The sequence below is a fragment of the Galactobacter caseinivorans genome, assembly GCF_003640665.1.
GTDB classification, from domain to species: domain Bacteria; phylum Actinomycetota; class Actinomycetes; order Actinomycetales; family Micrococcaceae; genus Galactobacter; species Galactobacter caseinivorans.
On record NZ_QQXL01000007.1, the window covers coordinates 114,011 to 171,681 of the forward strand.

A 57,671-nucleotide genomic window follows, 5' to 3' on the forward strand; every position below is an offset into this window, starting at 1 on the left:
CACCAGCGTGGCCACCGGGAGCATTCGTGAGCCGCTCGTGGAGTAGTTCGGCAGCGGGGTCATGCGCATGGACTTATTGACCCAGCGCTTGTAATTGACCTTGACGCTCTTGGCGGAGGTGGCGAGCTGGGAGGTCAGGACCCAGGCCGACTTGGTGCCGACGTTGAGCTGGGACCAATCGCCGCGCTTGGCCACCACATAGCCGTGCGTCCCCGCGGGGATGGTGATGGCCACCTTGGCGGCGGGGGTGGTATCCGTGCGCAGGGCGGTCTTGGCATTGACCCAACGGCTGTACTGCTTCACCTTCACTGTCGGCGCGGTGGTGCGCCACGTGGAGCCCTTCAGGGTGAACCCGGCGCGGCCGTTGTAGCTGATGCGTTCCCAGTCACGCAACGAACCCACCACGGTGATCCGCGAGCCGGCAGGGACGGCGATGCGGCCGCCGTTGGGGTTGGTCGCTGCGGAGAGAGCCAGCGCCCGCGTGGAGTAAGCCGCGGTGTTCTTCTTGGCGGTGGGGTTGCTGCCGGTGAGCTGGCTGGAAAGGACCCAGCCCACCACGTTGCCGTAGCTCACCTTGGCCCACGTGCCGCGCGTTGCCTGGCGCATCAGGTGTGAGCCGCCCATGGCCGTCACGACGACGGGGGCCTTGGCGTCCGGGGACTTCAGCAGCTTGGTGGGGGCCTTGGTATAGATCGCCACAAACGGCTTGTCCGGCTTGTCCGCCGCGGCGGGCGGCTTGGGCGTGGCGCTCGCAGAGGGCTTCGGCGTGGCCGGCGCTGAGCTGGCCGGGGCCGACGGCGTGGGGCCGGCAGTGCTCTGCGGCGTTGGGCTGGGTGCGTCGCTTGACTCGGGAGTCGCCTCACCAGTGGGCGACGGCGTGGGAGCCGGGGCCGCGACGGCGGGGGAGAGCGGAATCAATCCCAACGAGAGAAGAAGGGCGGCACCCGCCCATCCCGTGCGGCGTGCGGTGCGTGAGAAACGTTGCGGCGGCTCGTTGGCCGCGCGCGAACGTGTGGTCTGGCTGTTCATGGACTTCCCCCAAAGACGAACTGATGACAGGCCGCAACGGGTGGCTACCACCGGTCGCTAGGTGTCATTCTATGCTTTCTCCATCCGTTGGCGCATCACTTTTGGTCCGCGAGGGCAGATCCGGCCGGGTCCGGGTCGGATTCGGGGCAGGGGCGCGGTTGTGCGTAAACTAAACCGTGCACCAATCGGGGTGTAGCTCAGCTTGGTAGAGCGCGCGCTTTGGGAGCGTGAGGCCGCAGGTTCAAATCCTGTCTCCCCGACTCGTAATCAAGACCGGATTCCCATGTCTTATGGGGTCCAACGATCCAACCGTCAGGAGCAGCACGCTGTGAAGAGCGCCGTCGAGAATCTCTCCCCCACCCGGGTCAAGATGCACGTCGAGGTCCCGTTCGCGGAGCTCAAGCCGAGCATCGACGCCGCCTACAAGGAGATCGCGTCGCAGATCCAGGTGCCGGGTTTCCGTAAGGGCAAGGTCCCCTCCCGCCTGATCGATCAGCGCGTGGGCCGCGGCTACGTCATCGAGACCGCCATCAACAACGGCCTGGATGACTTCTACCGCCAGGCGGTTGAAGAGGCGGACGTGGTCCCCCTTGCCCGCCCCGAGGTGGAGGTTGTCTCTGCCCCCATCGATGAGAACAACGCCGAGGGTGACCTCGTGGTTGACATCGAGGTAGACGTCCGTCCCACCATCGAGCTCCCGGAGTACTCCGGTCTTGAGGTTGAGGTGGAGGCCCGCGAGGCCGGCGACGCCGACGTGGAGAAGGCCATGGATGAGCTGCGCGGCCGCTTCGGCACGCTCAAGCCCGTGGAGCGCCCCGCCAAGGATGGCGACTACACCACCATCGATCTGACCGCCACCATCGGTGACGAGACCATCGACGAGGCCACCGGCCTTTCCTACCTCATTGGCTCCGGCACCATGATCGAGGGCCTGGATGAGGCGCTTTCTGGTCTGTCCGCGGATGAGGATGCGGCTTTTGAGACCACCCTGGCCGGTGGCGATCACTCCGGTGAGACCGCCCAGGTCAAGGTTGTCCTGACCGCCGTCAAGGAGCGCGAGCTTCCCGAGGCAGACGACGACTTTGCTCAGCTTGCCTCCGAGTTCGACACGATCGCCGAGCTGCGCGCCTCCCTCGTGGAGAAGGCCCAGGAAGACGTGATCGTGGAGCAGGGCATCGAGGCCCGCGACAAGGTCCTGGTCAAGCTCACCGATCTGGTGGAGGTGCCGGTCCCCGAGTCCGTCATCAACGAGCAGATTGAGCAGCACTTCAACGGCGAGAACCAGGCCGAGGATCACGACACCGACGCCCACCGCGCCGAGATCAAGACCAACACCGAGAACGCCTTCCGCAACGAGATCGTCCTTGACGCCGTCGCCGAGAAGGAAGACATCGGCGTCGAGCAGCCCGAACTGATCGAGTACCTGATCCAGACCTCGCAGCAGTACGGCATGGATCCCAACCAGTTCGCTCAGATGCTTGAGGGTGCCGGCCAGGTCCCGATGATGGTCGGCGAGGTTCGCCGCCGCAAGGCTCTGGCCCGCGTGCTTGAGCTGGCCAAGGTCACCGATTCGAAGGGCAAGACCATTGACCTTGCCTCCTTCGTGACCCCGGCGGGCGACGACGAGGCCGACTCGGCCGAGTAGTCCTTTCGGTGGGCCAAGCCCACCTGACCGACGGCGGGCCGTCACCTTTTTCGCGAAGGTGACGGCCCGCCGTCGTACGCTCTGGGCGCAGCACCCCCGCGCACCGTGCGCCAACAGCGAAACGGGCCCGACGCGCGCGCGGCGGGCGGGTCTTGCTGGGTACTGTCTAGGCAGCAGACCAGTCCCGGGCACCGCCTCATCGGCGGGAGCACCGGATACGTTGAGAGGGAATCTAAGATGACCAACGACGCCACCCCCCGCATGGCCTCGGTCGATGCGGCCAGTCGCGAGGACTACATCTACAACCGCCTCCTCAAGGAGCGGATCATCTGGCTCGGCACCGAGGTGGAGGACGGCATCGCCAACGCGATTTGCTCGCAGTTGCTGCTGCTCTCCGCGGAGGATCCCGAGAAGGACATTTACCTGTACATCAACTCGCCCGGTGGTTCCATCACCGCGGGCATGGCGATCTACGACACCATGCAGTTCATCCCGAATGACGTGGTGACGGTAGCGACCGGCCTGGCCGCCTCCATGGGGCAGTTCCTGCTCTCCTCCGGCACGCCGGGCAAGCGCTACGCCACCCCGCACGCGCGCATCCTGATGCACCAGCCCTCCGGCGGCATCGGCGGCACCGCCTCGGATATTCGTATCCAGGCGGAGCTGATCCTGGACATGAAGAAGGTCATGAGCGAGCTCACGGCCGAGCAGACCGGCCAGAGTGTCGAGACCATCCTCCTGGATAACGAGCGCGATAACTGGTTCAACGCCAAGGACGCCCTGGAGTACGGCTTCTTTGACCACATCGCGACCAATTCCACCCACGTGGCCGGCAACGGCGGCATGGGCGCCTGAGCGCCCCCGCCTCCCTCCAGACACCTTCCTTTCTGAGACGAGATACTCAATGATCTTCAACGGCAAGGCAGAGAACCTGCCCACCAACCGCTACACCCTCCCGCAGTTTGAGGAGCGCACCCCCTACGGCTTCAAGCGTCAGGATCCCTACGCCAAGCTGTTCGAGGACCGCATCATCTTCCTCGGCTCGCAGGTTGATGACGTCGCAGCTGACGACATCATGGCGCAGCTCCTGGTCCTGGAATCCATGGACCCCGAGCGCGACATCACCATGTACATCAACTCTCCCGGCGGCTCGTTCACGGCCATGACGGCCATCTACGACACCATGCAGTTTGTGCGCCCGGAGATCCAGACGGTGTGCCTTGGCCAGGCCATGTCCGCGGCCGCCGTGCTGCTGACCGCCGGCACCAAGGGCAAGCGGCTTGCGCTGCCCAACGCCACGGTCATGATTCACCAGCCCGCGCTGGGCGGCGGCAGCCGTGGAACCGCCTCTGACCTGGAGATTCAGGCCGAGGAGGTCCTGCGGATGCGCAAGTGGCTCTCAGAGACCATCGCCGGTCACTCCGGCCAGACCGTGGAGCGCGTGGACAAGGACATCGAGCGTGACCTGTTCATGACCGGTGCCGGCGCCAAGGAGTACGGCCTGGTTGACGAGGTCATCACCCCCCGCAAGATGAAGCCGACGGCCATCTCGCGCTGAGGTAACAGCCTGAAGGCGCGGCGTCACGAGACCTCGTGACGCCGCGCCTTCAGCATTCCGGGGTACCCCTCACTTACAGTTGAGTGAGGCGGTTCCCCCGCCAACCAAGAATGTCTAGTCGTAAGAGGGCAACAGATGAGCGAGAGTTCCGACCTGTTGAAGTGCTCCTTCTGTGGGAAGAGCCAGAAGCAGGTGCGCAGGCTGATTGCCGGGCCCGGCGTCTACATCTGCACCGAGTGCATCGAGGTCTGTAACGAGATCATCGATGAGGAGGCGGTAGAGGTCGTCGAGGAGTCGGCGTTTGAGCTCCCGCGCCCTCGGGAGATCTTTGATCACCTGCAGGAGTTTGTGGTGGGCCAGGAGGCCGCGAAGAAGGCCCTGGCCGTCTCCGTCTATAACCACTACAAGCGCATCAACGGGCAGGGTTCCTCCCTCTCCGGCGCCCTGGAGCACCGCGAGCTGGATGAGGTGGAGGTCGCCAAGTCCAACATCATGCTCATCGGCCCCACCGGCTCCGGTAAGACCTACCTGGCGCAGACCCTCGCCAAGCGACTCAACGTCCCGTTCGCCGTTGCGGATGCCACCAGCCTCACGGAGGCCGGCTACGTGGGAGAGGATGTGGAGAACATCCTGCTCAAGCTCATCCAGGCCGCGGACTTTGACGTCAAGCGCGCCGAGCAGGGCATCATCTACATCGACGAGATCGACAAGATCTCGCGCAAGAGCGAGAACCCCTCCATCACCCGCGATGTGTCTGGTGAGGGCGTGCAGCAGGCGCTCCTGAAGATCCTGGAGGGCACGGTGGCCTCCGTCCCCCCGCAGGGCGGGCGCAAGCACCCCCACCAGGAGTTCATTCAGATCGACACCACCAACGTGTTGTTCATCGTGGCCGGTGCGTTCGCGGGCCTGGATGACATCATCGCCAGCCGCGCGGGCAAGAAGGGCATCGGTTTTGGTGCCCCGCTGGAGCACTTGAAGAGCTCCGAGGTCTCCTACGCGGACGTGCAACCGGAGGACCTGCTGAAGTTTGGCCTGATCCCCGAGTTCATTGGCCGCCTCCCCGTCATCACCGCGGTGGAGAACCTGGACCGCGAGTCCCTCATCAGCATCCTGACGGAACCCAAGAACGCTCTGATCAAGCAGTACCAGAAGATGTTCATGCTGGACGGCGTGGAGCTGGCCTTTGACCAGGAGGCGCTGGACGCCATCGCGGATCAGGCCCTTGAGCGGGGCACGGGCGCTCGTGGCCTGCGCTCCATCCTCGAGGAGACGCTCGGCGCGGTCATGTTTGAGGTGCCAAGCCGCGACGACCTGGCGCAGGTCATCGTGACCCAGGCGGTCGTGACGGATCATGCCGCACCCACCCTGGTGCTGCGTGAAGAGACCCAGCGCCGCCCCAAGTCGGCCTGACCGCGCCTTCCCAGCGACACCGATCGTCACGGGCCCGCCCCTCCCGCACCCACCGGTGCAAGGATGGGGTGGGCCCGTCGCAGTTCCACCGGCCTTCCCCCTGCAGATGAAGGAGACTCACATGTCCACGAAGAACACCGTCGACTTCTGGTTTGACCCGGCCTGTCCCTTTGCCTGGTGCACCTCGCGCTGGATCCTGGAGGTGGAGAAGGTCCGCCCCATCACCATCAACTGGCATCTCATCAGCCTGGGCGTGGTCAACGAGGGCCGGGAGCTTGCCCCGGACTACCGCAAGCACATTGACGGCACCTGGGGCGCCATTCGTGTGGTGGCCGCGGCCCAGGCCGCCGCCGGCGCCGAGGTGCTCGGCGCGCTCTACACGGGCATCGGCACCCGCTTCCACGACCAGGGACTCTCTCAGGGCCAGGAACAGCGCAAGGAGTCCGTGGCTCAGGCCCTCGCGGAGGTGGGGCTCCCCGCGGAGCTGATCAACGAGTGGGACAACGCTGAACTGGACGCCGCGCTGCGTGAGTCCACCCAGGCCGCGCAGGAGCTGGTGGGCTCCGACGTGGGCACGCCAGTGGTGGCACTGAACGGCGTGGGCTTCTTTGGCCCCGTCATCACCCGGGTCCCCCAGGGTGAGCTGGCCGGCGAGCTCTTCGACGCGGCGGTCACGCTGGCGAACTACCCGCACTTCTTTGAGCTCAAGCGCTCCCGCAACGAGGACCCTTCGGCCACGGAAGAGGGCTAGTTCCGCGGTCTTTCCTGCCGCGAAAAAACGCATGCCCCGCCACACCATTGGTGTTGCGGGGCATGCGTTTTTCGGTGGGCTCGCGCCGTGAAGGCCTAGGCCTCCTCGGTGGCCTCTAGCTCAACGTCGGTGACCAGCAGCTCCTCGCCGCCCTCCACCAGCGCCAGCGTGGGCGCGGCCGTGGCGGCCTGCAGGTCGCTGAGACCCTGACGCAGGCGCTGGATCAGCACGGCGGGGGCCGTGACGGTCGCAGCAAGCACCGCGGTGCGCTGCTTCACCTTGGCCTCAGACTTGACCTTGCGCAAGCCAGCCAGAGCGTGACCCACGGTCGGCAGGACCTCCGGGTCCGCGTCGTCGAGCCCCGCGCGCAGCGCATCGGCAGTGGGCCACTCGGCGCGGTGCACCGAGCCGGTGCGCCACCAGCTCCAGACCTCCTCCGTGGCGAAGGGCTGGAAGGGAGCCAACAGGCGCAGCACGGCGTCAAGCGTGGTGGCCAGCGTGGCGCGCACCGAGGCCGTCTCCTCGGGGGAGACGCCGCCGTAGGCCCGATCCTTGATCAGCTCCACGTAGTCATCGGTGAAGGACCAGAAGAAGGACTCCGTCAGGGACAGCGCCCGGGAGTAGTCGTAGTCCTCAAACGCGCGGGTGGACTGCTCCACCACGTCAGCCAGACGCGTCAGCAGCGACTTGTCCAGGCCGTTGATGATGACGGAGGAGTCTCCGGAGAGCACGTCCTGGGCGGAGGCGCCCATGTTCAGCGCGAACTTGGAGGCATTGAGCACCTTGATCGCCAGCCGGCGGCCAATCTTCATCTGGCCCATCTCATAGGCCGTGTCCGCGCCAAGCTTGGCGGAGGCCGCCCAGTACCGCACCGCGTCAGCGCCAAACTGCTCCAGCACGTCGGTGGGGACCACCACGTTGCCCTTGGACTTGGACATCTTCTTGCGGTCCGGGTCCAGGATCCAACCGGAGAGGGCAGCGTGACGCCACGGGGCGGCGTCCTGCAACGAGTTGGCCCGCACGATCGTGGAGAACAACCAGGTGCGGATGATGTCGTGACCCTGGGGGCGCAGATCGAAGGGGAAGACCTTCTCAAAGCGCTCCTGGTTAACGCCCCAATCGCCCACGACCTGCGGGGTCAGCGAGGATGTGGCCCAGGTGTCCAGCACGTCCGGGTCTCCCATGAAGCCGCCGGCCACGCCGCGCTGGGACTCCTCGTAACCCGTCGGGGCCTGCGCGGCGGGGTCCACCGGCAACTGCTCCTCGGAGGGAAGGATCGGGGAGGCGTAGTCGGGATTGCCGTCCGCGTCCAGGGGGTACCAGACGGGGATGGGCACGCCAAAGAAGCGCTGGCGCGAGACCAGCCAGTCGCCGTTGAGGCCGTTGACCCAATTCTCGTAGCGCGAGCGCATGTGCGCGGGGTGCCATTCCACCTCGCGGCCGCGGGCCACCAGCTGCTCGCGACGCTCGGCGTCACGGCCGCCGTTCTTGATGTACCACTGGCGAGAGGTGACGATCTCTAGCGGCTTGTCACCCTTCTCGTAGAAGTTCACGGCGTGGCTGATCTTCTCCGGCTCGCCGATGAGTAGCTCGTTCTCCCGCAGCATCTCCACCACGCCCTCCTTCGCGGAGAAGGCGGTCTTGCCCGCCACGCGGGCGTACTGTGCGGCGCCCTCTGCGGTGGTGATCCACTCGGGGGTTTCGGCGACCAGGCGGCCATCGCGTCCCATGATGGGGCGCGTGGGCAGCTGCAGCTCGCGCCACCAGGTGACGTCCGTGAGGTCACCGAAGGTACACACCATGGCGATGCCGGTGCCCTTGTCCGGCTTGGCCAGCGGGTGGGCCTTGACCTGCACCGGCACATCAAAGAGCGGGGAGGTGACCGTCTTGCCAAAGAGCGGCTGGTAGCGCTCGTCGTCCGGGTGCGCCACCAGGGCCACGCACGCGGGGAGCAGCTCCGGCCGCGTGGTCATGATCGGGACCGCGGTCCCGTCCTGGGCAACAAACTCGTAGCGGTAGTAGGCGCCGGGCATCTCCCGGTCCTCCAGCTCTGCCTGCGCCACCGCGGTGCGGAAGGTCACGTCCCACATGGTGGGGGCCTCGGAGAGGTAAGCGTCGCCCTGGCCAAGGTCGCGCAGGAACGCGCGCTGGCTGGTGGCACGGGAGTGGTTGTCAATGGTGCGGTAGCTGATGTCCCAGTCAACGGAAAGGCCAAGCGTGGTGAAGAGGTCCTCAAAGACCTTTTCGTCCTCAGAGGCCAGCTGCTCGCAGAGGTCAATGAAGTTCTGACGCGAGACCACGTCCCAGTCGCGCTGATTCTTGGCAGGCTTCTCCGGGGGCTGGTAGCCCTCCACGTACTTGTACGTGGGGTCGCAGCGCACGCCAAAGAAGTTCTGCACGCGGCGCTCGGTGGGCAGCCCGTTATCGTCCCAGCCCATGGGGTAAAAGACGTTCTTGCCGCGCATGCGCTGATAGCGCGCCATCACGTCCGTCTGCGTGTAAGAGAAGACGTGCCCCACGTGCAGCGAACCGGAGGCGGTGGGAGGCGGCGTGTCGATGGAGTAGACCTGCTCGCGCGTGGTGTTTTCCTCGAAGGAGTAGGTGCCCTCCGCTCGCCAGCGGGTGTTGAGCTTGTTTTCGAGGCCCTCAAGTGCGGGCTTGTCAGGGACCTGGGATGCGGGCGTGTCTGTGCCCGGAATGTTGTCAGCCATGCCGCCCATTCTCCCATGAGCCAGGCGATGGATGGCCCAGCCCGCTCAGGCGGCGAGGCGTCGGTTGGCCTCCAGCCAATCGTGCAATTCATCCATCACGGCGGCCGCCTCGATGGCCCGGGCGTAGGGACTTGGCATGCGGAAAACCTCCGCGCCCCAGGAGGTCAGCGTGGGCTGAAGCCCCGGGCGGCCCTCGCGCCCCAGCAACTCACGCGTGCCGTGGCGCCACATGCTGATGACCAGCTCCACGCCGCGGGCGCTCAGCTCTGCCTCCACCCGGGCGCTGCCCTCGCGCATGAGCGTCAGCGTCTCCGCGTCGTCGTGGGTGCGGGGGACCTGGGAGAGGTTCATGAAGCCCACTCCGGCCGCCGCTGCCTGCAGATCCTGGAACTCGGCTGCTTCGGCACCGAGGCCGGCCGTGGGGTTGAAGAGTCCCGCTTGCCGCAATCTGTCCATCTGCCTGCGCCCGATGGGCCCGTGGTAGTAGTGAGCGTTGTTGATGGCGTCCGGGGCGGTCTTGCCGCCCACCACGGCGCACCAGAGCGGGACGTCGTCGGGGCCGGGCCATAGATCACCCAGGGTCACGGTGCCGTCGGGGAGGGTCAGCAAGAGCATCGAATCACCGGCGGGCAGGCCGCACCTGGGTGTGCCCGGCGGCGCGCGCCTGCTGCTCGGCACAGGCCATCAGCTGGCGGCCCCCTCCGCGGGCCTGCGGAGCGCGGGAGGAGAGTAGGAGGCGAACGAAGGTCTCTGGCTCCATGGCCGCGGAGAACGGTTCGGAGCGCGACTGTTGCGCCTTGCCGGTCGCCACGCACCACTCGATGCTCTCGTCAAGGAGTGCCAGGACGGCGCCCAGATCCGAGGGGTGGGCTGGGCGCGGCTCAGTCGGTTGAGGGGGCACGCGCATGGCTCATTCTTTCATGGGGCATCGCAAGAGCGGCCGCACCTCCTAGGCTGGTGTCATGACTGACGCAGCCACCCCCCGCCCAGCAACGAACCAGCCCCTTCGCCCGCAACCCGCCCGCTCGGCCCTGGTCACCGGAGCCTCCGCCGGCATCGGAGCGGCCACGGTGAGGGCGCTGCGGTCGCAGGGCTGGGATGTGGTGGCCGTGGCGCGTCGGCGCGAACGCCTGCAGGCCCTGGCGGAGGAGACCGGCTGCGCCTGGGTGGACGGCGACGTGTCCCAGGAGGCGGATGTGGAGCGGATGCGCCAGGCCGCGGCTGCCCACGGGGTGAGCACGCTCATCAACATTGCCGGCGGCGCGCGCGGCAATCAGGGCATCGCACAGGCCAAGAGCGAGGACTGGGAGTGGATGTTCCAGGCCAATGTGATGGGTTCCATGCAACTCACCCGCGCCCTGCTTCCGTTGCTCCGGGCTGCCGAGGGCGGCGGCACCGTGCTGAACCTGACAAGCACCGCGGCCCTGAGTAGCTACGAGGGCGGGGGCGGCTACAACGCCGCAAAGGCCGCTCAGAGCGCCATGACCCAGGCGCTGCGGCTGGAGGAGGCGGAGCACGGCGTGCGTGTGGTGGAGGTGCTGCCCGGCATGGTGCGATCGGACGAGTTTGCCTTGCGCAGGCTGGGTTCCCAGGAAGCGGCCGACGCCGTGTACGCGGGTGTGCAGGAGCCGCTCAGTTCCGAGGACGTTGCGGACGTGGTGCGTTACGCGGTCAGCGTCCCGCAACATGTGAACCTGGACCAGATTGTGCTGCGGCCCGTGGCACAGGCCGCGAATCACAAGGTGATCCGCCGCCACTAGCGAGCCGCCGCGGCGCTATCCGCGGGTGGCCGCCTGCCGTATAGTAAAGGCGTAACAAGGCATTGATCCGGCCATCACCGGTGAGCCGTCGGAAGAAACCCAGCCACACGCCGTCGGGCGCAAGCGCGGGGGAGTAGAACCGACCGGGACAGCCCGTCACAGCTGACACAAGCGGCTACGCCGCCCCGCACCCGGGGCCGGCGCAGCAAGCGGGGTGGTACCGCGGCCCCGGCGCCCATGCGCCGGATGTCGTCCCTGTATGTCGTAGAACATGTGGCGCGCAGCAGAGCGTCACGGACACGCAGGAAGCAGCGCATGAGCCTTTACCCCCGCGTCACGAGCGATCCCTCCGGCCAGACCCCCGCCTCACCGCGTTTCCCTCAGATCGAGGAACGCGTGCTGAGCTATTGGGAGGCCGACAACACCTTCCAGGCCTCGATTGATCAGCGTGCCGCCGGCGAGAACGAGTTTGTGTTCTACGACGGCCCACCCTTCGCCAACGGCCTGCCCCACTACGGACACCTGCTCACGGGCTACGTGAAGGACCTGGTGGCGCGCTACCAGACCCAGCGCGGCCGCCGCGTGGAGCGTCGCTTCGGCTGGGACACGCACGGCCTTCCGGCCGAGCTGGAGGCCATGAAGCAGCTGGGCATGACGGATAAGAAGCAGATCCTGGAGATGGGGATCGATAAGTTCAACGCCGCCTGCCGCTCCTCCGTGCTCAAGTACACCGGCGAATGGCAGAACTACGTCACCCGTCAGGCTCGCTGGGTGGACTTTGAGAATGACTACAAGACCCTGAACCCCTCCTTCATGGAGTCGGTGCTCTGGGCCTTCTCGGAGCTGCACCGCAAGGGCCTCACCTACGAGGGCTTCCGCGTGCTTCCGTACTGCTGGAAGGACGAGACGCCGCTCTCTAATCACGAGCTGCGCATGGATGACGACGTCTACAAGGACCGCCAGGACACCACCGTCACCGTGTCCTTCCCGCTGCTGACCGGCGAATCCGAGCTCTCTAAGGAACTGGCCGGCGTCAACGTCCTGGCCTGGACCACCACCCCCTGGACGCTGCCGACCAACCTTGCCCTCGCCGTCGGGCCCGCCGTGCAGTACAGCGTCCTTCCCGGTGGCCCGGAGCAGCCGGCAAGCAACACCGTTGCAGCCGGGGCCCGCTACCTGCTGGCGAGCGAACTGGTGGGCGCGCATGCCAAGGACCTTGGCTACGCCGACGCGTCCGCGGCGCAGGAGGCCGTGACGGCCACCTACACCGGCACCGAGCTTGACGGCCTGCGTTACGCCCCGCTGTGGGACGTCTTCAACGACGCTGAGAAGTGGGGCACGCAGGGCGCCTGGCGGATCGTCGTGGACGAGTACGTCTCCACGACGGACGGCACCGGCGTGGTGCACCAAGCTCCCGCCTACGGCGAGGACGATCAGCGCGTCTGCGAGGCCAACGGGATCCCCGTGGTGCTCTCCGTCGATGAGGGCGCACGCTTTTTGCCGCTCTTTGAGAACACCGTGCTGGCGGACGTGGCAGGGGTACAGGTCTTTGAGGCCAATAAGGCCCTCATCAACCACCTCAAGGCGGACGGGCGCCTGCTGCGCCAGGCCAGCTACGTGCACAGCTACCCCCACTGCTGGCGCTGCCGCACGCCCCTGATCTACCGCGCCGTCTCCTCCTGGTACGTGCAGGTCACGGACGTCAAGGCCCGCATGGGCGAGCTGAACCAGGGCATCAACTGGATCCCCGAGAACGTCAAGGACGGCCAGTTTGGCAAGTGGGTGGCCAACGCCCGCGACTGGTCCATCTCCCGCAATCGCTTCTGGGGCTCGCCCATCCCGGTGTGGCAGTGCTCCGACGCCGAGTGCCAGCATGAGGAGGTGCACGGCTCCCTGGAGGAGCTCAAGGCCCGCTTTGGCCGCCTCCCCGTGAACCATGAGGGGGAGACGGATCTGCACCGCCCCTTCATCGACGAGCTCACGACCGCGTGCCCCGAGCAGGGCTGCACCGGCACGCTGCGCCGCGTCGAGGACGTGCTTGACGTGTGGTTTGACTCCGGGTCCATGCCTTACGCCCAGGTGCATTACCCCATGGAGAACAAGGAATGGTTTGACACCCACAACCCGGCGGACTTCATCGTCGAGTACATCGGTCAGACCCGCGGCTGGTTCTACACCATGCACATCCTGGCGACGGCGCTTTTTGACCGCCCCGCGTTCAAGAACGTGATCTCCCACGGCATCGTGTTGGGTTCCGACGGTCAGAAGATGTCCAAGTCGCTGCGCAACTACCCGGACGTCAACGAGGTCCTTGATCGCGACGGCTCCGACGCCATGCGTTGGTTCCTCATGGCCAGCCCCATCCTGCGCGGCGGCAACCTGGTGGTCACCGAGGAGGGCATCCGCGAGGGCGTGCGCCAGGTGCTGCTTCCCCTGTGGAACGTCTGGTACTTCTTCACCCTCTACACCAACTCAGCGGACGGGGGCCGCGGCTACGAGGCGCAACTGCGCTACGACGCCAAAGACCCGCTGGATCGCTACCTGCTGGCGGCCACCGGCGACCTGGTGCGGGAGGTGCGCGTTGCCTTGGACTCCTACGAGGTCTCCGACGCCACTGACGCCCTGCGCTCCTACATGGACACGCTGACCAACTGGTACGTGCGCCGCTCCCGCCAGCGCTTCTTTGACGAGGACCACGAGGCCTTCGACGTGCTGTATACGGCGCTGGAGACCCTGTGCCGGGTGGCGGCCCCTCTGTTGCCGCTGGCCACCGAGGAGATCTGGCGCGGACTCACCGGCGGGCGCAGCGTGCACCTGAGCGACTACCCGGATGACTCGCTCTTCCCGGTGGACGCGGCCCTGGTGGAGCGTATGGCGCTCACCCGCACCATCGCCTCCACCGGTTCCAGCCTGCGCAAGGCCGCCAAGCTGCGCGTGCGCTTGCCGCTGGCCAGCATGGACGTGGTGGTGCCGGACGCCGCCGGGCTCAGTGGGACCTTCGCGGACATCATCAAGGACGAGTTGAACCTGAAGGCCGTGCATCTGGTGGACGCGGAGGGCGCCGACGAGGCCTCCTTCGGCATCTCCCGCACGCTGACGGTCAACGCCCGCGCGGCCGGGCCGCGCCTGGGCAAGCAGGTGCAGCAGGCCATCAAGGGCTCCAAGTCCGGTGACTGGTCCGTTGCAGAGGACGGTTCCGTGAGAGCCGGCGGCCTTGACCTGGTGGAGGGGGAGTACACCCTCACCACAGTGGTCGACGACGCTGGGTCAGGCAGGGCGGCAGCGGTGCTGTCCGCCGGTGGTTTTGTGGTGCTGGATACCGCGCTGACGCCGGAGCTGGAGGCAGAGGGCACCGCGCGTGACCTGGTGCGCGCCATCCAGTCGGCCCGCAAGGCCGCCAACCTCACGGTGGGTGATCGCATCCGCACCAGCGTGCAGGCGCGGCAGGACGTGGTGGACGCGGCGCAGACGCACCGCGAGCTGGTCACCGCGGAGACGCTCTCTAGCGAACTCGAATTGCTGGTGGCGGATCTGGATGAACCCGCCGTGGTCGTTGAGGCCGTGGCGAGTGACGCGGCGGGAGTGCAGGCATGAGCGCCTTTGAGCCCACCCCGGATCCCGCAGGCGTTCAACGCGTCTACGGAGCCTTGCTGAGCCGCGCGCCGGAGAACAAGATGGAGCGGCGCATCGATCCGCTGCGCCGGGCCATGGAGGTGCTCGGTGACCCGCAGAACACTGCGCCGGTCATCCACCTCACGGGGACCAACGGCAAGACCAGCTCGGCGCGCATGATCGAGTCGCTGCTGCTGGCCCATGACATCCGCACCGGTCGCTACACCTCCCCGCACCTGAGCTCCGTCACCGAGCGCATCGTCATTGACGGCGCGCCCGTCTCCGATGAGGCCTTTGTGCGGGTCTGGGATGAGATTGAGCCGTTCCTGCAGATCGTGGATGCCGAGCTGGAGGCCAAGGGCGAGCACCGCCTGACCTTCTTTGAAGCCATGACCGTGCTGGCGTTTGCGATCTTCGCTGACGAGCCGGTGGAGGCGGTGGTGCTAGAGGTGGGCCTGGGCGGCACCTGGGACGCCACCAACGTGGCCAAGGGGCAGGTCAGCGTGGTCACGCCGATCAGCCTGGACCACACCGATCTCTTAGGAGACACCGTCGGGGAGATTGCCGAGGAGAAGGCCGGGATCATCAAGCCCGGCGGCATCCTCATCTCCGCCGCGCAGGAGCCGGAGGCCGCGCAGGTGCTGCTAGAGCGTGCCCGCGAGGTGGGGGCTGAATGGCGCTTTGAGGGCGTGGAGTTTGGCGTGGAGTCCCGCACCCTCGCGGTCGGCGGGCAGATCATCAACCTGCAGGGCATCGCCGGGCGCTACCCGGAGATCACCCTGCCGCTCTTTGGTCAGCACCAGGCCCAGAATGCTGCCACGGCGCTCGCTGCGGTGGAGGCCTTCATCGGCGGCGGCACACGGGAGCTGAACCAGGAACTGGTCCAGGCCGGGTTCGCTGCAGTCAGCTCCCCTGGGCGCCTGGAGATGGTGCGCAGCTCACCCACCATGGTGGTGGACGCGGGGCACAACCCCGCTGGGCTGCGGGCCTCGGCTGAGGCCATCAAGGAGTCCTTCGGCTTCACCAAGTTGGTCTTGGTGCTGGGGATTCTGCAGGAGAAGGACGCCGCTGGCATGCTCCTGGAGCTGCGGGAGCAGTACGGCGAGCTGGTCAGCGACGTGGCCATCACCCAGTCGGCCTCTGCGCGCGCCATCCCCGCCGGTGAGCTGGCCGCACTGGCCATCGAGGCGGGTTTTGAGGAATCCGATCTCTTCGTGACGGAGAAGCTGGACGACGCGCTGGACTGGGCCGCGGCCCGGGCGGACGAGTCGGAGGAGCTGGGCGGAGGCGGCGTGCTCGTCACCGGATCCATCACCCTGGTGGGGGAGGCCCGCACCCTGTTGGGCGCGGACGCCGACGGCGGCCCGCGCATGGTGTCTCCCGCGCCGGTGGCCATGGATGGCTTTGCGCTGGAGGACCTGGAGCTGGACGGCCTCGACGCAGAGGACTTTGACGAAGAGGACGAGGACTGAACATGGCCAAGATGACCAAGTCGCAGCTGGCCTGGCGTCCGGGCATGCCCAAAAAGCGCCGGAGCACCCGAGTCATGTTTGCCTCGGTAATCCTGACGCTGGAGGCGCTCGCGGTGCTCTTTGCCGGGCTGGCCATGTTTGGCCTGCGCGGCCGTGTAGAGGGCGGCGGGGTGCCGTTCCTGATCATGGGCATCGTGGTCGCCATCGCACTGGTGCTCACATGCGCCGTGGTGGGCAAGCGCTGGGGCACGGCGCTGGGTTGGGTGCTGCAGGTGGTCCTGATTCTCATGGGCCTCTTTGAGCCCATGATGTTTGTGGTGGGTGCGCTCTTCTTGCTCTCCTGGGCCTACGCCATGTGGCAGGGAACCAAGATTGATCTGGAGAACGCGGCCCGCGCAGAGGAGCAGGCGCAGTGGGAGGCGGAGCACCCCGAGGGGTGAACCGCGCCCAGCCCTTCACCGCCGCTAGGATGGGAACCGAGAAACTTCCCCTGCACGTCAAGGAGACATCAGTATGAGCACCGAACGGACCCTGGTCCTGGTCAAGCCGGACGGCGTCAAGCGCCACCTCGTCGGAGAGATCCTCTCCCGCATCGAGACCAAGGGCTACGACGTGGTGGAGCTGAAGATGCTCACACCGACGCGTCAGATCCTTGAGCAGCACTACGCCGAACACGAGGGCAAGCCCTTCTACGAACCGCTGGTGGAGTTCATGATGTCCGGCCCCGTGGTCGCAGCTGTGCTTGAGGGCAACCGCGTGATCGAGGGCTTCCGCTCGCTGGCGGGCACCACCGAGCCCACCGCAGCCGCCCCCGGCACCATCCGCGGTGACCTGGGCCGCGACTGGGGCCTGAAGGTGCAGCAAAACCTGGTGCACGGCTCCGACTCCTCGGAGTCCGCTGAGCGCGAGATGGGCATCTGGTTCGGCGCCTGATCTGGTCCGACGCCTGATCTGAGACAGCAAAGGACGCCCCTCGGTTTATCCGAGGGGCGTCCTTTGCTGTGCCGGGCGTGTCAGGTGCAGCGCCGGGAGGCTCAGGAGGCCGGGAAGAGCAGGCCCATGAAGTTGATGATGATGGACCCGGCGCAGGCCAGGAGCAGCACAAAGGCGGTGATCCAGGCCCAGCCACTGGCCCAGCCCTGCAGCCAGCGCGGCGCCGCAAACACACCCGTGAGGATGTTGCGCGCCAAGGAGATGAAGAACAGGACCGTGATCATGAGCCAGCAGACCATGCAGTAGATGCACAGGGCGCGGATCTCAAAGAGGGCCACGCTGTAGAGCCAGATGAGGAACCCGAAGGCCGCCGCCACTCCGAGCTGGAAGCAGACCCAGTACCAGCGGGGCATGGACGCGCCGCTGAGCACGCTCACGCCGATCACCACGAGGATGCCAAAGCCCACCAGGCCCATGAAGGGGTTGGGGAAGCCAAAGGCTTGCGCCTGATCGGAGAGCATCACGGAGGTGCAGGAGAAGGCCCCGCCCCAGTCGCAGCTCGCCACCGCGTCAGCGTTCAGGTACAACTGCACGCGCTCGGCAACGAGCACGCCGGCGGCGATGAGGCTGGCCAGTCCGGTGATGACAGTGATCCACCCGAAGCCCGCGCGGCGTGCCCACCATGGCAGGTCCTTTGCGTCGGGAGCGGACGGGGCAACCCGCCCGGAGACGGCGGTGATGGTGCTGTCGGACACGGCGGTGGCCTCCCTGTATGCGCCGGGTGGGGCGCGTTCGACACGTTGTCGAAGTCCACCCTAGTCCGTCTCCACCGCCGGATCAGGCAGATGTGCGACAATGGCGACGGGTGAGCCGGTGTCCACAGCTCGGCTTCATCCCACCAGGAGGACCTTGTCCCCGTCCGGAGTGTGTGGCCCCGCGGAAGTTCGCGGAATGTGCCATCCGGGCTCGGCCCCACATGGGTCGCCGCCGATACTGGCGGGACGGACGAGCGGCCACTGGTGGCCGGCGCGGTGACAGCGCCCGGTATCAAATCGACTTCCGGGTCGCGAGAGGCGCAACAGGCGCCGGAGCGTACCGATGAGCCGCGCTGGCGGGGCCCACTGTGGGGGCTCTACCGGTGCAGGAGTCAGCAACATGGCAGAGCCAACACAGCCCACCGCATCAGAAACGAACGTGGCAGCAGATCAGCCCGCCAAGGCGGCGACCGCGCGTCAGGCGCCGGCCCGCAAGCGGGCAACCACCAAGAAGGCCGCGGCCCCCGCAGGAGCGGACGCCGCCACGGCTGACGAATCCGGAGCCGTCGCCGAGCAGGCGCAGGAGACCGAGTCGAAGCCCGCGAAGAAGCCGGCCACGCGCAAGCGTGCGGCCGCCAAGAAGCCGGCAGAGCCCGCGACAGAGCCCGCAGCGGAGCCGACGGAGTCCGCCTCGGCGGCCACGAACGACGCCGCAGCGGCGAAGAAGCCGGCCACCCGCCGCAGGGCAGCAAGCAAGAAGACCGCAGAGTCCGCGGAGCCCACCGCCGCCACCACGGAGGCCGCAGTAGCCGAGGCGGAGCCCGCGAAGGATCCAGTGCAGGAGCCGGCGCCGACGAAGAAGCCGGCCACCCGCCGCAGGGCAGCCAGCAAGAAGACCGCCGCCGCCCAGGTGAGCGACGAGGCAACGCCGGCCGCAGAGACCGCCGCAGAGACCGCCGCGGGGGCCCCCGCCGAGTCGGAGCCGAGCGTCGACGAGGCCCCTGCTGAGAAGACACCGGCCAAGAAGGCCCCGGCCCGCCGCCGGAGCAAGAAGACCGACGCCGTGACGGAGTCTGTGCCGGAGTCTGAGGCAACGGCCCCGGAGGCAGCAGTTGAGCCGGAGGCGGCCGACGAGCCCGAGGTCGCGACCGCCGAGGCGGCGCCCGCCTCGCCGTTCGACATCCCCACCGATTCCTTTGGCTTGCTCTTCCAGGAGCCGGACCTGGCGGCCGTGGAGCGCCCGGCCGCGTCCCGCCCGGAGCAGGAGCAGGCGGAGGAGGGCACCCGGCGTCGTCGCCGTCGTCGCCGCGGCACCGAGGACATGGAGATCGAGGGCGGTGACGACGGAGACCCCGCCGGCACCGTGACCCGCGTGCGCGCCCCCAGGGCAGCCGCCGCCGAGGCCCCCATCGACCATGTGGTGTCCATTAAGGGCTCCACCCGCCTGGAGGCCAAGCGCCAGCGCCGCCGCGACTCCCGCGAGTCCGGCCGCCGTCGCCACGGCATCACCGAGGCCGAGTTCCTGGCGCGCCGCGAGTCCGTGGATCGTCAGATGGTGGTGCGCCAGAACGATCAGCGCATTCAGATCGGTGTGCTGGAGGACGGCGTGCTCTCGGAGCACTTTGTCTCCCACACCACGCAGGACTCCCTGATTGGCAACGTCTACGTGGGCAAGGTGCAGAACGTGCTCCCGTCCATGGAAGCTGCGTTCATCGACATTGGCCGCGGGCGCAACGCCGTGCTGTACGCCGGTGAGGTGGACTGGGATGCTGCCAAGCTGGATGGCAAGCCTCGCCGCATTGAGTTTGCGCTGAAGTCCGGCGACTCGGTGTTGGTCCAGGTCAGCAAGGACCCGGTGGGCCACAAGGGTGCCCGCCTCACGAGCCAGATCTCGCTCCCGGGCCGCTACCTGGTCTACGTTCCGGCCGGCTCCATGACGGGTATCTCCCGCAAGCTGCCGGACGTGGAGCGCAACCGTCTCAAGAAGATCCTGAAGGAGCACCTGCCTGACAAGGCGGGCGTGATTGTGCGCACCGCCGCCGAGGGGGCCTCGGAGCAGGAGTTGATGAACGACATCAACCGCCTGCGCGCGCAGTGGGAGGGCATCTCTTCCGCCGCCACGTCCACCAAGACGCGTGCGCCGGAGCTGCTCTACTCGGAGCCGGACCTCATGATCAAGGTCGTCCGCGACGTGTTCAACGAGGACTTCTCCAAGCTCGTGGTCCAGGGCGAGAGCGCCTGGGACACCATCGAGGCCTATGTGACCTACGTGGCTCCGGACCTGCTTGGCCGCCTGGAGAAGTGGGCCGGCGACGAGGACGTGTTTGCGTCCTTGCGCCTGGATGAGCAGATCCGCAAGGCGCTAGATCGCAAGGTCAACCTGCCCTCCGGCGGCTCGCTTGTCATTGACCGCACCGAGGCCATGACCGTCATTGACGTCAATACGGGCAAGTTTGTTGGCTCTGGCGGCAACCTGGAGGAGACGGTCACCAAGAACAACCTGGAGGCCGCAGAGGAGATTGTGCGCCAGATGCGCCTGCGGGACATGGGCGGCATCATCGTGGTGGACTTCATTGACATGGTCATGGAGTCCAACCGCGACCTGGTCCTGCGCCGCCTGGTGGAGTGCCTTGGCCGGGACCGTACCAAGCATCAGGTGGCAGAGGTCACGAGCCTTGGCCTGGTGCAGATGACGCGCAAGAAGATCGGTACCGGTCTGCTTGAGGTCTTCTCCGAGCCCTGTGATCACTGCGACGGTCGCGGTGTGGTGATCGCTGACGAGCCCGTGGAGGGACGCAAGAGCCCCCAGCACGTGCACACGCCGTCAGAGCGCCCCACGCGGTCCGAGCGCCGCAAGAGCCGCAACGGTTCCGCCGAGGAGACGGCACAGGAGGCTCAGCCCGCAGAGAAGCAGGCTGAGAAGCCTGTGCAGACGGCTGAGGAGGCGGAGCGCGCCCAGCGCGCCCGTGCCGCCTTGGCCACCATCGCGGCGGCCTCCGGCCACGCGGGGGAGCAGGGTGACGCGGCGCACTCGGAGTCCAAGCAGCAGGGCGAGCCGGTTGCCGTCGGCGACTCGGAGGGTCATGGGCTCGACGACGCCGAGGACGACGGGCGGCCGCGTCGCCGCCGCCGTCGCGGACGTCGCGGACGCGGTGGTCGCCTCAATGAGGACGGCACCGAGATGGAGAACGACGACGCTGCCGCGCCCGCCGTTGTTGCTCCGGTCGCTACGCAGCCTGAGGCCGTCAAGCCTGCGGTTGCCGAGCCCGTCAGTGGCGTGGCTCGTTCCCTCTCGGGCGTGGAGCGCGCCGAGCGTGCCGATGCGGCCACCGCGCAGACGGCGGCCACCGCAGGTGCCGCAGCCAACGCGCAGGCCCCCCGCAGGCGCCGTCGGGCAGCTGCATCCGCCCAGGGTTCCAGCGCCACCGAGTCGGTGCGCGCAGGCGAGGCGGAGGGGAAGACGCTGAACTCGGCCGCCGTGGCCAAGGCCCCGCAGTCGCCCGTCAGCAGCGCTGAGCCCATCATGTTGGGTGTTGGAGTTCCCGCCTCCGAGCTGTGAGGCTGCTCACTCGCGACGCGCCGGGGCGAGCCTCATTTGCTCCGGCGCCCGCGGCTACCGTAAACTTGATCTTCGGTGCGTGTTGCACGGTTGAACCGTTCTGGTTCGTGACCGCCATGTCCCGCATGCTTTCCCCGCTCGGCCCCGTGTCGCAGTGGATTCTATTGTCAAAATCGAGAGAAGTGAGTACCTAGTGGTGTACGCGATTGTTCGCGCTGGTGGGCGCCAGGAGAAGGTTGCCGTGGGCGACATCGTCACCCTCGACCGCGTCCACGAGAAGGTCGGCGCTTCCATCGACCTCCCCGCGGTGCTGCTGGTCGATGGCGACAAGGTGACCTCCGACGCCAAGGCTCTGTCCGGCGTGAAGGTTGAGGCCAAGATCCTCGAAAACCTGCGTGGCAAGAAGATTGTCATTCAGAAGTACAAGAACAAGACCGGCTACAAGAAGCGCCAGGGTTTCCGCGCCGCGCTGACCAAGGTCGAGATCACCTCGATCGTCTGATCCGGTTACCCCCAACGCTTCGAAGGTAGGTAAGAACCATGGCACATAAGAAGGGCGCAAGCTCTACTCGAAACGGCCGCGACTCCAACGCCCAGTACCTGGGTGTTAAGCGCTTCGGTGGCCAGGTCGTCAAGGCCGGCGAGATCATCGTCCGCCAGCGCGGCACGCACTTCCACCCGGGCGCCAACGTCGGCCGCGGTAAGGATGACACGCTGTTCGCCCTCTCCGCCGGTGCGGTGGAGTTCGGCACGGCCCGCGGTCGCCGCGTGGTCAACATCGTCGGAGAGTAATTTTCCGACAGCTGGTCGTTGAACGGAGGGTGGGCCGTGTGCCCGCCCTCCGTTTGCGTCTTTAGCACGAGTTTTGACCGGTGCGAGCAATCTGCTTGCCCCGGCCCACAACCGATTTACTAGGAGTGAACCGTGGCGGCCTTCGTCGACCGTGTGACCCTGCACCTGACCGGTGGCAATGGCGGGCACGGTTGTGTCTCCGTGCACCGTGAGAAGTTCAAGCCGCTTGGCGGCCCGGACGGCGCCAACGGTGGCAACGGAGGGGACATCATCCTGCGCGCCGACGTGCAGGCCACCACGCTGCTCTCCTATCACCACGCCCCCCACCAGCGCGCCGGCAACGGCGAGCCTGGCAAGGGCGACTTCCGCCACGGCAAGAACGGCGAGACCCTGCTCCTGCCCGTGCCCGTCGGCACCGTGGTCAAGAACAAGGCCGGGGACATCGTTGCCGACCTGGTCACCCCCGGTCAGGAATTCATCGCCGCTGCCGGTGGCCCAGGCGGTCTCGGCAACGCCGCGCTTGCCTCGCAGAAGCGCAAGGCCCCCGGCTTTGCCCTCTTGGGTGTGCCTGGCGAGGAATCCAACCTGGTGTTGGAGCTCAAGTCGGTGGCAGACGTGGCGCTGGTGGGTTACCCGTCCGCCGGTAAGTCCTCGCTGATTGCCGCGCTCTCCGCTGCCCGGCCCAAGATTGCCGATTACCCCTTCACGACCCTGACGCCCCACCTCGGTGTGGTGGAGGCGGGGGAGACCCGCTACACCGTCGCGGACGTGCCCGGTCTGATCGAGGGTGCCGCGGACGGCAAGGGCCTTGGCCTGGAATTCCTGCGCCACGTGGAGCGCTGCGCCGCGCTGGTGCACGTGCTGGACACGGCCGCGCTGGAGACTGACCGCGATCCGGTGGCAGACCTTGAGGTGATCGAGGCTGAGCTGGATAAGTACCTGGTGGATGCGAGCTTCGCCGGCGCGGACGGCCACGCCGTCCCGCTGAACGAGCGCCCCCGCCTGGTCGCCCTGAACAAGGTGGACGTCCCGGACGGCCGCGACATGGCTGAGATGGTCCGCCCCGCCCTTGAGGCGCGCGGCTACCGCGTCTTTGAGGTCTCCGCGGCCTCCCACGAGGGCCTGCGCCCGCTCTCCTTCGCGATGGCTGAGCTGGTCAATGCGGCCCGCGCCGCCCTTCCCCAGCCGGAGGTGGCGGTGGAGGTCTCCGTGCACCGTCCCCGCGGTGTGGACCGGGACAAGGTGGAGTTCACCATCCGCCGCGAGGAGCGCAACAACCTGCCGCTCTTCCGCGTTCGCGGTGCCAAGCCGGAGCGCTGGATTGTGCAGACGGACTTCCGCAACGACGAGGCGGTGGGCTACCTGGCCGAGCGCCTCAACAAGATCGGCATCGAGGACGAGCTCTACAAGCTCGGTGCCAAGCCCGGTGACGCAGTGGTCATTGGCGGCGACGGCGGCGTGATCTTTGATTGGGAGCCCACGGTCTCCGCTGGCGCCGAGCTGCTGGGTAACCGCGGCGAGGACATGCGCATCACCGAGGCCAACCGCCGCTCCACCGCGGACCGCCGCGAGGCGTACCAGGCCCGCAAGGACCGCCGCGCAGCCACCCAGGGTGAGCTGGAGAACGAGCGCAAGGCCGGCATGTGGAACGTCAAGGCGGAGGGTGACTCCGGCTCTGCCGTAGAAACCGACCCCGGCGCATGAGCAGGGGCGGGGGGCAGCCCTCTCCGGTGACGGACCGTTCGGGTCTGGCCTCCGCACGCCGGATCGTGGTCAAGATCGGTTCCTCCTCGCTCTCCACCGTGGACGGCGGCCTCAACGTCGACGCGGTGGAGGCGCTGGAGCGCGTGCTTGACCGCGTCATCACCCGCGGCACGCAGGTGGTGCTGGTCTCCTCCGGAGCCATCGCTGCAGGCCTGCGCCCGCTCGGCCTCGACCGCCGCCCGCGCGACCTTGCGACCCAGCAGGCCGCGGCCGGCGTGGGCCAGGGGCTCCTGGTGGCGCACTACTCCAGGGCCTTTGCCCGCCACGGACGCACCGTGGCGCAGGTGTTGCTCACCGCGGATGATCTGGTGCGCCGCCAGCACTACGCCAACGCGTTCCGTTCGCTCTCGCGGCTCCTTGACCTTGGCGTGGTCCCGATCGTGAACGAGAACGATGCGGTCGCCACGCACGAGATTCGCTTTGGCGACAACGACCGCCTGGCAGCCCTGGTGGCAAACCTGGTCAAGGCGGATGCCCTGGTCCTGCTCTCTGATATTGACGCTGTCTATGACCGCCCGCCCTCCGCGGGCGGCACCCCGCTGCGCCTGGTGCGCGGCGCCGCAGACCTGGAGGGCGTGCTGCTTGGCAGCGCCGGGCGCGCCGGGGTTGGCACGGGCGGCATGGCCACCAAGGTGGAGGCCGCCACCATCGCTGCCCAGTCCGGGATTCCCTCCCTCGTGACCTCCGCTGCCCTCGCAGGGCCCGCTCTTGACGCGCAGGAGGTGGGCACCTGGTTCTCCGCGCGCCGCGGTAGGCGGCCGCTGCGCCTGCTGTGGCTGGAGCACCTGGCAACGACCAGGGGCCGTCTGGTGCTCGACGACGGTGCGGTCACCGCGGTCGCGACCGGGCGCCGTTCGCTCCTGGCCGCGGGCATCGTGGCCGTGGAGGGTGCCTTTGAACACGGTGACCCGGTGGAGATTGCCGGCCTGGATGGGCGGGTGCTGGCCCGCGGGCTCGTGAACTACGCCAGCGACGAATTGCCAGAGATGCTTGGCCGCTCAACGGCGCACCTGGTCGCGGCGCTTGGCCCGCATTACGAACGCGTGGTGGTCCACGCTGACGACCTGGCCTTAGTCGGCGCAGGAACTCATTAATCCAGCCCCGGGTCATGTACGTCATGGTGAGGCGCGGATCACGTCCGGCTTCGTATCATGGGGGACATGAGCGCAACCACCACCTCCTCCGTTCCCGTGCCCGCGACCGACGCCGCGCACGCGCCGGAACCGGACGTCGTCGAGCTGGTGAACTCCCGCGCCCGTGCCGCGCGTGAGGCGTCCAGGGCACTGGCGGCCGCCACCCGCGCGCAGAAGGATGAGGCGCTGGTCGCGATCGGCGCCGCGCTGCTGACTCACTCCGAGAGCATCCTTGCGGCCAACGCGCAGGACCTGCGCCGCGGGGAAGAGAGTGGCACCTCCGCGCCGCTCCTTGACCGGCTGCGCCTTGACCTTGGCCGGATTGAGGGCCTGCGGGACGCCCTGGAGGAACTGGCAGCTTTGCCGGATCCGATCGGCGAGGTCATCCGCGGCCAGAACCTGCCCAACGGGTTGCGCCTGCGACAGCTGCGCGTGCCGCTCGGCGTGGTGGGTGTCATCTACGAGGCCCGCCCCAATGTGAGCGTGGACATTGCCGGGATTGGGCTCAAGAGCGGCAACGCGGTGTTGCTGCGTGGTGGCTCAGCCGCGGCCTCTACCAATGCCGAACTGATCCGCGTCATCCGTGAGACGCTCAGCCTGCACGGCCTGCCAGCGGACGCGGTGCAGACCGTGGATGACGGGGGCCGTCCGGCCGCCCGGGCCATGATGACCGCCGTGGGGCTCATCGACCTGCTGGTGCCCCGCGGCGGGCACGGGCTGATTCAGGATGTGGTGCAGAACTCCCGCGTCCCCGTGGTGCAGACGGGGGAGGGCAATGTGCACCTCTATCTCGACGCGGACGCGAGCGCTGAGCGTTCCATCCCCATCGCCATCAACGCCAAGGTGCAACGGCCCAGCGTGTGCAACGCGGCGGAGACCCTGCTGGTGCACGCGGACGCTGCCGAGACCGGGGCGGCGGTGATGCGCGCGCTGGCCAAGGAGGGCGTCACCCTGCACGCCGATCAGCGCTCAGCCGCTTGGGTCCCCGAAGTGGAGACCGTCCCTGCCACCGAGGTGGACTGGATCACTGAGTACGGGGACCTGAACATGGCCGTGCGCGTGGTGGACACCCTCCAGGACGCGTTGGAACACATCCGCAGCTATTCCACCGGGCATACCGAGGCCATCATCACGGACTCCGTCAGCAGCCAGCGCGCCTTCATCGCCGGCGTGGATTCGGCCGCAGTGATAGTCAATGCTTCCACGCGCTTCACCGACGGGGGGCAGCTGGGACTGGGTGCTGAGGTGGGGATTTCCACCCAGAAGATGCACGCGCGGGGCCCCATGGGCCTGGCCGAACTCACCACGACGCAGTGGATTGTGGAGGGCGACGGCCACGTCCGTTCGTGAACGGTACGCCGGGCTGGGTAGAATGCTCAGCAGAACCTTGGTTCGGCGCTTGTGCCGTGCCCGCAATACTTTCGAGGAGATCCGTCGATGAACATTCTGGCAACCGCCGTGACTGTCGCCAATGAGACCGCAGAACATGGGGGCGGCAACGGCCTCATGTGGGGTTTCATCGTCGGTGGATCCATGATGCTCGGCTTCTTGCTGCTCCTGCTGATCACGGCCTCCTTCTCCAACGTCGGCACCAAGCATGAGGCCGGCCCGGACGTGATTGATCCCAGCAAGGAGATTGGGCCCTTTGGCCCCGCGGGCATCGAATCCCACTCCGGTCACTGAGGCCCGCTAGATCATGGTGCGTCGGCGCGTTGGCGTCATGGGTGGAACGTTTGATCCCATCCACCACGGACACTTGGTGGCCGCCAGTGAGGTGGCCGCGCGGTTTGAGTTGGATGAGGTGCTCTTTGTGCCCACCGGCCGGCCGTGGCAAAAGGAGGGCGTGGGTAAACACGTCACCAACTCGGAGCATCGCTACCTGATGACCGTGGTCGCCACAGCCTCCAACCCGCGCTTCACCGTCAGCCGTGTGGACATTGAGCGCTCCGGTCCCACGTACACGATTGACACGTTGCGGGACCTGCGCAAGCAGCGACCAGAGGATGAACTGTTCTTCATCACCGGCGCCGATGCGCTGGAGCAGATCATGACGTGGAAGGACGTAGAGGAGCTCACCTCGCTGGCACACTTTGTGGGTGTGACACGTCCGGGACATGAATTGCGCGACATGGGACTGAAGGACGTGCGATTGTTGGAGGTGCCCGCCATGGCGATTTCGTCGACAGATTGTCGCGATCGCGTCGAGGCGGGGGACCCCGTCTGGTATCTGGTGCCGGACGGGGTGGTCCAATACATCAATAAATACCAGCTGTATCGGGGGGAACACACCCCCTTGGGAGTGACATCGTCATGACTGATCGAAAGCCGCCGCTGACCCGCAGGGAACTGCGCGAGAGGCAGAGAGCACGCACGGGAGTACAGGCCCCAGAGCCGACGCCCGATGCTCCGGCGACGGCTGAGAGCGCCTCCACGCCGGGCAGCCATTCGGGCTCCGGCCCGGTGGACGCCCCCGCCGCAGGTGCCCACCCGCACGACAACGCCGCCCATCGCGGTCAGTCCGCCGCCCGCCGCACCCGACGCCGCGATGGCTCGGAACCGCAGCAGACCGGCACGCTGTTCATCCCGCGCGTGCAGGAGCAGAGCCCGGCCCAGGAGGCTGCCCCGGTGGCGCCGGCCCCCGTGACGCCTGCCCCCGTGGTTGAGAACCACGTCGAGTCCGCGCCTTCCGCCCCCGAGGCAGGACAGGATCTGCCGGACGACTCCACCAGCTCGCGTCATTCGCGCCGACAGGAGCGCCTGCGCCGCCAGGCCGCCGAGGCCCGCCTGGCCCTGGACTCCGCCGACGAGACATCCGCGGCGTCTGCACCGAGCGTTACTTCGGCCCCGGCCCCGGCGGCCGTCGAATCCATGCCCGCGGTGCCCGCTCCGGCGGCCCCCGAGCCCGTCGCGCCGCCCCGCATCGTTGAGCCGCCCGCCGCGCAACGCCCGGTCGTTGAGGCGCCCGTTGTTGAGCCGCCCGTTGTTGAGCCGGCGGTCGTTGAACCTTCGGTGGTTGAACCTCCGGTCGCGGCATCTCCTGCCGCGACGCCTGCTGCTCCCACGCCGTCCGCCGCGGCGCCACTTGAGGCCGCGCCTCGCGACGCAGCACCCGTGGACTCCGTACCGCCCATCGTGGGGCCTCCCGTGGTGGCTCCTCCCGAGCGACCCGCGCCTCGCAGCGGCTCCCGCCCCGCGGCGTCGAGCACCTCTGCGCCGTTGCCCGCGTTCGATGACCTCCTGGGGCAGGGCACCCGGCTCTCGCCGGCGTCGCCGGCCTCCGCTGGGTCTCCAGACGCCCCGGTCGCTGACCCCCCGGCGCTGCCGCCCGTCGTCGCCCCGGTCACCGCACCCGGCCCGCGCATCGGTTCCGCCTACGGACCCGTGGTGCAGCCCTCCCGTCCGTCCACCGGACGCCAGGACGCCGTCGCCAGCGCGGAGCCGGCCGGGGAGCGCCGGCGCAGTCGCAAACGTTCCATGGAAGCGCTGTCCCAGCCCGTGTTGCCTGAGGAGGTGGCGGCGGAGTATTCCGACGAACCCACCGACCAGCAGGCGCCCACCTTCGCCGACGTGCTCGGTCTGCCGGAGACGCCGTCCCGCGGCTCCAGCCGCCGCCAGCCAAGCAAGCGCCGCGCCAACGCACCCCAGAACCAAGACGGCACCCTGACCGTGGATCGCGAGGCGCAGAAGCGCCTGGAGAACACGGGCCTGATTGCCCCGGTGACCCAGGAAATCTCCTTGGTCATGCCCAAGGCTGCGTCGCAAGACGCCCTGCCGCTCAACGCCGAGCAGGGGGAGGCCAAGCCGCTTGGAGCGCGCCAGGCCCACGGCTTGGACCCCCTTGAATACAAGGTCTCCGGCGTGCAGCGCGCGCGAGTTGGCCTGACCGTCGTCATTTGTTCGGTCATCGTGGCGCTTGCCGCCGTGGTGATCGCCATTAAGCTTTGACCCCCGCCTTCATCGAAACGAGAAATGCAGTGAGCGTCCCCGCTATCGTCAGTGATCGAGTCCTTGCCGCCGCTACCGCGGCCCAGGAGAAGCTCGCCGAGCACATCGTCGCCCTTGAGGTTGGTGAGCGCCTCGGCATTGCCGACGTCTTCCTGATCGCCTCCGGCGGCTCCGAGCGCCAGGTTGAGGCCATTGCGGAGGAGATCGAGGATGCCCTGCGCCTGCAGTACGCAGAGCTCCCGCTGCGCCGCGAGGGCCGCGGCCTTGGCCACTGGGTCCTCCTGGACTATGGAGACATCGTGGTGCATGTGCAGCACGAGGAGGACCGCGCCTTCTACGCGTTGGATCGCCTCTGGTCTGACTCCCCGCGCCTTGATCTGCCCGGAGTGGAGCAGTCCACGCCGCCGGCCGAGCCCAAGGTAGAGGCCGGCCAGGCCGAGGAAGACTCCAACGCCTGAGTCTTTGAGGTCGCCGCCTCTCTGAGGTGGCACATCACGCGAGGGGCGCCGGATCCATGGATCCGGCGCCCCTCGCGCGTGGCTTAGAACAACTGGCGCCAATTGGTCGCGGCGAGATCAAGCAACTCATCGCCACGGCCGCTCAGGACCGAGCGCATGGCATACAGGGCAAAGCCCTTGGCCTGCGCCAGCTCAATCTTGGGCGGCAACGTGAGCTCTTGGCGCCCCGTGCGTACGTCCACCAACGCCGGGCCGTCGTGCGCAAAGGCGCCCCGCAGCGCGTCGTCGAGCTCCTCTGAACTGGTCACGGTCCAGGCCTCCAGCCCGCAGGCCCGTGCCACGGCGGCGAAGTCCGGATTCTCCAGGTCGGTGCCGAAGGTGACAAAGCCGGCGGCCTTCATCTCCAGCTCCACGAAGTTCAGCGAGGAGTTGTTAAAGACCACGACCTTCACCGGCAGCTTGGATTGCTTCAGGGTGATGAGCTCGCCGAGGAGCATGGCCAGGCCGCCGTCGCCGGAGAGGGTCACCACCTGACGCTGCGGATTCTCCGAGGCTGCGCCGATCGCGTGCGGCACCGCGTTGGCCATGCTGCCGTGATTGAAGGAGCCGATCAGGCGGCGCTTGCCGTTCATGGTGAGGTAGCGCGCGGCATAAACCACGGGGGAGCCCACGTCCGGAATGAAGACCGCGTCCTCATCGGCAAGGGCGTCGATCCGCTTGGCGACGTACTGGGGGTGCAGGGCGGCCCCCTTGCGCGCGGGGACGGCCAGCTCGTCCAGCTTCTCCCGGGTTTTGCGGTAGTGCTTCTGCGCGTCCTCCAGGTGCTTGCGGTCCTGTTTGCGCTCCAGCAGGGGCAGCAACGCGGCCGCCGTGTCCTTCACCGTACCGACCAGGCCCTGGTGCAGCTGCGTGCGGCGGCCCAGATTCTCCCCGCGCAGGTCCACCTGAACAATCTTGGCGTCCTGTGGGTAGAACTGCTGATACGGGAAGTCGCTGCCAAGCACCAGCACCGTGTCCGCGGACTCCATGGCGCGGTAGCCGGAGGCGAAGCCAAGCAGACCGGTCATGCCGACGTCGTAGGGGTTGTTGTACTCCAGGTACTCCTTGCCGCGCAGGGCATGGACCACCGGAGCGCCGAGCGCCTCCGCCAGGGCCACCACCTCATCGTGGGCCTTGGCCGCGCCGGCGCCGGCCAGAATGGTGACCTTGGACGAGGCATTCAACGTGGCCGCCAGCGTGGTCAGCTCCTCCTCAGAGGGCAGCACGCGCTGCTGGGTCGCCGCGGCGGTGACCAGCTCGTTGACGGGCATGTCCTTCAGCGACACATCGCCGGGGATGACCAGGACGGCGACGCCGCGCTTGGAGATGGCCTCTTGCATGGCGATTCGCAGCAGGCGCGGCATCTGCTCCGGCGTGCTGACCATTTCCGCGTAGACAGAGCACTCTCGGAAGAGCTCCTGTGGGTGAGTCTCTTGGAAGTAGGTGGAGCCCACCTCATCCGAGGGAATCTGTGCCGCGATCGCCAGGACGGGAACGCGGCTGCGCTGGGCGTCAAAGAGGCCGTTGATCAGGTGCAGATTGCCCGGGCCGCAGGAGCCGGCACACACAGCGAGGTCGCCGGTGAGTGCCGCCTCAGCTGCCGCGGCAAAGGCGCCGCTCTCCTCGTTGCGCACGTGAGACCAGGTCACGCCCTTGGTGGTGCGAATGGCGTCCGTGATGCCGTTGAGAGAGTCGCCTGGGACCCCGTAGACGCGCTTGACGCCCTGGGCCGCGAGGGATTGGACAAGGTTGTGCGCAAGAGTGCTCACAGAGGATCTCCTTAGCTGCGGTGATGTCTGTGCCTAGCCTCCGCCTCCTGGGCGTCAGAGTGCAAACGGCGTGGGGTCTCGGGCCGTTGCGGGCCCCTGGGGGAGAGGTTGCCCGTGGTCGCAGCGACACGCCGACGCGCGGGGTCATTTCGGTTCATTCCCTTCGCTTCGCCCTGTGCATGGGCTGGCCACACAGGCTGTGGATAGACCCGGTGGACCCGCCAGAATCCGGGGGTCATGTGCCCTCCTGCGTCCACAGGGCATGTGGATGAGTGGCGGTGGAAGCACACGCGTGTAAGACATGATGTAGGGGTGAGGGTCATGGCCTGGCACAAGATGTAGTGGTTGGGGGTAGGATGGTGAGAGTCGAAAGGGACCGGTCGCCTCAGGCGAATCCACCCCAGTCAGGCGCCCCGCGAGGATGCGGAACACACCGGCTCGACCACAAATCTTTACGAAGCATCGGCAGTCTCAGGACTGAAAGAACAAGGGGATCTCGACATGACCGTGACGGTGTACACCAAGCCCGCCTGCGTCCAGTGCAACGCCACCTACCGCGCCCTCGACAAGAAGGGTATCGAGTACAAGAAGGTGGACATCTCCCAGGATCCGGCCGCGCTGGAGCGCATCCGTGAGCTCGGCTTCATGCAGGCTCCGGTTGTCATCACCGAGACCGATTCCTGGTCTGGCTTCCGCCCGGACAAGATCTCCGAGCTGGAGCACGCGGCCGCTTCCGTCGCCTGATACCCCGTGTTGTCTGAAGCGCCGATCCGGACCCAACAGACCACACAAGCCAACCCGGCCAAGCAGCCCACAGAGCGGCTGGTGTATTTTTCCTCGGTCTCCGAGAACACCAAGCGCTTTGTTGGCAAGCTGAACCACCCGGCAGACCGCATCCCGCTGCACAAGGCGGATCCGGAACTTGTCGTAGATCGTGACTACGTCCTGGTGATCCCCACTTACGGGGGAGAGAAGGGCGAGCACGCCGTCCCGCCGCAGGTGTTGCGCTTCTTGCGCCACCCGCAGAACCGGGACCACCTGGCCGGCGTGATCGGTGCAGGCAACACCAACTTTGGCACCACCTACAACCTCGCCGCGCACAAGATCGCGAAGAAGTTGTCCGTCCCGGTGCTTTATCTTTTTGAACTCATGGGCACGCCGGAAGACGTGGCCCGTGTCAACCAAGGATTGGACGAGTTTTGGACACGTCAGTCGCAGAGTCGGCCATGAGCCGCGACAGCAAGGAGCTACCCGAGGCCTTCCAGGGCCTGGGTTACCACGAGCTCAACGCCATGCTGAACCTGTACGGGGCGGACGGCAAGATTCAGTTCGAAGCCGACAAGTTCGCCGCGCGCCAGTACTTCCTGGAGCACGTCAATAACAACACGGTCTTCTTCCACAACCTGGACGAGAAGCTCGAGTACCTCGTGGAGAAGAACTACTACGAGCCGGAGACGCTGGAGCAGTACCCCCGCGAGTTCATCCACGAACTCTGGGACTTTGCCTACGCCAAGAAGTTCCGCTTCGAGACCTTCCTTGGTGCCTTCAAGTTCTACACCTCTTACACGCTCAAGACCTTTGACGGTAAGCGTTACCTGGAGCGCTTCGAGGATCGCGTGTGCATGGTTGCCCTGCACCTGGCGCGCGGGGACCAGAAGCTGGCCCGCATGCTGGTGGACGAGATCAGTTCCGGCCGCTTCCAGCCCGCCACCCCGACCTTCCTCAATGCGGGCAAGGCCCAGCGCGGCGAGCTGGTCTCCTGCTTCCTGCTGCGCGTCGAGGACAACATGGAGTCCATCGCCCGCGGCATCAACTCCGCCCTGCAGCTCTCCAAGCGCGGCGGCGGCGTGGCGCTCTCCCTCACGAACATCCGTGAGCACGGCGCCCCCATCAAGCACATCGAGAACCAGTCCAGCGGTGTCATCCCCGTGATGAAGCTCCTCGAAGATTCCTTCTCCTACGCCAACCAGCTGGGTGCCCGCCAGGGTGCCGGCGCGGTGTACCTGCACGCGCACCACCCGGATATCCACCGCTTCTTGGATACCAAGCGCGAGAACGCCGATGAGAAGATCCGCATCAAGACCCTCTCCCTCGGCGTGGTCATCCCGGACATCACCTTCCACCTGGCCAAGAGCAACGAGGACATGTACCTCTTCTCTCCCTATGACGTGGAACGCGTCTATGGGGTGCCCTTCTCCGAGATCAACGTCTCCGAGAAGTACTACGAGATGGTGGATGACAAGCGGATCAAGAAGACCAAGATCAGCGCCCGTGAGTTCTTCCAGACCCTCGCGGAGATCCAGTTCGAGTCGGGCTACCCCTACATCGTGTTCGAGGACACGGTGAACCGGGCCAACCCGATCAAGGGCAAGATCACCATGTCCAACCTGTGCTCCGAGATCCTGCAGGTCTCCACGCCCTCCACCTTCAAGGACGACCTGTCCTACGAGGTTGTTGGTAAGGACATCTCTTGCAACCTGGGTTCCATGAACATCGCCAGGACCATGGATTCGCCGGACTTTGGCGCCTCCATCGAGGGCGCCATCCGCGCGCTCTCCGCTGTCTCTGACATGAGCTACATCTCCTCGGTTCCCTCCGTGGCGGATGGCAACCTGCAGTCCCACGCCATTGGCCTTGGGCAGATGAACCTGCACGGCTACCTGGCTCGTGAGCGCGTGCACTACGGCTCCGAAGAGGGCCTGGACTTCACGAACATCTACTTCTACACCGTGTTGTTCCACGCGCTGCGTGCCTCCAACATGCTGGCGATCGAGAACGGCTCCGCCTTTGGCGGGTTCGAGGATTCCAAGTACGCCTCCGGCGAGTTCTTCGACAAGTACACCGAGTCCGAGTGGGTTCCCGCCACGGCGAAGGTGCGCGAGCTCTTCTCCAAGGTGTCCATCCCGACGCAGGAGGATTGGCTGGCGCTGAAGGCCTCCGTCATGGAGCACGGCATCTACAACCAGAACCTGCAGGCCGTGCCGCCGACCGGTTCCATCTCTTACATCAACAACTCCACCTCCTCGATCCACCCCGTGGCCTCGAAGATCGAGATTCGTAAGGAAGGCAAGATCGGTCGCGTCTACTACCCGGCCCCTTACCTGACCAACGACAACCTCGAGTACTACGACGATGCGTACGAGATCGGTTACAAGAAGATCATCGACACCTACGCCGCTGCCACGCAGCACGTGGACCAGGGCCTGTCCCTGACGCTCTTCTTCAAGGACACCGCCACCACGCGCGACATCAACAAGGCCCAGATCTACGCATGGAGCAAGGGGATCAAGACGATCTACTACATCCGTCTGCGTCAGCTGGCCCTTGAGGGCACCGAGGTTGAGGGCTGCGTCTCCTGCATGCTTTAACCCGCGGCACCCCGGGGCCAACTGGCCCCGCCCACCCACTTCATCACCCGGCGTCGAGCATCGATGCCGCCGAAGGTCCCCGCCCGGTGCGGGGGAGAGGATCGAGATGAGCGACGGCGTCAAGCTGCTCGGCAAGGTCGAGGCCATTAACTGGAACCGCATCCAGGACGAGAAGGACGTGGAGGTGTGGAACCGCCTCACGAACAACTTCTGGCTGCCTGAGAAGGTGCCCGTGTCCAACGACGTGCAGTCGTGGGGCACGCTGACGCCGGAGGAGAAGCTGCTCACCATGCGCGTCTTCACCGGGCTGACGCTGCTGGACACCATCCAGGGCACCGTGGGCGCCGTGGCGCTCATCCCGGATGCGCTGACCCCGCACGAGGAGGCGGTGTACACCAACATCGCGTTCATGGAGTCGGTGCACGCCAAGAGCTACTCGTCCATCTTCTCCACCTTGGCCTCCACCAAGGAGATTGACGACGCCTTCCGCTGGAGCCTGGAGAACGAGTACCTGCAGAAGAAGGCCAACATCGTCATGGATTACTACCATGGCGACGATCCGTTGAAGAAGAAGGTGGCCTCCACGCTGCTGGAGTCCTTCCTCTTCTACTCCGGCTTCTACCTGCCCATGTACTGGTCCAGCCACGCCAAGCTGACCAACACGGCAGACATGATCCGCCTCATCATCCGTGACGAGGCCGTGCACGGCTACTACATCGGCTACAAGTACCAGCGCGGGCTGGAAGCGGCCACGCAGGAGCGCCGCGACGAGCTCAAGGACTACACCTACGAGCTCATGTACGAGCTCTACGAGAACGAGGTGGCCTACACCCACTCGCTCTACGACGGGGTGGGCCTGTCTGAGGACGTCAAGAAGTTCCTGCACTACAACGCCAACAAGGCGCTGAACAACCTGGGCTACGAGGCCATGTTCCCGTCCACCGTGACGAACGTGAACCCCGCGATCCTCTCGGCGCTCTCACCAAACGCCGACGAGAATCACGACTTCTTCTCCGGCTCCGGATCCTCCTACGTGATCGGCAAGGCCGTGAACACCGAGGACGAGGACTGGGACTTCTAAGATTTCTTCTTAGAGGCCCCAGGTAAATACCTGATCACGCCCCTGATCCGCGAGCTATCGCAGATCAGGGGCGTTTTTCGTGCTCCCAGTCGAAAGACAGAGGAGAACAGAGATGAAGAGGAATACCCACCCGAAATGGCACGGGGATGGCACGCGCGCACCTTCCACATGGAAGAGAGGCGAGGTAGAGACCGGAATTCGCGGTCGCTGCACCGTCCAAGCCGTGCCACTTCGTGCCACAAACGATCGAGTTAACCCCCGGAGATCCGCGGAATCATGCGGATTCATGAGGGGCATGAGGTCGAGTGGCACGAAGTGGCACGACGGTCCGCAAACGTCCGTTCGAGTCCATGGGAGGGCATCATGAGCAGCACCAAACGCGAGAACTGGGGGAGCCTGCGCAAGCTCCCTTCTGGCCGCTGGCAAGCCCGTTACCCAGGGCCAGACGAAACGACGGGGACTGCTGCACGGATAGGTGACATCTGATCTGGCTTGCCCGGGAGGCTGGCCTGGAAGGATGGCATCATGCCTAAGCCCTATCCCGCCGAGTTCCGTGACGACGTGGTGCGCGTCGCGCGAGGCCGTGAGCCTGGTGTGACGATCGATCAGATCGCGAAAGACTTCGGTGTTCACCCGATGACGTTGCAGAAGTGGCTCGGCCGCGCCGATATCGACGAGGGCATCAAGCCCGGCCAGTCCCGTACCGAGGCGGCTGAGATGCGTGAACTGCGGAAGAGAAACCGTCTGTTGGAGCAGGAGAACGAGGTCCTCCGGCGCGCGGCGGCGTATCTGTCGCAGGTGAACCTGCCGGGAAAAGGTTCTACCCGCTCGTGACGGAGCTCGCCGCTACGGGGATCCCCGTGACGGTGACGTGTCGGGTGCTCAAGCTCTCCCGCCAGCCCTACTACCGGTGGCTGGCCGACCCCATCACGCCCAGCGAGGTGGTGCAGGCGTATCGCGCGAACGCGATGTTCGAGGCCCACCGGGACGACCTGCGAGTTCGGGCACCGGCTGCTCGCTGACGAGGCCCGCGACGCCGGGGAGGCGATGTCGGATCGGACTGCGTGGCGGATCGCATCATCGAACGGCTGGTTCACCGCGTTCGGCAAGCCCAGGCGCGGCAAGCACCGCCGGCCCGGCCCGTCCGTCCACGACGACCTCTGCGCCGTCATCGACGAACACGGCAGGACGCGGCACGTGTTCGCCGCTCAGGCGCCGAACGAGCTCTAGCTGGTGGACATCACGGAGCATAAAACAAGTGAAGGCACGCTCTACTGCTGCGCGATCAAAGACGCGTGCTCCGGTCGAATCGTCGGCTACTCGATCGACTCGAGAATGAAGTCCCGCCTGGCCGTCCAAGCGCTCGAGAACGCTGCCCAGATGCGCGGCGACGTCGCCGGATGCATCGTCCACAGCGACAGAGGATCTGAATTTCGCAGCAGAAAATTCCTGCGCGCCCTGGCCCGTCATCGCGTGGTCGGATCGATGGGCAGAGTCGGCTCCAGCGGCGATAACGCGGCCATGGAATCGTTCTTCTCCTTACTGCAGAAGAACGTCCTCGACCGCCGGTCCTGGACCACCCGGGATCAGCTGCGAATCGCGATCGTGAGCTGGATCGAGCGGACCTACCACCGACGAAGACGCCAACCACGCCTGGGCCGTTTGACGCCCATCGAGTTCGAGACCATCATGAACACGACCGTCGCACTGGCGGCGTGACTACAACCTGTCACCTATCCGTGCAGCAGACCCGGCTGGTGCTGGGGGAGGATCAAGTGTTTGCGCTGACGGAGATCGCGGTCTCCGGTCGTGTCGTTGATCTGATCGTCGGCCCAGCTGGTGCCGGAAAGACTACAGCGATGAACGCGCTACGCCGGGCCTGGGAAAAGGAACACGGCCAAGGATCCGTTGTCGGACTGGCACCGTCGTCGAGTGCGGCACAAGTGCTTGCCGAGGATCTCGGGATCGCCACGGAGAACACGGCGAAGTGGTGGCAGAACCACCTGCGAGAAGGTGAGACCTTTCAGTCGGGCCAGCTCGTCATCGTAGATGAAGCCTCGCTCGCTGGAACGCTCTCCTTAGACCGAATCACCCGGCTCGCCGCTGAGGCCGGGGCGAAAGTGCTACTCGTCGGCGACTACGCACAGCTCCAGGCGGTCGACGCGGGCGGCGCCTTTGGGATGATCTCGCATGATCGTGATGACGTCCCCGAACTTGTTGACGTTCACCGCTTTACGCACGATTGGGAAAAGCGCGCGTCGCTCGATCTTCGCCACGGCCACGCCGGAGTCATCGACATCTACGACGAGCACCAACGCGTTGTTGACGGTGACACCGAAGGGATGATCGATGCGGCGTATGCCGCCTGGCGCCGTGATCTCGTCGCTGGGCGTGCAACGGTTCTCGTCTCAGACTCCAATGAATCGGTGACTGCACTCAACAACCGAGCGCGTACCGATCTAATCCTCGATGGCACCGTTCGCGGTTCGCGCGAATCAGAGCTACATGACGGGACACGTGCGGCATCCGGGGATATCGTCATCACGCGCCGCAATGACCGCCGTCTCCTGGCTGGACGCGGCTGGGTGCGCAATGGGGATCGCTGGAACGTCGTTGATGTTCGACGCGACAGATTGATGCTCGTGCGCCGCGCTGGAAGCTCCCGAAGGAACAGTGTCCTTCTGCCAGCCGATTACGTCACAGAGCATGTCGAACTCGGCTATGCGGTCACGTCATTTCGTGCGCAAGGTCTCACGACCGATACTACTCACGTGCTCGTTGACTCGACCATGACTCGCGAGACTCTCTATGTGGCGATGACACGGGGTCGAGACGCCAACGTCGCGTATGTCACGGTCGACAAGCCTGACGCTTCCCACGATGGTCCACATCCTGGTGAGAACGACGAAGTCACCGGCCGCAGTGTTCTCGAGGGGGTGCTGCAGCATGTCGGCGCTGAGCTTTCCGCGCATGAAACGATCGCCGTCGAGCAAGAATCTTGGGGAACGATCACGCAGCTCGCCGCGGAGTACGAGACGATCGCTGCGGCAGCGCAGCGCGACCGATGGGCTGCTTTGGTTCGTGCGTCTGGTCTCAGTGCCGAGCAAGCTGTGGAAGTGATCGAGTCGGATGCGTTCGGCCCACTGACCGCCGAGCTGCGCCGTGCAGAAGCCAACCACCATGATGTTGCGGTTCTGTTCCCGCGTCTGGTGCGAGCACGCGACTTCGGCGACGCGGACGATATCGCGGCGGTGATGCGGCATCGACTCACCGCAGCTACCGCTCGTCCAGCCGGAGCGGGACGCACACGCAGGGCACCGAGGCTCATCGCCGGGCTCGTACCCGAAGTGACGGGGCCGGTAGCTGACGAGATGTGTCAGGCGCTCGATGAGCGACGAGACCTTATCATTCAGCGAGCCGACGCAGTGCTCGATAGAGCTATCGCCGTTGGTGCTTCCTGGATCGACAAGATCGCGCCGCTACCGGACGCGACGAATCTGCGGGAGGCATGGTGGCAGTCTGCGCGGGCAATAGCCGCGTACCGAAACCGCTACACAATCAAGTTGGAGTCCGTCCTTGGGCCCAGACCAGAGGATACTGATCAACGAATTGATTACGCCCGGGCGGAAGCCGCGCTGAATCGGGCTCGTCGTAACGCTGAACATGAACATGTTGAGCTAGCGCACCGAGTGGTGAGGCAACGCAGCTCGTTCGGACAGACAATGTGAGACGGGCTTGCCTGCGTCCTTTCAAAGCCAACAGTCTTTGGGGCGCTCGATTCTCAACGTTGCAGTTATCGGCGCATCATGGGATCATCTGAGTAGGGTTCAACACTGCTGTAGGGAGTTCAGTGCACGACGAAGACGCCGCATCGGATACCGACGGGGAAGTCCTCTTGACGCCGCTGTTGATGCTGAAAGATAGCGATGCCACTTCGAAGGTCGAGTATGTCGTTGGAGGCGAACAATTAGTTGGTGCTTCGCGTGACCTTGCCGCCGCGCTCATCGCCGACGACGCCATGGTCGTTGCCTGTGGGAAATCTGCAGTGCTCGATCGATGGCGTCTGCGTCGTGACGGAGGACCGTCCTCGTCGGGGGCGCAGCTAGAAGCAGTCAAGGCATTTGTTTCTATCGGCTTCGGCACGCCGGGAGCACCGAAGCTGGTCGATCACGTACAAGGACATGTTGCTGAACTGCTTTGGCACCGTATTATCTCCGAACGCATATCGTGTCGCGACGGACGTACCCTGGTGGAAGCGCCGCCAATAAAGGCGGATGCGCTCGAACCTGGGGGCGATGGGCTAGTCGTCTATGCCGATGCAAGCGGGACCCTCGTTTTTCGGCTCTGGGAGATTAAGAAGCACGACTCAGCTGCCGGGGTGTCGAAAACGATCAATCGGGCCGCGAAGCAATTGCGCAGGAGAGGCCACTACTATCTCGCCAAGCTCGCCGGACCTGCGACTCTCTCCGCTGAGGGTGCTCTGGGTGAGCTCTACGACGGCATGGTTGATTTCTGGTTCGAACGCAGCCCAAAAGCGGGTGTTGGCGTCTCTGTGGGAGCATCCCTTGAGCATCGCCCGCGAAACAGCAACACGTTCAAATCGCTAGGCGCTCAGTTCCCAGACTTTCCGGCAGGCGGTCAAACAGAGTCAATCGTTGTCGCAATACCGGACTTCCCTGAATTCGCCGAGAGGGTAAAGGAGATTGTATGGAGCGGTCTCTAGACTTACGACTCCTCGGAGATGCGCTGGCGGGTCGCACTGGGCTGCCAACCGCCGAGCGCCTTCAGGAGCGACTAGCGCAAGCGGAGATTGCCCTAATTCTCAATCGCCCGTCAATCGACGAGAAGCTAATGAAGACTGCCTGGTACTTGCATGGTGTTGCCTCGGTAAGTGATGCGCGTCAACGCTATTCGGCAGCGCGCCAACGTCAGGCATTTTTGGTGAGTGCTCACATCTTTGATCTTGCATTGGCGCGCAACGACTGGAGCGATGAGGAGCGTTTATCAATTGGATTTGCCGCGGCTATTGGGTACAGGCGAGGCGGTCGTGACCCAAACGCATCCGCGATCGTGACCCGCCTGCAGCATTTGTTGGGTGGTGCAGATGGTCTGTTGTTGCCGACGCTGGAGCACTTTTCTCTGCGCACGGGGCTCATGTTTCTGAGCTTCGACACTAATAGGGCATTTCGCTGGTTTACTCAATGGCGTAGGTACTTCGCATCGATCGCGCAACAGTCAGCAATGGACAGTCTTCGCTTGACAGGTCTCGGATCACTACAAATGCTTGTCGAGGGCACCGAAGACATTCTCTCTTACCTGACTCGAGGCAACCGCGAACGCTTTGACCAAGGCGCTCAGCGGCTGCGCGAAGTCGCGACCGGTGAAACAGGAGGCGCTTCGCTCGACGCACGTTGGGTAGCTAGTCATCTACTGAGCTTTGCGAGCATCGCGGAAGCGGGATCACCGTGGAATTTGGCAGTTTTGCCTCCAGAAGTACCCGTTGCAGTGAGGCAGGCATTCACGGTAGGAAGTCCCGCCGTGCTGACGCTCTGGGAGCCGCAGCGCGAACTGTTCACAGGCGCTCAGTCGCCTTTCTCGCAGGATGTAAAGAGAATGGTGCTTTCTGTTCCTACGAGTGGCGGAAAGACCCTTGTCGCCCAGCTGCTGGCAACTGCTCATCTAGCGCAGACGGACATGAGTGTTTGCTTCGTTGTTCCGACGAGGAGTCTCGGCCGAGAGATTCGACGTGCGATGGGTACGAGAGTCCGAATTCTCCAGAAGGAAGTTAGCGCGGAGAAACCTGACTTCTCCGCTTGGCTTGAAGCGCTTGGCCTATTTGCTCCCGAGCTGGAGCAGGCTGAAATTGACGTGATGACTCCAGAGAGGCTTAGTCATCTGTTGAGAAATGACGCTGAAGCTGTGCTCGACAAGTTCAGCCTTTTCATTTTTGACGAGGCCCAGCTGCTGAAAGAGGCAGGTCGAGGTTTCGTGCTCGAATCTGTGATTTCGGCCTTGAATTTCCACACGAAGGATCGACCTCATCGCATCATCCTCCTTTCGGCCGCGATGGGGAATGTCGGCGGGATCGCCCAGTGGCTCAATCCCGAGGGCGGTGCTTTAAGCCAGAAGAGCGACTGGCGGGGGCCACGGCGGCTGCACGCGGTATTTAACACTGAGGCGCAGTGGGATCAGACCGTTGTTGAAAGTGGGGCTGGATCTGTCTGGCCCTATCGGCATACGACGCCACTGTCAGGTCTGATCCGCTTGCGGCTTGGAAACGGGAGTACCAAATCGCTCCGCACTCAATCCGACACTGGTTGGCGTCTGGTCAGAAAATCGAAAGATGGAGGAGAGCGCCCAAACGAAACGACGATCGACTCTGCTCGTAATACTAAGATCTACTCGATCGCCAGTGGAATGATCACTGCACTTGGGCATGCGGGTTCGGTCCTGGTCGTCGCGTCGACGAAAAAACAGGCGCAGTTGCTCGCTCGCGGTATCGCCGATGAGCTTACTGATCAACCACACCTAGTCCCGCTGGTCGACTTTGTGCGTCAGCAGGTGGGCGACGCTCACCCGCTTGTAAGCACGCTCAAACGTGGCGTGGGGTTTCATCATGCAGGTTTGCCGGTCGAAGTGCTGGAAGCACTTGAAGGGGCAGTGCGGGCGGATGATCTTCCTTACCTGACTTGCACCTCAACGCTGACTGACGGGGTGAACTTGCCGGTCAGGACCGTGGTCTTGTATGACGCACCTTACCCAGGCCAGCCGGAGGATACCCGCTTACGCGGAGCCCGCCTCGTAAACGCGATGGGACGCGCTGGACGCGCGGGCCGAGAGACCGAGGGCTGGATCGTGCTTGTGAGGGCAACTTCACCGAGCAGCCAGGACTTCGCGGATCTGAACCCTGACGATGGTGATCTGGAGGTGACGTCATCCCTCTTAACAGAATCCGCCTTGCAGGCCGTAGCCGAGCTCGAAGGTGCTCAAAGAGCTGATTCTGATGCAGTTTTCTCCGCAAGCGGTGCTGCTGCGGATTTCATCAATTTTGTCTGGATGATGCTGGCATCTGCTGAAGGGCAGATGGCTGACCCCGAGTTGGTCGATCTGGAAGCAGTAGTGGGCTCAACGCTGGGAGCAACTCAATCCGCCCAAGCGCGCGCGTTGTACATGAGGTTGGCAGCACGGACTAGAGACGCTTATATTTCGGTTCATTCCGCTGAGCGTCAGAGATGGTCACGGATCGGATGTTCCATTGGTTCCGCTCGCGAGATCGATGAATGGGCATCGCTACTTGCGCGCACTCTGCTGTCAACAGAAACGGGGCCGTCCGTCTCTACTGCTATAGAAGCAGTGACGTTCCTCCGACCGACAATCGCCAAGCTGCTCCAGCTTCCAGAAGCGCCGTCATGGGGGTTTCGTGAGTCTGCCCGAGGGGCGGACCTCAGTGTGGACGCCGCTGATGTATTGCGGGACTGGCTGGAGGGTGCTCCGCTGCCGCAATTGGCGGAGAATCATCTGGGGAGCGTGGCCGACCCTGCCCGGCGGATCGAGCAGATGGTCACCGCGACCACGGGTCACTTCGAGCACTATCTGTCTTGGACAGTCGGAGCGCTCATCGACCTCATCAACTCATATCTGCAATCTGCCGATGTCAGTAAAAGAATCTGCCCGGAACTCGGCGGGTATATCAGATACGGAGTCAGTACGCCCACCGCACTTGCGCTGATGGGTGAAGGGATTCGCTCCCGTCGAATCGCCAACCTGGTGGCAAGTCGCTTCGCGGGTATGGAGGACGAACTGGACTCGTTGAGAGAGAGTCTGGCCAGCTTGAGTGTATCCGGTTGGCGGCAGGAGTTTGACGCGGCGACCTCAGAGGTCCTTGATCTCCTCGATTTTACGCGTCAGCGGCGACGAAGCCTCCTGAAGAATTTGCTCGATCGTGGATTAATCAATGTCGTCGTCCAACTTCAGACTGTACCCAGCGGATCTGCATCGTTGCATCTGGCGCCGATAGAGGGAGAAGCTTTTCCTGCCCCATTCGGCCTTTATCAGGGCGCCCAGTTACTGGGGACGATCTCCACCAGAGACCACTCGGATATTCAGAGCATCGTGGATACTGGTTTTGCGCTGCGTATGGAGATTGAGCATGCCGATGGGCTCGGCCAGTTAACGATTACTCTGCTTGATAGTGGCGAAGGTGTCCTCTTCTGACCGATTCGGGCTTTCTCAATAAGGTGTCCCGACCATGAAAAACGTGCATCTCGTGGGCTGCGCGACTACCCTTGAAAGTGTCCCACCCCGCCGCTGGACAGCGCGGGACACGAGGCCCATTTCACAGTGGCACGCTGGGGCACGACACTCCACAACTGCCGGTAATCCGCGGAATCACGCGGGTGGTGATGAGGACTGGGACTTCTAGAGTCTTGGTGTGAAAGGCCCGGCCCCCGCGATGTTTCGTGGGGGCCGGGCCTTATTTTTCGTGAGGCGGTGCGCGCCTGGGCGATCAGGGCCTAGTGCCCCCGGTCGATCCACTCCTGGCGGTGCGGCGCCTCCGCCCCGATGGTGGTCTCGTCGCCGTGCCCGGTGAGCACACGAGTGGAACCCGGCAGGGTCAGCAGCTCAGTCGTGATGGAGTCCACGATGGTGGCGAAGTCCGAGTAGGACCTGCCGGTGGCGCCCGGGCCCCCGGCAAAGAGGGTGTCGCCGCTGAAGACCACGCCCGCGGCTTCGCTCACATAGCAGGTGGAACCCGGCGTGTGCCCTGGCGTCGCCACCGCGCGCAGCGTGATGGGCCCGGCGGTGAACTCCTGGCCAGGCTCCACGTCGCCGTCCGGCGCCGTTGAGTGCACCATGTCCCACAGCATCCGGTCCGCGGCGGGCAGGAACACGGGCGCAGCCAAAGCGCTCCCGGCCTCCACCGCCGCGCGCACGTGATCATCGTGTCCATGCGTCAGCAACACTGCCACCACGCGCCGTGAGCCGACTGCGGCACTGACTGCGACGACGTCGTGCGCAGGGTCTATCACCAGCACCTCCGCGTCGTCACCGACGATCCAGACGTTGTTCTCCACCTCCCAGGTGCCGCCGTCCAGGCTGAAGGTGCCAGAGGTGACCACGCGCTCAATGGTGCCGCTCACTTGGCCACCTCCACCACGGAACGCAGCACCTGACCCTTGGACATCTTGACGAAGGCCTCGTCGATGTCTGCCAGGCCGATCCGCTCGGAGACAAAGGCATCCAGGTCAAGGCGGCCCAGCCGGTATTGCTCCACGAGCATGGGGAAGTCCCGGCTGGGCAGGCAATCGCCGTACCAGGAGGACTTCAGGGAACCGCCGCGGCCAAACACGTCATCCAGCGGGAGGTCCAGGCGCATCCCGGGCGTTGGCACGCCCACCAGCACCACGCGGCCGGCCAGGTCACGGGCGTAGAAGGCCTGCTCGTAGGTCTCCGGGCGGCCAATCGCCTCTATCACCACGTCCGCGCCAAAACCGCCGGTCAGCGCGCGAATGGCCTCCACGGCGTCCTCCTCGCGGGAGTTCACGCCGTGAGTGGCGCCCAGGCGCAGGGCCTGGTCCACCTTGGTCTGGTCAATGTCCACGGCGATGATGGTGGTGGCCCCAGCCAGGCGCGCGCCCTGGATGGCGGCCACGCCCACGCCGCCGCAGCCGATCACGGCCACGGACTCGCCGCGCTGGACCTGTGCGGTATTGATGGCGGCGCCCACGCCGGCCATGATGCCGCAACCCAGCAACCCGACCGCCGCCGCATCCACGTCGTCGCGCACCGGGGTGCACTGCCCGGCCGCCACCAGGGTCTTCTCCGCGAACGCGCCGATGCCCAGGGCGGGGCTCAGCTCGGTGCCATCCGTCAGCGTCATCTTCTGCTCGGCGTTATGGGTGTTGAAGCAGTACTGCGGCTGGCCCTTGGCACACGCCCGGCACTGGCCACACACGGCGCGCCAGTTCAGGATGACGCGCTGGCCCACCTCCACCTCGGTCACACCCTCGCCAGTCGCGGACACCACCCCGGTGGCCTCGTGCCCCAGGAGGTAGGGGAAGTCATCGCCCACTCCGCCGTGCACATAGTGCAGATCGGTGTGGCAGACGCCGCAGGTGAGGATGTCTACGACGGCCTCTCCGGGCCCCGGGTCCGGCACCACAATGTCGACGATTTCCAGGGGTGCGTCTTTGGCGCGCACCACAACGCCCTTGACTGTTTGCGGCATCATGTCTCCATAGCTCTAGGAAGAGGTAAAGCACTCATCGTTCAACCGGCACCGGGGCGCCGTGCCTCCATCCGATCACGAATCCCGGCCCACTTCACGTCCGCTAGCCCCCGCGTCATGACGCTGAGATCTGGAATTCACCCCACAGACAGTCACGGATGGAACACAAACCGGCCACTACCGATGCGCCGCACGCCTGAGCTTGTTAGCGTTCCCTCAAGGGGAGAGGCGCCATCATGGCCGCCCCACGCAGTGCAAGGGGAAGGCCCGGGAATGGACCAGCTGCTCACGTGGAGCGCCGTCGGTGTGGGGACTGTGGTGGTCATCCTGGTGATCTTTGCGATTGCTTCCATCGTGTTGCGCCGTCGTCGACGCCGGGCCACCTTGGATGTGGAAATCACCACCGAGGCCCTGGGCGGGCAGCCGTACCTGCGCACCGAGCCCGTGAAGGTCCAGCACAAGGCCGCCCTCTCCTGGTTTAAGAAGGAGTACGAGGTCGGCACGGAGGTCAGCGTCTCCGTCTCCACGGGGCAGGGCGAGCGCAAGAGCGTGCCCATGCGGGTGGCTCGTTATTCGCGCCGCTCGGTCAATGCACCGGAGCTGCACCAGGTGGTGCTCTTCGCCTACCTTGAGCCTTACGAGGGCAGTGAATTGCCCATCACCCTTCCGGTGGATACGGACACCGATGTGAGCCGGATGCTCTTTGACGCGGAGGGGGTGACCGGTTTTGACCCCGGCGGTCGGCGACGCTGGCACTCGGCCTGGGAAGATCTCAGCTTTGCCTCCTCCGGCTACCTCAGCCTGCAGGGCCCGGATGGGGTGATGCGCGTGCGCACCGACCGCGGCAACGGCGAGCTCGCCGAGGCGCTCTGCGTCAAGTACGGGACCTGGCGCGAGAGCATCGCTCTGCCAGCTGAGACACCGGCTTCAGCGCCCGACGGCGCGGATGACGGTTCCGCGCCAACGCAGGCGAAATCTCCGGGCAGGGCCGCGGTTCAGGGCGCGGGTCGGCCTGCCACCAAGGCCCCGGGTGTCACGGCGGCGCGGGGCGGTCAGTCCGGGTAACGTGGCCCGCATGGCTCCCTCTCCCGATCAGCTGCCCGCCGACCTCGGCGAAGGGCAGGCGTACTACCAGTTCCTCTCTCGCGACGGCGATACGGCGACCTACCGCTCTACGATTCACGCCCAGGGCGCGTGGAACGTGGGGGAGCAGCACATGGCCCCGGCGACGGGTGTTCTGACGCACGAGATGCTCGCTTTCCAGGCACGCGAGGGAGTCCGTCTGGTTCGTTTGTCGCTGGACATCATTGGCTTTATCCCCGGTGGGGAATTCACCGTGACCACACGCATGGTGCGCCCGGGGCGCACCATCGAGCTGGTGGAATCGGTGCTGGAGGCACATGGCCGCACCAGCATCATCGCCCGCGGGTGGCGCTTGCAGACCGGCGACACCGCAGCGATCGAGGCCGTGCAGGAGCCCGGCATTCCCGGCCCGGACCAGACGGCTCCGTGGGAGATGGGTGGCCTGTGGGGCGGCGGCTACATCGGCTCCCTGGACGGTCGGCGGGACCCGGAATCCACGCCGGGTCACGCACGCGCCTGGCTGACCAACTCTTTGCCCATGGTCGCGGGGGAGGACACCGCGGACGTGGTCAAGCTGTTGGGCATGGTGGACACGGCCAATGGCATTTCCCAGGCGTTGCATCCCAGCGAGTGGCTCTTTCCCAACGTTGACCTGCAGATCCATCTCTTCCGCGAGCCTCAGGGGCAGTGGCTGGGGTACGAGACCATGCAGAGCGTCGGCGCGGACGGCGTGGGGCTCACCTCTTCCGTGCTGCACGATGCCAAGGGTCCGTTTGGACGCGCGGAACAGATTCTGACGATTAGGCCAATGCCCAAGTCCAGTAATTAGTTCAGTAAGCGCCGTATACCGCTTCGGGGATTGTGGTTGCTATCCTTTGCCATTAGCTGTTTTTTGGCGCACTCACAGAGGACCCCCCGATGCCCCTGACCTCCTCCTTTTTCCCTGCCCGACGGCGCGTGGCCGCGCGGGCTGCGACGGTCACCGTGGCGGCGGTGGCGGCCATCTCGCTGACCGCCCCGCTCGCCTCTGCCTCACCCGTGGCAGTGCCGTCCGCCGTGGCAGTGCCGTCTGCCGATGCGGCGCAGACGTCACGCCCGGCACCCGCCGCACGAGTGAGCGGCGAGAAGGTGGTCTCCGTCCCGGCGGAGGGAGTCTCCGGGTCCGCCGTTCGCAAGGACGCGGCGCTGGATGGTGCCGTGGCTCCAGAGCAACGCCAGGGTGGCGCCGCGGCCAGCACGTCTGCCCCGGACGTGGCCCCCAAGGACCTCGCGGTGCTCACCCCCGAGCGCAGTGCAGGCACCTTCACGGCCGCCGGCATCACATGGAAGTACACCGCCGGGGTCACGGTGGTAGAGGCCTCCATCAGGGTCCGCGAGCAGGGTAAGTGGACCGCCTGGAGTGATCTAGAGGTGCCCTCCGTGGAGGATTCCTCCGTGCGCGCCCAGGGCGGGCGGGACGGCACCGAGCCCCTGCTGACGCTCGGTGCGGACGCCGTCCAGGCCCGGGTGATCACCGCCTCAGGTGACGCGCCGCAGGACGTGCGCGTGGACCTGATCAACGGCGGCACTGCTGCGGCGCCGGAAGCCGGCACCGCGGCGTCGGGCAGGACGGTGGCGCACAGCCAACCGGCCGCCACCCGCCCGCTCTCCGTGGCGGGCGACGCCCTGCGTCCCAAGGGCGTGGTGACCCGTGCGCAGTGGGGAGCGCAAGAGAAGTACGCCAATCCAAGCAAGGTGCGTTCGCAGAGCCTGAAGGCCATGTACGTGCACCACACGGCGAGCTCCAACAACTACACGCGCGCCCAGGCCGCGCAGGCCGTGCGCTCCTTTTACCTCTACCACACGCGTTCCCTTGACTGGGGCGACATTGGCTACCACTTCCTGATCGACAAGTACGGAACCATCTACGAGGGCCGCAAGGGCTCCATGGATGATCTGGTGCTCGGCACACAGGCTGGCGGCTTCAATACGAGCACCATCGGCGTTTCCATGCTCGGCAACTATGAGACCGCCAAGCCCAGTAGCGCTGGCATGACCGCGCTGCGCAAGGTGCTGGCGTGGAAGGGTTACGCCCACGGGCTCAACGCGCAAGGGACAACCTCGCTCACGGCGCGGGTCTCTGGCACCTCCACCTCCAGGTACAAGAATGGGACCACGGTGAAGGTGCCCGTGATCCTGCCCCACCGCCAGACCAACAACACGGCGTGCCCTGGGCGCAACATCATGTCCAAGCTCCCCGCGCTGCGCAAGAATGTGGCCGCGGACATTGCCGCCGCCAACGCGAAGCACGGGGTGGCGGGTTCACCGGTGCGGGCCGTGGTGCCGGCTGCGGCGTATTCGGCCAACAAGCCCGTCACGGTCAACGGGGTGCTGGCTCTGAAATGGAAGCGCGTGGCCTACGCCAGCAGGTATCAGCTCATGGTGCGCGAGTCCTCGCAGCAGGGCGCCTGGGCAGGCACCGATTATTGGGAGGCCGGGGCAACCACCACGGCGCTGTCCACCGCGTACACGGTGAAGGCTGGACGCACCGCCGTGGTGGGCGTCCGGGCCATCGATGCTCAAGGCCGCCCCGGGCCCGTCACCCGCTTCACGCAGGCCACCCGCCCCGTCGGGACCGGGAAGGCGGACCTGGCTGCAGCCAAGTTTGCGTCCGTGCCCAAGCTGTCCGGGACCTCAAACAACGCCGGCTGGAGCAGCAAGACCAAGGGCGCCACGCTCACCATCAAGCGATCCACCGGCGGGGACATCCTCAGGGTCCTGGCCAGCGCCCCCAAGGGCGCCAGCTTCACGGTGAAGCAGGGTGGGAAGAGCATCGGCACCATGAAGTTTGCCGCCTCCAAGGCCGTGCAACAGCGCAACCTGAACCTGCCCTCCCGCGCGTCCGCGGACATCGTGCTCACGCTGAGCAGCACACAGCCCGTCACCGTGCGAGACCTCTCCGCAGCGCGTCCCACCTTCAAGGTGGCCTCGCAACCCTTCCGCGCCGCTGGCCCAAGCCGGGTCAGCCTCAAGGCCACTCCGAGCAACGGGCGCTATGCGTGGAACGCCAACAAGGAGGCCGCCAAGTACGTGGTGGAGGTGGACCGCGCCGCGCCCGGCAAAAAACTGAGTGGGGCGTGGAGGGCCCAGGCCACCACCACGGCCACCACCATCACCGTGAAGCAGAAGTCCAAGGAAACCGTGCGGGTGCGCGTCCGGGCCGTGAGCGTGTTTGGGCGCGGCGGCTCACCCTCCTCCTACGCGGCGGTGACCGCGCGCTGAGCTGGCCTACCGGGTGGAGTTGGCCGCGGCCAGCGCGCGCTTGAGGCGGCGCTTGGAAAGCGGGACGAATCCCGCCTCCAAGTGCCGCCGTCGCACCTCCGGATCGGCCCTCAAGAGGGCCACGCCGCGCTGCAGCAGGAAGGGCAACGGCTTGCGGTGCTCCCGCACATCCCGGGCAAAGCGCGCCAGTGCCGTGATCACGCGGGGGTGGTCCACGTAATACGCGTCCACCGCAACGCCCGCGGCGCGCAGCGCCCGCAGGGCCTCAGCGGCAAAGATGCCCTCCGCCACGATGGGTGCCGCGACCCCGCCGCCGGCGTTGCCGTCCCAGCGCAACCTTCGGCGGCCAAAGTAGGCGCTGTCCGCGATGGAGTAGTTGGGCACGGAGGTCTCGCCCGTCTCCAGCAGCTGGCGAATGCCGGCCACGGACGCGTCCTGGTTCCAGGTACCCGGGTGATCCCAGTCGATCTGGCCGTAGCTGGTGCGCGGCAGCGGCGCCGTCTTGTCCTCGCTAGCCTCACGGTAAAAATCATCCAGGGAGAGGTGCGGGGACCCGTAGCGCGCGGCCAAGTAACTCTTGCCGGAGCCGGAGGCGCCGCCAAGCAGGATGAGGGGGGCCGGGGTCTGGGGCAGCGCGGGATCTGACACGCCCTGCATCATTCCACACCCACGGTGCCAGCCTAGAGTTGAGGTGGACGTAGCATCTGATGCGTGAGTGATCCGACCGTCCTGACTTTGCTGCGCGAGCACGCCTCCGCCGACCCCGCCGCCGACTTGGAACGCGGGGTCGGGCTGTTGAGGGACGTCGCGGCAGGCCGCCGCCCGCCGCTACTACGGATCTACCGGCCGGCCCCCACCCTGGCCTTTGGTCAGCGCGATACGCGCCTTCCGGGGTTCGACGACGCGCGGAGGCTGAGCGCGCAAGCCGGGTTCGCTCCGGTGGTCAGGGCGGCAGGCGGGCGTGCTGCGGCCTATCACCCTGGCACTCTGATCGTGGATCAGATTCAGCCCTCCACCGAGGCGATGCGAGGCCACCATGGGCGTTTCCAGGAATTTGGGGAGCTCTTCGCCGCCGCGCTGCGCTCGCTCGGGGTGCAGGCCGGGGTCGGGGAGATCCCCGGGGAGTACTGCCCGGGGGAGTATTCGGTGCACGGCGTCCCGACCGAGGGAGGGGCGCCCGTGAAGCTGGTAGGGACCGCCCAACGCGTGGTGGCCGGCGCCTGGCTCTTCACCTCCGTGGTGGTGGTGACCGATTCGGAGCCGCTGCGCGAGGTCACCACCGATGTGTACGACGCGCTGGGGCTGCCGCTGGACCCGGGAACGGTCGGCGCCGCGGAGGATCTGGTGCCAGCACAGGAGCGGGCCTGCTTGCACCCGGAGGCAGTGGCCGAGGCCCTGTTGCACACGTGGGCGCAGGCGGGCTACCGAACGCGGGGCTGATGTGCCACGCTGGGGCGCATGTGTGGACGGTATGTAGTGGCGCGCGCCGCGGGAGATCTGATGGATGACTTTGACGCCTGGGATCCCGAGGAGACCCTGCTGCGTCCCAACTACAACGTGGCTCCCACCACGGATGTGCCGATCGTGCTGGAGCGGTTGGTCCCCGCGGGGGAGGAGGCCGCCGAGGCCGCCGAGGCCGCCGAGGCCGCCGAGGCCGCCGAGGCCGCCGAGGCCGGGCAGATCCGCCGGGAGCTGCACGTGGCCCGCTGGGGCCTGTTGCCCATCTGGGCCAAGGAGGCCTCCTTCTCCTCCCGCACCTTCAATGCGCGCAGCGAGACGGTGCTGGAGAAGCCCAGTTTTCGCTCGGCCGTGAAGTCCAAGCGCTGCGTGGTGCCGGTGGATGGCTACTACGAGTGGCTGTCCCCGAACGGACCCAAGGGCGCCAAGACCCCATTCTTTGTTCATCGTGAGGACGGCGCACCCATCGCCTTCGCAGGGCTCTACGAGTGGTGGAAGGACCCCACCGTGGCGGAGGGGGAGGCCGGGCAGTGGGTGCTCTCTTGCAGCATCCTCACCATGGCTTCCCCCTCCCCGGAGGAGGGCGGCGTGCTCGGGGAACTGGGCCGCCTGCATGACCGACTGCCCATCCCGCTTGCCGGCCCCGACGCCGTCGACTCCTGGCTGAACCCCGCCGACAAGGACGCCGGGCCGCTCGTGGAGCGCGTGCGCTCCGAGGCGTACCAGGCGGCCTCCGGGTGGACCATGCACCAGGTGGGTTCCGCGGTAGGCAATGTGCGCAACAACGGCCCGGAGCTGATGGAGCCGGTGGACGCGTTGTTTTAGCCCACCTCTCTGCTAGCCCACCTCCCTGCTAGCCCGCCTCCCTACTAGCCCAGCGTGGCCGTGCGCTCCGGCTCCGTGCCGTTGACGTGCTGATTCAGGAACCCTAGGACGGTCTGGTACCAGACCCGCGCGTTCCCAAGCCCCTGCACCCAGTGGGCCTCGTCCGGGTAGTACAGGAAGCGGTGCTGGGTGCGCCCCTCCTCATCCAGCGGTGTGGCGGAGAAGGTGAGCAGGTCATACCAGAGCGCGTGCCCCTGGGAGATGGGGACGCGGTAGTCCTTGTCGCCGTGGATGACGAGCACGGGCGCCACGATGTCGCTGGCAAAGAGCTGCGGGTTGTACAGCCCGTTCTGGGAGCGCATGGGCTTGTCCCAGCCGGAATTGTCCGTGGTGCGACCCATGGATTCGGTGTCCCACAACGAGGCGTGCGTGACGATGCACTTGAAGCGATCCCCGGTGTGGCCAGCCACCCAGTTGGCCATGTAGCCGCCGTAGCTGCCGCCGGCAAAGGCCGTGCGCTCGGAGTCCAGGTCCGGGGAGGTCAGGGCGGCGTCCGTGAGCGCCAGGATGTCCGTGTACGGCGTGCCTCCCAGCTGGTGCTGGCCGCGGTCAATCATGGCCTGGCCGTAGCCGGTGGAGATGGCGGGGTCCGGGAGCAGAACCGCATAGCCGGCAGCAACAAAGGGATTAGGGTGCCAGCGATAGGTGAAGGCGTTCCAGGAGCCCCACGGGCCGCCGTGGGCAAAGACCACCAGGGGGTGCGGGCCCTCTCCCTCCGGGACGCGCAGCCAGGCGCGCAGCGGCGTGCCGTCTTCGGCGACGGCCTCCACCTCGCGGAGGGTGCCCACCTGCTCGACGGCGTCTGCCGGGTTGGGCAGCTCCGTGACCTTGGCGTTCAGCGTCCCGTTGGCGGCGATGCTCACCGGGTGAGGCGCCACCGCGATGCCAGAGGCCAGTGCCACGATCCGCTCGCCCGCCTGCGTGGCTTGGCTGAAGCTCAGGTCCTGGCCGGGGCCGCCGGCGATGCGCTTGGGCGCGGCGTCGTTGATGTCTCCCAGCCACACAGATCCGCGCCCGTGGTCGTCGCTGATGGCGACCACGGTGGCGTCATCCGCCCACTCCGCGCGCACCCAAAAATCGTGCTGGGGCCACAGCGGCGTGCACTCGCCCGTGTCCAGGTCCAGCACCTGCGCCTTGCTTGTGACGGAGGCGGTTTCTGTCCACACGCCCTCGCGTCCCACCAGGGCCCGCGTGCCGTCCGGGCTGATGGGGCCGGAGGAGTACTCGTAGTCCGCCGTGGCGGCCCTGATCAGGCGCGGCTCGGTGGCGTTGCTCAGATCTACCAGGTAGAGGTTGGTGAAGCCGAGCAGTTCGTCCGTGGACTCGGTCATGCTGACCAGTGCCCGGCGGCCGCTCGCGTCAGCGTGCCAGGACGTCAGGCGGCCCGGGGGCATGGTGACGTAGCTGAAGTGCAGCAGCTGCTTCATGGCGTCCTCGTCAGCCTTGCCAGTCTTGTCAGCCTTGTCAGTGCCGGGCGCCGGGGTGGGTTGCGCGATGGAGAGGTCCCGTGGCAACTGCGCCACGGCCAGGACGCCGCGGGCCGGACCCAGGTCGGCGTCCCAGTAGCGCGTGGGGAAGTCATCGTGCAAGATCGCGGAGACCTTGGCCTCGCCTCGCTCCGCGGTCAGCTTCTTATGCTCGGCCTCGTTGGTGGCCTGGGAGTGCACGGATAGCTCGGCTACGAGCGTGGTACCTGCCAGGTGGAGAGAGCCAAAGCCGCCCGGGCGGGACGCAAGTTCACGGGCCTCGCCGCGGGTGGGCAGGGCCCACAGCTGGGCGTCGTCCGCCTCCTTGCCGTCCGTGCCCACGCGCTTGGAGGTGAAGTACGTGGTGCCGTCCTCACCCAGGGCCGCCGCACCCACGGAGGCGTTCCCGCGGGTCAAGGGCACCGCCGTGTCATCGGTCAGTTCGACGAGCGAGCTGACGTAGGCGTTGCCTGGGGAATTGGGGCGGGAGATCTGGGCGACCACGCGACCACCGCGGGTGGAGAGCAGGCCGTTCAGGCGCGTGGCGGCGAGGAGCTGCGAGATGCTGGAGTGGGTCATGTCACACATCCTGCCACTGTGAACGGTTTGTTTCACGTCACACGGTGACGGTGCCGTCGGCCAGCAGCGAAAAGGTGGGGTTGTGGACAAAATCGATCCGGAACCCGTCCGGATCCGCGACGCAGGCGCTGGTGCCGCCCCAGGAGCGCGTGCTGGGCTCCGTGACGAGCGTGGCGCCGGCCTCCAGGGCCTGGTCCGTCAGCGCAAAAACCTCCGCAGGGCTCGCCGCGTTGTGCCCCAGGGAGAGCGGGGGTGCCTGCGTTCCAAAGCCCACGTCACCGTATTCGCTGGGCATGGAAGTGAGGTTCCACAGCGAGAGCATGACGCCGGGGGAGATCTGCACAAAGGCAATTTCTCCTGGCACATGATGCATGCGGCGATACCCCAGGCCCTTTTCGTAGAAGGCAAGGGACGCCTCAACGTCCCGCACGCCAAGCGTGAGGGCGGTGATGGAGGGGCCGGGTTGCTGGGGGAACTGCGCTGGCTGGCTCATGACGCCACGCTAAACCGTTGCCCTGACAGTTTGCGTGGGCCCACTGGTCAGGCCAGCAGGCTCAGGCGGCTCAGGAGCCGGTTGGCGTCCCTGGGTAGATTGTCCGCCGCGGCGAAGGCGGCGCGGTCGGTGGAGGCCTCAACGTGCAGCGCCAAGTCGGCATCCACCAGGACATCTAGCAGGTACGCCAGGCGCTGGAACGGGTCCGCGCTCATCCGTTCCGGAGCCGGCACACCCACCAACTCCCAGCGGCTAAAGCGTGCGGCCAACGTCAGGTAATCGTTGACCGAGAGCGGGCTGGCGCACAGCTCGTTCCAGTGCACCCGCAGGCGGCCGCCCTCCTCCGCGGCGCTGGCGCGCAGCACCCGGGTGTTGCTCAAGGCGACGCTGACCTCAGTGCCCGACGCCGCGGCGTCGGGCAGGGTGTTCTGCGTCGCCGCGGGGATCGCAGTCCAAGTGCCGGACGCGAAGCCGGCGCTATGGGCGCTGTGGGGACGATAATCGTGCTCGCCACCCAACTCGATGATGTCCAGGTGCGTCAGGATCGCCTCGATAGCCGGCAGGACGGCGTCGTGGAAGGTGGGGTCAGGCAACAGGCGCTGCGGCGGGTAGTTGGAGGTCATCAGGACGGCCACGTCCGCGTCGAGGAGCGTGGTGACGGTGCGGCGCAGCATGATCGCGTCAGCGATGTCATGGACGTGGAACTCGTCCAAGAGCAGGAAACGCGCGTCGCCCAGCATGGCCCTGACCGCGTCCGGGAGCGGCAGGTGCTCCCGGACCATTTGGCGGCTCAGATCCGCCAGGAAACCATGCACGTGGAGGCGGCGCTTGGGGGCGTCCACGGCCGCAAACAACCGATCCGCCAACCACGACTTTCCGCGCCCCACCGCGCCGTGCAGGTAGACGCCGCGCCGGTGCCCCGCGCCCAAGGCCGCAACCGCTTGGAGCTGGTCCGAGTCCAGGGCGTGGCCGGCCCGTTGAGCCGCTGAAAGGAGCGTCTGCGGGGTGATGGTGGCCCAGATGGCCTGCGGCGTTGCGGCGGATACAGGTGCGTGGTGGTTGTTCGGGCTCACAAGGTCATTCTTGCGCAGTGCGGGGGGCCTGCGGACCAGGGGGCGGGCTCACCTGGGGGCGTGTCGCGGCGAGTTGTTGGTGCGTAGGGAAACGACGTTGGAGGCCGCGAACAGCAGCCTGGCCCCCAGGAGACCCGCCCAGATGATGCCGGCCGTTGCTCCCGCCTGGATCAGGAAAAAGAGGAGTGCAGGGACAGCGACGAAGTACACCAGGAGCAGGCCCAACAGCCCGGCGCGGGGGCTCACGGCCAATTTCAAGTAGCCAAACAGGACGCCGGCCGCTGGCTCGATGATGATCTGGGCCGCGATCATCAAGGTGAGCAGAAGACTACCGCCGATGGGGCCGCTCCAGAGCGCGTACCCCAGCATGCCGAGAAGGGCGGCAGAGAGATAGGGGGAGGCGGCAAGGAAGAGCTCTATCAGGCTCCGCCCGGGCGTGAGGGGCCTGTGGGTTGAGACAGCTAGCCGGCCGTAGGTGATGCCCACTTGCTTGAGCGGAACAGCCACCAGGCGGGCGAAGGCAATGGCGACGGCAATGGCGTCGCCTGTGTCCGGGCTGATCGTGGTCGCGGCGGACTGAACCACGAGAAAGACGATCATGAAGACGGCACCGTCGAGGGAAGCGGAGAGTCGGTCCCAGATTCCTTGCGCGTCCCACCGCAGACGGGCCGTGAGGAAGGGGGAACCAACATGGCGGCGCAGTCGCATGACGCGAAGGGCGAGAATCGCCACAGTTCCACAAGACTGCGAGAGGCCAAAGAGGGTCAGGGCAAGCAGAATTGGCAGGTTCGCTGTGAGCAGGAAGATCCCTGAGGCGCAATAGATCAGTCCAAAGGACGCCGTGGCAGAGAGGTTTTCTCGGTTTCTATCCAGGTACTGATAGGCGCCGTTGATGACGGCACTGTGGGGCGAACAGAGGATGCCCGGCAAGAGCGCGACGCAGTAGGCGACTGCGACCCCTTGCATCTCGGGGTTCGTGGCGACCAAGAGGCAGAGGGCCAGGGCTGAGCCGACCAGCGCGAGCAGGGAAAAGGTGTTGGCGTAGGCAAGATTCCGCTGGATCACCGAGCCCAGGATCGCGGGGGAGGGCTTGCCCCGGTGTTCGGTGCGGGCGCGGACCAGGGCAGTGATGGTGCAGATGCTCACGCCGATGGTGCCGATAACAGACAGGGAAAACAGGGAGGCCGCAAAGCCGAGCAGGCCGGGGATTCCGTCCGGGGAGGAGGACACCGCGACGGCGATGACGAGCAGGGACGTGAATTGTGGAATAAAGCCCGCGACGATGAGCGGCAAGGCGCGCCAAGCCGCTTTGAGCGGGAAACTGAGGGGGCCTGTCATCTGGGCGCCTATTTAACGGGCATCGTCCGGCACCCGTCAAGGCCACGAATGTCATTGAATCGACGCTGTACTCGGCCGGGGTGGGCGATTGGCTTGGCAACACCCACGGTGACGGCACATCGATTCCGGTCATGATCACGGGGCGGCTGAGGCGGTTTTGGGCTGCAGGAGCGCTTCTGGCTCTCTTTTGTGCTTGATGCGATCAACTCCAGAACTTTTCGCTGAAGCTGGTGCAGTGCATGGTGAGATTCCGTATTTCGAGT

Annotated in this window: 45 protein-coding genes, 1 tRNA gene and 1 pseudogene (1 of these 47 cut by a window edge); 34 read left to right on the top strand and 13 right to left on the bottom strand. The window is 66.1% G+C overall.

Annotation, left to right across the window (positions count from 1 at the left end):
- Nucleotides 1–1,029, bottom strand: partial view of an SH3 domain-containing protein gene (locus tag DWQ67_RS11745; protein ID WP_121485805.1) — the 5' portion only. The gene continues 723 nt to the left of window position 1, outside the view; the window shows 1,029 of its 1,752 coding nt (coding positions 1–1,029); the start codon lies at nucleotides 1,027–1,029; its stop codon lies off the left edge, out of view.
- A 186-nt stretch (nucleotides 1,030–1,215) separates the two neighbouring features.
- On the opposite strand from DWQ67_RS11745, the gene DWQ67_RS11750 reads away from it, so the two are divergent.
- The 6 genes from DWQ67_RS11750 (at nucleotide 1,216) to DWQ67_RS11775 (ending at nucleotide 6,393) form a co-directional block, all read left to right on the top strand.
- Nucleotides 1,216–1,289 (top strand) — tRNA-Pro (locus DWQ67_RS11750).
- Between the two features lie 68 nt (nucleotides 1,290–1,357).
- The gene (tig, locus tag DWQ67_RS11755) at nucleotides 1,358–2,674 is read left to right on the top strand and encodes a trigger factor (protein WP_121485806.1); all 1,317 of its coding nucleotides are present in this window, start codon (nucleotides 1,358–1,360) and stop codon (nucleotides 2,672–2,674) included.
- Between the two features lie 237 nt (nucleotides 2,675–2,911).
- Nucleotides 2,912–3,529 carry an ATP-dependent Clp protease proteolytic subunit gene (locus DWQ67_RS11760; protein ID WP_121485807.1) on the top strand — a complete coding sequence of 206 codons (618 nt, stop codon included), beginning with the start codon at nucleotides 2,912–2,914 and terminating at the stop codon, nucleotides 3,527–3,529.
- Nucleotides 3,530–3,578: 49 nt separating this feature from the next.
- Nucleotides 3,579–4,232 (top strand): ATP-dependent Clp protease proteolytic subunit, encoded by a 654-nt coding sequence (locus DWQ67_RS11765; RefSeq protein ID WP_121485808.1) that lies wholly within the window; start codon nucleotides 3,579–3,581, stop codon nucleotides 4,230–4,232.
- A 135-nt stretch (nucleotides 4,233–4,367) separates the two neighbouring features.
- Entirely contained in the window at nucleotides 4,368–5,642 is a 1,275-nt protein-coding gene (gene clpX, locus DWQ67_RS11770; protein WP_121485809.1) for an ATP-dependent Clp protease ATP-binding subunit ClpX, read from the top strand.
- 121 nt (nucleotides 5,643–5,763) lie between these two features.
- Nucleotides 5,764–6,393 carry a mycothiol-dependent nitroreductase Rv2466c family protein gene (locus DWQ67_RS11775; protein WP_121485810.1) on the top strand — a complete coding sequence of 210 codons (630 nt, stop codon included), beginning with the start codon at nucleotides 5,764–5,766 and terminating at the stop codon, nucleotides 6,391–6,393.
- A 95-nt stretch (nucleotides 6,394–6,488) separates the two neighbouring features.
- Here the strand turns inward: DWQ67_RS11775 and valS are convergent, their stop codons facing one another.
- The 3 genes from valS to DWQ67_RS11790 are packed head-to-tail and all read right to left on the bottom strand — an operon-like array spanning nucleotide 6,489 to nucleotide 10,011.
- Nucleotides 6,489–9,104, bottom strand: a complete 2,616-nt coding sequence (gene valS, locus DWQ67_RS11780) for a valine--tRNA ligase (RefSeq protein ID WP_121485811.1) — start codon at nucleotides 9,102–9,104, stop codon at nucleotides 6,489–6,491.
- Nucleotides 9,105–9,149: 45 nt separating this feature from the next.
- On the bottom strand, nucleotides 9,150–9,719 hold the full coding sequence (locus tag DWQ67_RS11785; protein ID WP_121485812.1) for a hypothetical protein: 570 nt from the start codon (nucleotides 9,717–9,719) through the stop codon (nucleotides 9,150–9,152).
- A 4-nt stretch (nucleotides 9,720–9,723) separates the two neighbouring features.
- A complete protein-coding gene (locus DWQ67_RS11790) occupies nucleotides 9,724–10,011 on the bottom strand; it encodes a hypothetical protein (RefSeq protein WP_121485813.1) in 288 nt (95 codons plus the stop codon).
- A gap of 55 nt (nucleotides 10,012–10,066) precedes the next feature.
- Here DWQ67_RS11790 and DWQ67_RS11795 point away from each other — a divergent pair, with 55 nt between their 5' ends.
- The 5 genes from DWQ67_RS11795 to ndk all read left to right on the top strand — a co-directional run bounded on the left by DWQ67_RS11795 (nucleotide 10,067) and on the right by ndk (nucleotide 16,881).
- Nucleotides 10,067–10,864: an SDR family oxidoreductase gene (locus DWQ67_RS11795; protein WP_121485814.1), complete on the top strand. Its 798-nt coding sequence runs from the start codon at nucleotides 10,067–10,069 to the stop codon at nucleotides 10,862–10,864.
- A 315-nt stretch (nucleotides 10,865–11,179) separates the two neighbouring features.
- The gene (ileS, locus tag DWQ67_RS11800) at nucleotides 11,180–14,458 is read left to right on the top strand and encodes an isoleucine--tRNA ligase (protein ID WP_121485815.1); all 3,279 of its coding nucleotides are present in this window, start codon (nucleotides 11,180–11,182) and stop codon (nucleotides 14,456–14,458) included.
- Complete coding sequence (locus DWQ67_RS11805) at nucleotides 14,455–15,948, top strand: bifunctional folylpolyglutamate synthase/dihydrofolate synthase (protein WP_121485816.1); 1,494 nt, start codon at nucleotides 14,455–14,457, stop codon at nucleotides 15,946–15,948. The genes ileS and DWQ67_RS11805 overlap by 4 nt, the downstream gene beginning before the upstream one ends.
- 2 nt (nucleotides 15,949–15,950) lie before the next feature.
- Complete coding sequence (locus tag DWQ67_RS11810) at nucleotides 15,951–16,388, top strand: DUF4233 domain-containing protein (protein WP_121485817.1); 438 nt, start codon at nucleotides 15,951–15,953, stop codon at nucleotides 16,386–16,388.
- Nucleotides 16,389–16,461: 73 nt separating this feature from the next.
- Nucleotides 16,462–16,881 (top strand): nucleoside-diphosphate kinase, encoded by a 420-nt coding sequence (gene ndk, locus DWQ67_RS11815; protein ID WP_121485818.1) that lies wholly within the window; start codon nucleotides 16,462–16,464, stop codon nucleotides 16,879–16,881.
- Nucleotides 16,882–16,982: 101 nt separating this feature from the next.
- Here ndk and DWQ67_RS11820 read toward each other — a convergent pair whose 3' ends face one another.
- Nucleotides 16,983–17,636 (bottom strand): vitamin K epoxide reductase family protein, encoded by a 654-nt coding sequence (locus DWQ67_RS11820; protein ID WP_121485819.1) that lies wholly within the window; start codon nucleotides 17,634–17,636, stop codon nucleotides 16,983–16,985.
- A 400-nt stretch (nucleotides 17,637–18,036) separates the two neighbouring features.
- Here DWQ67_RS11820 and DWQ67_RS11825 point away from each other — a divergent pair, with 400 nt between their 5' ends.
- The 10 genes from DWQ67_RS11825 to rsfS all read left to right on the top strand — a co-directional run bounded on the left by DWQ67_RS11825 (nucleotide 18,037) and on the right by rsfS (nucleotide 29,287).
- Nucleotides 18,037–21,195, top strand: coding sequence for an Rne/Rng family ribonuclease (locus tag DWQ67_RS11825; protein ID WP_121485820.1), 3,159 nt, complete (start codon nucleotides 18,037–18,039; stop codon nucleotides 21,193–21,195).
- Nucleotides 21,196–21,388: 193 nt separating this feature from the next.
- Nucleotides 21,389–21,697 (top strand): 50S ribosomal protein L21, encoded by a 309-nt coding sequence (gene rplU, locus DWQ67_RS11830; protein ID WP_121485821.1) that lies wholly within the window; start codon nucleotides 21,389–21,391, stop codon nucleotides 21,695–21,697.
- 38 nt (nucleotides 21,698–21,735) lie between these two features.
- Nucleotides 21,736–21,987, top strand: a complete 252-nt coding sequence (gene rpmA / locus DWQ67_RS11835) for a 50S ribosomal protein L27 (protein WP_119425666.1) — start codon at nucleotides 21,736–21,738, stop codon at nucleotides 21,985–21,987.
- A 132-nt stretch (nucleotides 21,988–22,119) separates the two neighbouring features.
- Nucleotides 22,120–23,691, top strand: coding sequence for a GTPase ObgE (gene obgE / locus DWQ67_RS11840; RefSeq protein WP_121485822.1), 1,572 nt, complete (start codon nucleotides 22,120–22,122; stop codon nucleotides 23,689–23,691).
- Nucleotides 23,688–24,845 carry a glutamate 5-kinase gene (proB, locus tag DWQ67_RS11845; protein WP_121485823.1) on the top strand — a complete coding sequence of 386 codons (1,158 nt, stop codon included), beginning with the start codon at nucleotides 23,688–23,690 and terminating at the stop codon, nucleotides 24,843–24,845. The genes obgE and proB overlap by 4 nt, the downstream gene beginning before the upstream one ends.
- A 66-nt stretch (nucleotides 24,846–24,911) precedes the next feature.
- Nucleotides 24,912–26,234 (top strand): glutamate-5-semialdehyde dehydrogenase, encoded by a 1,323-nt coding sequence (locus tag DWQ67_RS11850; RefSeq protein ID WP_121485824.1) that lies wholly within the window; start codon nucleotides 24,912–24,914, stop codon nucleotides 26,232–26,234.
- 87 nt (nucleotides 26,235–26,321) lie between these two features.
- On the top strand, nucleotides 26,322–26,567 hold the full coding sequence (locus DWQ67_RS11855; RefSeq protein ID WP_121485825.1) for a hypothetical protein: 246 nt from the start codon (nucleotides 26,322–26,324) through the stop codon (nucleotides 26,565–26,567).
- Nucleotides 26,568–26,580: 13 nt separating this feature from the next.
- On the top strand, nucleotides 26,581–27,198 hold the full coding sequence (gene nadD, locus DWQ67_RS11860) for a nicotinate-nucleotide adenylyltransferase (protein WP_121485826.1): 618 nt from the start codon (nucleotides 26,581–26,583) through the stop codon (nucleotides 27,196–27,198).
- Nucleotides 27,195–28,829: a hypothetical protein gene (locus DWQ67_RS11865; RefSeq protein ID WP_147433691.1), complete on the top strand. Its 1,635-nt coding sequence runs from the start codon at nucleotides 27,195–27,197 to the stop codon at nucleotides 28,827–28,829. Before nadD ends, DWQ67_RS11865 begins: the two co-directional genes overlap by 4 nt.
- 29 nt (nucleotides 28,830–28,858) lie before the next feature.
- Nucleotides 28,859–29,287 (top strand): ribosome silencing factor, encoded by a 429-nt coding sequence (rsfS, locus tag DWQ67_RS11870; protein ID WP_121485828.1) that lies wholly within the window; start codon nucleotides 28,859–28,861, stop codon nucleotides 29,285–29,287.
- 83 nt (nucleotides 29,288–29,370) lie between these two features.
- Here the strand turns inward: rsfS and poxB are convergent, their stop codons facing one another.
- Entirely contained in the window at nucleotides 29,371–31,095 is a 1,725-nt protein-coding gene (gene poxB / locus DWQ67_RS11875; RefSeq protein ID WP_121485829.1) for a ubiquinone-dependent pyruvate dehydrogenase, read from the bottom strand.
- 501 nt (nucleotides 31,096–31,596) lie between these two features.
- Here poxB and nrdH point away from each other — a divergent pair.
- The 8 genes and pseudogenes from nrdH (at nucleotide 31,597) to DWQ67_RS11915 (ending at nucleotide 43,758) form a co-directional block, all read left to right on the top strand.
- Nucleotides 31,597–31,839 carry a glutaredoxin-like protein NrdH gene (gene nrdH, locus DWQ67_RS11880; protein ID WP_121485830.1) on the top strand — a complete coding sequence of 81 codons (243 nt, stop codon included), beginning with the start codon at nucleotides 31,597–31,599 and terminating at the stop codon, nucleotides 31,837–31,839.
- Between the two features lie 6 nt (nucleotides 31,840–31,845).
- Nucleotides 31,846–32,325 (top strand): class Ib ribonucleoside-diphosphate reductase assembly flavoprotein NrdI, encoded by a 480-nt coding sequence (gene nrdI / locus DWQ67_RS11885; RefSeq protein ID WP_407645817.1) that lies wholly within the window; start codon nucleotides 31,846–31,848, stop codon nucleotides 32,323–32,325.
- A complete protein-coding gene (nrdE, locus tag DWQ67_RS11890; protein WP_121485831.1) occupies nucleotides 32,322–34,463 on the top strand; it encodes a class 1b ribonucleoside-diphosphate reductase subunit alpha in 2,142 nt (713 codons plus the stop codon). The genes nrdI and nrdE overlap by 4 nt, the downstream gene beginning before the upstream one ends.
- A gap of 106 nt (nucleotides 34,464–34,569) precedes the next feature.
- The gene (nrdF, locus tag DWQ67_RS11895) at nucleotides 34,570–35,544 is read left to right on the top strand and encodes a class 1b ribonucleoside-diphosphate reductase subunit beta (protein ID WP_121485832.1); all 975 of its coding nucleotides are present in this window, start codon (nucleotides 34,570–34,572) and stop codon (nucleotides 35,542–35,544) included.
- 525 nt (nucleotides 35,545–36,069) lie between these two features.
- Nucleotides 36,070–37,263 (top strand): annotated as a pseudogene (locus DWQ67_RS11900) (IS3 family transposase).
- A gap of 20 nt (nucleotides 37,264–37,283) precedes the next feature.
- Nucleotides 37,284–39,272: an AAA family ATPase gene (locus DWQ67_RS11905; RefSeq protein WP_407645818.1), complete on the top strand. Its 1,989-nt coding sequence runs from the start codon at nucleotides 37,284–37,286 to the stop codon at nucleotides 39,270–39,272.
- Between the two features lie 122 nt (nucleotides 39,273–39,394).
- Nucleotides 39,395–40,267 carry a hypothetical protein gene (locus DWQ67_RS11910; protein ID WP_199712699.1) on the top strand — a complete coding sequence of 291 codons (873 nt, stop codon included), beginning with the start codon at nucleotides 39,395–39,397 and terminating at the stop codon, nucleotides 40,265–40,267.
- Nucleotides 40,252–43,758, top strand: coding sequence for a DEAD/DEAH box helicase (locus tag DWQ67_RS11915; protein WP_121485834.1), 3,507 nt, complete (start codon nucleotides 40,252–40,254; stop codon nucleotides 43,756–43,758). The genes DWQ67_RS11910 and DWQ67_RS11915 overlap by 16 nt, the downstream gene beginning before the upstream one ends.
- A gap of 299 nt (nucleotides 43,759–44,057) precedes the next feature.
- Here the strand turns inward: DWQ67_RS11915 and DWQ67_RS11920 are convergent, their stop codons facing one another.
- Nucleotides 44,058–44,684, bottom strand: a complete 627-nt coding sequence (locus DWQ67_RS11920; protein ID WP_121485835.1) for an MBL fold metallo-hydrolase — start codon at nucleotides 44,682–44,684, stop codon at nucleotides 44,058–44,060.
- Complete coding sequence (locus DWQ67_RS11925; protein WP_121485836.1) at nucleotides 44,681–45,772, bottom strand: S-(hydroxymethyl)mycothiol dehydrogenase; 1,092 nt, start codon at nucleotides 45,770–45,772, stop codon at nucleotides 44,681–44,683. The genes DWQ67_RS11920 and DWQ67_RS11925 overlap by 4 nt, the downstream gene beginning before the upstream one ends.
- A gap of 273 nt (nucleotides 45,773–46,045) precedes the next feature.
- On the opposite strand from DWQ67_RS11925, the gene DWQ67_RS11930 reads away from it, so the two are divergent.
- The 3 genes from DWQ67_RS11930 (at nucleotide 46,046) to DWQ67_RS11940 (ending at nucleotide 50,116) form a co-directional block, all read left to right on the top strand.
- Nucleotides 46,046–46,837 (top strand): hypothetical protein, encoded by a 792-nt coding sequence (locus DWQ67_RS11930; RefSeq protein WP_121485837.1) that lies wholly within the window; start codon nucleotides 46,046–46,048, stop codon nucleotides 46,835–46,837.
- A 10-nt stretch (nucleotides 46,838–46,847) separates the two neighbouring features.
- Nucleotides 46,848–47,684, top strand: coding sequence for a thioesterase family protein (locus DWQ67_RS11935; RefSeq protein ID WP_121485853.1), 837 nt, complete (start codon nucleotides 46,848–46,850; stop codon nucleotides 47,682–47,684).
- 89 nt (nucleotides 47,685–47,773) lie between these two features.
- The gene (locus DWQ67_RS11940; RefSeq protein ID WP_121485838.1) at nucleotides 47,774–50,116 is read left to right on the top strand and encodes an N-acetylmuramoyl-L-alanine amidase; all 2,343 of its coding nucleotides are present in this window, start codon (nucleotides 47,774–47,776) and stop codon (nucleotides 50,114–50,116) included.
- A gap of 6 nt (nucleotides 50,117–50,122) precedes the next feature.
- Here the strand turns inward: DWQ67_RS11940 and DWQ67_RS11945 are convergent, their stop codons facing one another.
- Nucleotides 50,123–50,764, bottom strand: a complete 642-nt coding sequence (locus DWQ67_RS11945; protein ID WP_233556073.1) for a uridine kinase — start codon at nucleotides 50,762–50,764, stop codon at nucleotides 50,123–50,125.
- A 63-nt stretch (nucleotides 50,765–50,827) separates the two neighbouring features.
- Here DWQ67_RS11945 and DWQ67_RS11950 point away from each other — a divergent pair, with 63 nt between their 5' ends.
- On the top strand, nucleotides 50,828–51,556 hold the full coding sequence (locus DWQ67_RS11950; RefSeq protein WP_121485840.1) for a lipoyl protein ligase domain-containing protein: 729 nt from the start codon (nucleotides 50,828–50,830) through the stop codon (nucleotides 51,554–51,556).
- Between the two features lie 60 nt (nucleotides 51,557–51,616).
- The gene (locus DWQ67_RS11955; RefSeq protein ID WP_233556074.1) at nucleotides 51,617–52,399 is read left to right on the top strand and encodes an SOS response-associated peptidase; all 783 of its coding nucleotides are present in this window, start codon (nucleotides 51,617–51,619) and stop codon (nucleotides 52,397–52,399) included.
- A gap of 44 nt (nucleotides 52,400–52,443) precedes the next feature.
- On the opposite strand, the gene DWQ67_RS11960 is transcribed toward DWQ67_RS11955, so the two are convergent.
- The 4 genes from DWQ67_RS11960 to DWQ67_RS11975 are packed head-to-tail and all read right to left on the bottom strand — an operon-like array spanning nucleotide 52,444 to nucleotide 57,408.
- Nucleotides 52,444–54,504, bottom strand: coding sequence for a S9 family peptidase (locus tag DWQ67_RS11960; protein ID WP_121485842.1), 2,061 nt, complete (start codon nucleotides 54,502–54,504; stop codon nucleotides 52,444–52,446).
- A gap of 37 nt (nucleotides 54,505–54,541) precedes the next feature.
- Nucleotides 54,542–54,997, bottom strand: a complete 456-nt coding sequence (locus tag DWQ67_RS11965; protein ID WP_121485843.1) for a VOC family protein — start codon at nucleotides 54,995–54,997, stop codon at nucleotides 54,542–54,544.
- Nucleotides 54,998–55,044: 47 nt separating this feature from the next.
- On the bottom strand, nucleotides 55,045–56,070 hold the full coding sequence (gene zapE / locus DWQ67_RS11970; protein ID WP_158595450.1) for an AFG1/ZapE family ATPase: 1,026 nt from the start codon (nucleotides 56,068–56,070) through the stop codon (nucleotides 55,045–55,047).
- Between the two features lie 48 nt (nucleotides 56,071–56,118).
- Nucleotides 56,119–57,408: a hypothetical protein gene (locus tag DWQ67_RS11975; protein ID WP_121485845.1), complete on the bottom strand. Its 1,290-nt coding sequence runs from the start codon at nucleotides 57,406–57,408 to the stop codon at nucleotides 56,119–56,121.
- Nucleotides 57,409–57,671 lie beyond the last annotated feature (263 nt).

What these genes read in the sequence shown, in the direction of transcription:
- DWQ67_RS11955 (WP_233556074.1), top strand. Translation starts at nt 51,617, where the DNA reads ATGGATGACTTTGACGCCTGGGATCCCGAGGAGACCCTGCTGCGTCCC.
- rpmA (WP_119425666.1), top strand. Translation starts at nt 21,736, where the DNA reads ATGGCACATAAGAAGGGCGCAAGCTCTACTCGAAACGGCCGCGACTCC.
- DWQ67_RS11925 (WP_121485836.1), bottom strand. Translation starts at nt 45,772, where the DNA reads ATGCCGCAAACAGTCAAGGGCGTTGTGGTGCGCGCCAAAGACGCACCC.
- proB (WP_121485823.1), top strand. Translation starts at nt 23,688, where the DNA reads ATGAGCAGGGGCGGGGGGCAGCCCTCTCCGGTGACGGACCGTTCGGGT.
- DWQ67_RS11940 (WP_121485838.1), top strand. Translation starts at nt 47,774, where the DNA reads ATGCCCCTGACCTCCTCCTTTTTCCCTGCCCGACGGCGCGTGGCCGCG.
- nrdE (WP_121485831.1), top strand. Translation starts at nt 32,322, where the DNA reads ATGAGCCGCGACAGCAAGGAGCTACCCGAGGCCTTCCAGGGCCTGGGT.
- DWQ67_RS11935 (WP_121485853.1), top strand. Translation starts at nt 46,848, where the DNA reads ATGGCTCCCTCTCCCGATCAGCTGCCCGCCGACCTCGGCGAAGGGCAG.
- DWQ67_RS11850 (WP_121485824.1), top strand. Translation starts at nt 24,912, where the DNA reads ATGAGCGCAACCACCACCTCCTCCGTTCCCGTGCCCGCGACCGACGCC.
- DWQ67_RS11805 (WP_121485816.1), top strand. Translation starts at nt 14,455, where the DNA reads ATGAGCGCCTTTGAGCCCACCCCGGATCCCGCAGGCGTTCAACGCGTC.
- DWQ67_RS11965 (WP_121485843.1), bottom strand. Translation starts at nt 54,997, where the DNA reads ATGAGCCAGCCAGCGCAGTTCCCCCAGCAACCCGGCCCCTCCATCACC.
- DWQ67_RS11790 (WP_121485813.1), bottom strand. Translation starts at nt 10,011, where the DNA reads ATGCGCGTGCCCCCTCAACCGACTGAGCCGCGCCCAGCCCACCCCTCG.
- ndk (WP_121485818.1), top strand. Translation starts at nt 16,462, where the DNA reads ATGAGCACCGAACGGACCCTGGTCCTGGTCAAGCCGGACGGCGTCAAG.
- nrdF (WP_121485832.1), top strand. Translation starts at nt 34,570, where the DNA reads ATGAGCGACGGCGTCAAGCTGCTCGGCAAGGTCGAGGCCATTAACTGG.
- DWQ67_RS11975 (WP_121485845.1), bottom strand. Translation starts at nt 57,408, where the DNA reads ATGACAGGCCCCCTCAGTTTCCCGCTCAAAGCGGCTTGGCGCGCCTTG.
- DWQ67_RS11765 (WP_121485808.1), top strand. Translation starts at nt 3,579, where the DNA reads ATGATCTTCAACGGCAAGGCAGAGAACCTGCCCACCAACCGCTACACC.
- DWQ67_RS11960 (WP_121485842.1), bottom strand. Translation starts at nt 54,504, where the DNA reads ATGACCCACTCCAGCATCTCGCAGCTCCTCGCCGCCACGCGCCTGAAC.
- clpX (WP_121485809.1), top strand. Translation starts at nt 4,368, where the DNA reads ATGAGCGAGAGTTCCGACCTGTTGAAGTGCTCCTTCTGTGGGAAGAGC.
- DWQ67_RS11865 (WP_147433691.1), top strand. Translation starts at nt 27,195, where the DNA reads ATGACTGATCGAAAGCCGCCGCTGACCCGCAGGGAACTGCGCGAGAGG.
- DWQ67_RS11795 (WP_121485814.1), top strand. Translation starts at nt 10,067, where the DNA reads ATGACTGACGCAGCCACCCCCCGCCCAGCAACGAACCAGCCCCTTCGC.
- DWQ67_RS11915 (WP_121485834.1), top strand. Translation starts at nt 40,252, where the DNA reads ATGGAGCGGTCTCTAGACTTACGACTCCTCGGAGATGCGCTGGCGGGT.
- DWQ67_RS11825 (WP_121485820.1), top strand. Translation starts at nt 18,037, where the DNA reads ATGGCAGAGCCAACACAGCCCACCGCATCAGAAACGAACGTGGCAGCA.
- DWQ67_RS11810 (WP_121485817.1), top strand. Translation starts at nt 15,951, where the DNA reads ATGGCCAAGATGACCAAGTCGCAGCTGGCCTGGCGTCCGGGCATGCCC.
- nrdH (WP_121485830.1), top strand. Translation starts at nt 31,597, where the DNA reads ATGACCGTGACGGTGTACACCAAGCCCGCCTGCGTCCAGTGCAACGCC.
- DWQ67_RS11930 (WP_121485837.1), top strand. Translation starts at nt 46,046, where the DNA reads ATGGACCAGCTGCTCACGTGGAGCGCCGTCGGTGTGGGGACTGTGGTG.
- DWQ67_RS11775 (WP_121485810.1), top strand. Translation starts at nt 5,764, where the DNA reads ATGTCCACGAAGAACACCGTCGACTTCTGGTTTGACCCGGCCTGTCCC.
- DWQ67_RS11855 (WP_121485825.1), top strand. Translation starts at nt 26,322, where the DNA reads ATGAACATTCTGGCAACCGCCGTGACTGTCGCCAATGAGACCGCAGAA.
- DWQ67_RS11760 (WP_121485807.1), top strand. Translation starts at nt 2,912, where the DNA reads ATGACCAACGACGCCACCCCCCGCATGGCCTCGGTCGATGCGGCCAGT.
- ileS (WP_121485815.1), top strand. Translation starts at nt 11,180, where the DNA reads ATGAGCCTTTACCCCCGCGTCACGAGCGATCCCTCCGGCCAGACCCCC.
- valS (WP_121485811.1), bottom strand. Translation starts at nt 9,104, where the DNA reads ATGGCTGACAACATTCCGGGCACAGACACGCCCGCATCCCAGGTCCCT.
- DWQ67_RS11785 (WP_121485812.1), bottom strand. Translation starts at nt 9,719, where the DNA reads ATGCTCTTGCTGACCCTCCCCGACGGCACCGTGACCCTGGGTGATCTA.
- nadD (WP_121485826.1), top strand. Translation starts at nt 26,581, where the DNA reads ATGGTGCGTCGGCGCGTTGGCGTCATGGGTGGAACGTTTGATCCCATC.